This is a genomic window from Pandoraea pnomenusa (genome assembly GCF_000767615.3).
Lineage (GTDB): Bacteria > Pseudomonadota > Gammaproteobacteria > Burkholderiales > Burkholderiaceae > Pandoraea > Pandoraea pnomenusa.
On sequence record NZ_CP009553.3, the window covers coordinates 4,012,385 to 4,070,055 of the forward strand.

Genomic DNA, 57,671 nt, shown 5'->3' on the forward strand with positions numbered 1-57,671 from the left:
CGATCGCAGACCACGAACACGATGGTCGCGTTCTCGACCTCGTGCGCCAGATTCAACGCGATCTGGCAGGCGCCGGCGGCCGAAATGCCGCAGAAGATCCCCTCTTCCGCCGCGAGGCGCCGCGCCATGATTTCGGCTTCCGCCTGCGTGACGGACACGGTGCGATCCACGCGAGCGCGATCGAAAATCTTCGGCAGATAGGCTTCCGGCCACTTGCGGATGCCGGGAATGCGGGAGCCTTCCGCCGGCTCCGCGCCGATGATCTGCACGGCGTCGCTCTGCTCCTTCAGGTATTGCGACACGCCCATGATGGTGCCCGTCGTGCCCATCGCGGAGACGAAGTGCGTGATGCGGCCTTCGGTGTCGCGCCAGATTTCCGGGCCCGTCGTCTCGTAATGCGCCAGCGGATTGTCGGGATTGGCGAACTGGTCGAGGATGATGCCGCGCCCGTCGCGCTGCATCTGCTCGGCGAGGTCACGCGCATATTCCATGCCCCCCTTGACCGGCGTGAGGATGATCTGGGCGCCATAAGCCCCCATGCTCTGACGGCGCTCGATGGACAGGTCCTCCGGCATGATGAGGATCATCTTGTAGCCGCGAATGGCCGCGGCCATGGCCAGCGCAATGCCTGTGTTGCCCGAGGTCGCTTCGATGAGCGTGTCGCCCGGCTTGATGCGTCCGCGCAATTCGGCGTGCTTGATCATCGACAGCGCCGGGCGGTCCTTCACCGAACCCGCCGGGTTATTGCCCTCGAGCTTTCCGAGAATCACGTTGTTGCGGCGGCGGATTTCGTCGTCGGGCAAACGCACCAATTGCACCAGCGGCGTATTGCCGATGGTGTCTTCGATAGTCTTGTAGGCCATTGCGCTAAGCTTTTTCGGTCGGGAATCGAAGCATTCTAATCCACCGGCCATGACCGCGCTCGTAGCGAGGTGACGGCCGGGCGCCGCAAGTGCGACCGCCCGGCGCCCCGACGGGCCTCAGACCTTCGGCGCACTCGCGGCCGACGGCGCTTTCTCCTTCTTCGATTTCGACGACTTCGCCGGCGCCGCACCGGTCGCCGTCGGCGCGGATCCCGCCGATGCCGCGGCCTTGTCCGTCTTGTCCGTCTTGTCCGTCTTGTCCGTCTTGTCCGTCTTGGACTTCTTCGACTTCGGGCCACCGGCCGGTGCCGCAGGCGATGCGGGTGCGGCTGCAGGCGCGGACGCGGCACCTGGCGCGACACGCTCGGCCTTGTCGGCCCTGGACTTCTTCGATTTGCCACCCTTCGCATCGGCGGCGGCAGGTCCCGACGCGGCGCCCGGCAAGGCCGTTGCGCCCGGGGACGCCGGCTTGGCCGTCGAACCGGCGGCGGGCACCGGCGTGGGCGTATGCTGGGTGGCGCTCGGCGGCATTGCGGGCGTGGCGGGCGTGGCGGCAGGCGTGGCCGGCTTGCCCGGCGCTGCCGGGGTCTGCTGCATGGCTGGCGGCGCCGGACGGCCCGTCGTGGCAGGGACCTGAGCGGCAGGCGCCGTCGCCGCAGGGGGCTTCGTCGCGGGGACCGGCGCGGCAGGTGCCGTCGTCGCAGGGGTCTTCGCCGCAGGGGCCGGTACGGCAGGCGCCGCGCCCTGACCATTGATCGTCATGCCTTCGCTCTGGAGCGTGGCGACGGACTTGGTGCCGAGGCCCTTCACGCGCCTGGCGACGTCGGCGGCATCCTTATACGGCCCGTGGGCATTGCGTTCGTCGATGATGGCTTTGGACTTGACCGGTCCGATGCCCTTGAGCGATTCGAGTTGCGCCTGATCGGCGGTATTGATGTCGACAGCGGCCATGGCCAGGCCGCAGAGGGTGAAAAAGGTAACCACCGCCAGCAAGAGTTTGCGAAGCATGATGTATTCCCTGTAAGGTCACTCGGGACAATATCCCCACCTCGGGACACCCCCGATACTCCCTTAACGCCCGAGACTGCGTACGGATGACATATCCCGGCGCGCCAAACGAAACGGGGAGCCATGCGGCTCCCCGTCGAGACTTCGGTCCCGCCATCACCAGGGATGGCATCGGGCCCGTGCCTGTTGGACTGTGGCCTATTGGGCCAACAGCCAGCGCACGTAGCGCGAGACGCCCTCACCGACCGTATAGAACGGCTGCTGATACCCACCCGCCTGGCGCAGATGCTCGACGCTCGCCTGGGTGAAGCACTGATACTTGCCACGCAGCGCGTCGGGGAACGGGATGTACTCGACGAGCCCCTGTCGCACCATCTCGTCAAGCGAGAGCGGCGCCTCGCCGGCCTCTTCGCGCAACGTGTTGATCACGGCGACCGCAATGTCATTGAACGGCTGCGCGCGGCCCGTGCCGAGGTTGAAGATGCCGCTTCGCTCGGGATGATCGAAGAAGTGCAGATTCACCTTGACCACGTCCTCGACGGACACGAAGTCGCGACTTTGCGTGCCCGCCGCATAGCCGTTGTACTCGCCAAAGAGCTTCACGCGGCCGTTGGCGCGGAACTCGTTGAAGTTGTGGAACGCCACCGAGGCCATGCGCCCCTTGTGCGCTTCGCGCGGGCCGTACACGTTGAAGTAGCGAAACCCCGCCACCTGGCTCGGCAGCTTGCCACCCGCCTCGCGCATGGCGCGACGCACGATCTGGTCGAAGAGGAATTTCGAGTACCCGTAGACGTTGAGGGGCTTCTCGTACTCGCGCGATTCCACGAACGTTTCCGAGGCGCCGTACGTCGCCGCGGAAGACGCGTAGAGGAACGGCACCGTCTGCGTCTGGCACGCCTCGAACAACGCGCGCGTGTAGCGGAAGTTGTTCTCCATCATGTAGCGGCCGTCGGTCTCCATCGTGTCGGAGCAGGCGCCTTCATGGAAAATCGCGCGCACGCGACCGAACTCGCGGCGCTGGAAACGCGCGACGAAATCGGTCTTGTCGAGGTAGTCGCTGATTTCGCAATCGACCAGATTGCGGAATTTGTCGGCGCGTGTGAGGTTGTCGACCGCCACGATGTCGGTCTCGCCGCGCTCGTTGAGGGCTTTGACGAGGTTCGCGCCGATGAAACCGGCGGCGCCGGTGACGATGATGGTCATGTCAGATCGGAAAAGAGTTCGGTGTAATCCACGGTCGCGGTGCCCAGCTTGCCCACGACGATACTGCCCGCGCGATTGGCGAGCACCACCGCCTGCGCAAGCGGCAGACCGGCGGCGAGCGAGGCGGCGAGCGTGGCAATCACGGTGTCGCCCGCGCCCGACACATCATACACTTCGCGTGCCTGGGCCGGGACGTGCAGCGCACCGTTCTGGGTGAAGAGCGTCATGCCCTCTTCCGAACGCGTGAGCAACAACGCTTCGAGCCCCAGCGATTCGCGCAGATTCTGCGCGCGAACCGTCAAATCGTCTTCCGAATGCCATTCGCCCACGACCTGCTGCAATTCGGAGCGGTTCGGCGTGAGGATGGTGGCACCCCGATAACGCTCGTAATCGCTGCCCTTCGGATCGACGAGCACGGGCTTGCCCGCCTTGCGCGCCGCTTCGATCATCGGCTGGACATGCGTCAGGCCGCCCTTCGCATAATCGGAGAGCAACACGACGTCATAGTTCGCCAGCAACTGGCGATACTGATCGAGCACGGCGAGCAGCACTTCGCGCGCCGGCTGATTCTCGAAGTCGATGCGCAGCAATTGCTGTTGACGCGACACGATGCGCAGCTTGATCGTGGTCGACAGATCCGCATCGCGCGTGACGAACGCCGTCACGCCGCTCGCGTCGAGCAGATCGACCACCCGCTCGCCGGGCTCGTCCTCGCCGAGCACGCACAGCAGCCCGGCCTGCGCCCCCAGCGACGTGGCGTTGAGCGCCACGTTCGCCGCGCCGCCCAGACGTTCCTCGTTGCGCTTGACGTGCACCACGGGCACCGGCGCCTCCGGCGAAATGCGATTGACGTCGCCGAACCAATAGCGATCGAGCATCACGTCGCCGACGATCAGCACGCGCGCGCGGTGGAACGCCTCACGCGACACCGTGGGCACGCCGGGCGCCTGCACCGTGCGAGAAAGCGAAGTTGCCGTCAAAGTCATTCGTCGATCCTCGCGATTCAGACGGTGTCGTGCTGGCCGCGGCCGATGCCGTGGTACTCGATGCCCAGCTCCTGCATGGTCTGCGGCTCGTACAGGTTGCGACCGTCGAAGATCAGCGCAAGCGACAGTGCCGACTTCATCTTGGCGAAGTCCGGGCTGCGGAAGGCCTTCCACTCCGTGACGATCACGAGCGCGTCCGCGCCCGTCAGCGTGTCGTCTTCCGTCGCGCAGAATTCGATGCGGGCGTGTCCGGCCGGATCATCGGCAAAGTCGAGCGCGATCACGCGACGCGCCTCTTCCAGGGCCACCGGATCGTAGGCGCGCACGCGGGCGCCCCGACGCACCAGCTCCGCGATCACACGACGGCTCGGCGCCTCGCGCATGTCGTCGGTGTTCGGCTTGAACGCCAGCCCCCAAAGGGCGAACGTCTTGTCCGACAGATCGTTGCCAAGGCGCGCGACGATCTTGTCGATAAGGACCGCCTTCTGGGTTTCGTTGACCGCCTCGACGGCATTCAGGATGCGCAGCGGCAGACCGTAGTCCTCGGCTGTCCGCACGAGTGCCTGTACGTCCTTCGGGAAGCATGAACCGCCATAGCCGCAGCCGGCATACAGGAAGTGATAACCGATACGCGGGTCAGAGCCGATGCCCTGACGCACGTCCTCGATATCCACGCCCACGCGATCGGCCAGATTCGCGAGCTCGTTCATGAACGAGATCCGCGTCGCCAGCATGGCATTGGCCGCGTACTTGGTGAACTCCGCCGAGCGCACGTCCATGTACAGGGTACGTTCGTGGTTGCGGTTGAACGGCGAGTACAAACGCTTCATCATCGCGCGCGCCTGCTGGCCCTGCGCGTCGTCGTCCACGCCGATCACGATGCGGTCCGGGCGCATGAAATCCTCGACGGCCGCCCCTTCCTTCAGGAACTCGGGATTCGAGACGACCGAGAACGACACGTCCTCGCCGCGCTTGGCAAGTTCGTCGGCGACTGCCGCGCGCACCTTGTCCGCGGTGCCGACCGGCACGGTCGACTTGTCGACGATCACCTTGAAGTTCGTGGCGTAGCGTCCGATGTTGCGCGCCGCCGCAACGACGTATTGCAGATCGGCCGAGCCGTCCTCGTCCGGCGGCGTACCCACCGCGATGAACTGCACGTCGCCGTGCGCGACCGAGGCCTCGACATCCGTCGAGAATTGCAGACGGCCGGCCTTGCGATTGCGTGCGATGATTTCCTGCAGCCCTGGCTCGTGAATCGGCACGCCGCCGTTGTTCAGGATTTCGATCTTGCGCGGATCGACGTCGAGACAGAACACGTCGTTGCCGACGTCTGCCAGACAGGCGCCCGTAACGAGGCCGACGTAACCGGAGCCGATGATGGTGACTTTCATGATTGCGCGAACTTGAGAAAATTAGGAGGCCGCCGGCACGTCGGCACGTCGCGGCGTATACGTCTCCCAGCCGTTACAGCCGGGGCACTGCCAATAGAACAATCGCGCGCGGAAGCCGCACTGGTCGCAGACGTAGCGCGGCAGCGACTTGGTGCGCTGCGTGATGAGCTTGCCCATGAGCTGCAGATCCGACTGCGTGTCGCCATGGGCGGTTGCGGCATGCGCCTCGAGCAGGCGGGCCATGCCCGGCGCGCTCGGCGCCCGGTGCATCTGCTCGCGCATCAGCGCGAGCGCGGCTTCCGGCCCCTCGAGCGCCACCGTCTTCTCGTACACGATCTCGAGCAGATCGTCCGACGGATTCCTGTTGAGCGCGTCGCGCAGTACCGCCAGTCCTTCCGGCGCACGCCCCAGGGCTTCGTAAGCGCGCATCAGGCGCTTGGCCGCCAGCCCCAGATACACCGGGTTCTGCTGCTCGATGGTGCTCAGCACACGCAACGCGCCTTCGGCGTCGCCGGCGGAGAGCAGCATGTCGCCGCGCAGCAGCGGCGCGCGCACATTCGCGGGATTCACGGCGAGGGCGGCGTCGAGCTCCCGCACGACGGCATCCACCTCCTTGCGCTGCAGCGCTTCCTGCGCCAGCTCGCAATGGAACTGCGCGATCTCCTTGCGATACGACACCGCGGGGTCGAGCTCACTGAGGGTTTCGGCCTCGCTCAGCGCCTTGTGCCACTCCTTCTCGATCTGGTAGATGGTGAGCTTGGCGTGCTGTGCCGCCTTCGCAAACGGCCCCGTGTGCAGGCGACCGAAGGCGTCTTCGGCGCGGTCGAGCAGACCGGCCTTGAGGAAGTCGTGACCGAGCTCGTAGAGCGCGTGCTCCTGATCGGCTTGCGGCAGATCGTCGCGAGAGAGCAAATTCTGATGCACGCGAATGGCGCGCTCCGTCTCGCCCCGACGGCGAAACAGGCTGCCCAGCGCGAAGTGCAGTTCCGTCGTCTCGGGATCGAGCTTGGCCACCTCGATGAATGCGTCGATGGCCTTGTCCGGCTGCTCGTTGAGCAGGAAGTTGAGCCCGCGGAAATAGGACGCGGGCAAATTGCGGCTCTCCGAGAGCAGGCTGCGCAGATCCAGGCGCGCGGCTACCCAGCCGCAGCCGAAGATCACGGGGATGGCCAATAGCCACCAGACCTCGAATTCCATGAATGCGTGTTGTCGTTGAAACAGTCGGTGAGGGGGAGTGTCGTCGCCTTAGACCGGGGGCAGCATCGGCGGCTGATCGCTCGCCTCGGGGTCACGTTGCGCACGGGCCAGGTCGCGCCGGGTGCGGCGCAGTTCCAGACGCTGCCGCATCAGGCTCGGCAAGGTGGCGAGCACGCCGATCACGCCGCCCACCACGAAGAACGCCAGGCCGATCATGATGAGCGGTGCCGTCCACGTGTGGCCCAGGAACAGGTTCAACGTGACTTCGCCCGTGTTGGCGAGCGCGAGACACAGCAACACCACGAACACGATGAGACGAATGATCCAAACAATCAGCTTCATGCCGAAAGGCTCCTGCGGCAGGATTGCCGTATGTTTTGCAACTTGAGCGGCTCGCGCACGCCGGATCGGGACCCGCCGTCGCGCCGTGCCGGCACGTGGGCGTATTGTACCGGATGTGCCCCGCGAGGCGTCGTTACTGCATGCCGCTTCGCATTTGCGTCGATTGTGCGCGCGCGGCATCGGCACTCGCGCGCGCCACGAACGCCAGACGCAAAAAAAGCGCCCGAAGGCGCTTTTCTTGCGTAGTAGATCCCAAAGGGCCTTATTGGTCCGACGCCTTGTGATCAACCCGCTCTCGCAACTCCTTGCCGGGCTTGAAGTGCGGCACGAACTTCTCCGGCACCATCACCTTCTCGCCCGACTTCGGGTTGCGGCCGACGCGCGGTGGCCGACGGTTGAGCCCGAAGCTGCCGAATCCGCGGATTTCGATTCGATGACCGCGCGCGAGCGCATCGGCCATCGCGTCGAGAATCGTCTTCACCGCGAAATCGGCGTCCTTGAGCACCAACTGGGGAAACCGCGCCGCCAACTGGTTGACCAATTCAGACTTGGTCATAGGCCTTGGACCTTACTGATTCTGGCTGTCCAGCTTGGCCTTGAGCAGGGCACCCAGGTTCGTGGTGCCGCTCGCTGCCGAGCTATCCGACGACAGCTTGCTCATTGCCTCTTGCTGTTCAGCCGAATCCTTGGCCTTGATCGACAGGTTGATGTTGCGCGACTTGCGATCGATGTTGACGATCATTGCATTGACGGCATCACCTTCCTTGAGCACGTTGCGGGCATCTTCCACACGGTCGTGCGAGATTTCCGAAGCGCGCAGGTAACCTTCGACGTCATCGCCCAGCGACACGACGGCACCCTTCGGATCGACAGCCTTGACGGTACCGTCGACGATCGAGCCCTTGTCGTGGATCGCCACGAAGGTGTTGAACGGATCGCCTTCGAGCTGCTTGATACCCAGCGAGATGCGTTCCTTCTCGACGTCGATGCCCAGAACCACGGCTTCGACTTCGTCGCCCTTCTTGTACTTGCGAACGGCTTCTTCGCCGGCTTCGCTCCACGACAGGTCCGACAGGTGGACCAGGCCGTCGATGCCGCCCGGCAGACCGATGAACACGCCGAAGTCGGTGATCGACTTGATGGCGCCCTTGATCTTGTCGCCCTTCTTGAAGTTGCGCGAGAAGTCATCCCACGGGTTCGGCTTGCATTGCTTCATGCCGAGGCTGATACGACGACGGTCTTCGTCGATCTCGAGCACCATGACTTCGACTTCGTCGCCCAGCTGGACAACCTTGGTCGGCGCAACGTTCTTGTTGGTCCAATCCATTTCCGACACGTGGACCAGGCCTTCGATGCCCGATTCCACTTCGACGAATGCGCCGTAGTCGGTGATGTTGGTGACCTTGCCGAACAGGCGGGTACCTTGCGGGTAACGGCGAGCGATGCCTTCCCACGGATCTTCGCCGAGTTGCTTGACGCCCAGCGAGACGCGGCCCTTCTCCTGATCGAACTTGAGGATCTTGGCGGTGACTTCCTGGCCAACCGACAGGACTTCGCTCGGGTGACGCACACGACGCCATGCGATGTCGGTGATGTGCAGCAGGCCGTCGATGCCGCCGAGGTCAACGAACGCACCGTAGTCGGTGATGTTCTTGACCACGCCCTTGACGATCGCGCCTTCCTTGAGCGTCTCGAGCAGCTTGGCGCGCTCTTCGCCCTGGGTGGCTTCGATCACGGCGCGGCGCGAGAGCACAACGTTGTTGCGCTTGCGGTCGAGCTTGATGACCTTGAATTCGAGGGTCTTGCCTTCGTACGGGGTCGTATCCTTGACCGGACGCGTGTCCACCAGCGAACCCGGCAGGAATGCGCGGATGCCGTTGACCATCACGGTCAGGCCGCCCTTGACCTTGCCGGTGATCGTACCGGTCACGAGGTCGCCCGATTCGAGGGCCTTTTCCAGTTGCAGCCACGAGGCCAGACGCTTGGCCTTGTCGCGCGACAGCACGGTGTCGCCGTAGCCGTTTTCCAGGGCGTCGATCGCCACGGAAACGAAATCGCCGGCCTGAACTTCGACCTCGCCCTGATCATTCAGGAATTCTTCGATGGGGATGTACGCTTCGGACTTGAGGCCGGCGTTGACGACCACGAAGTTGTGGTCAACCCGAACGACTTCTGCGCTGATGACTTCACCAGCACGCATGTCTTGACGGGAGAGCGACTCTTCGAAAAGCGCCGCGAAAGATTCGTTGGTCGAGGTTTGCAGGTCGGACATAAAAGTGGATTACGCCGCTGACGTCCGTCGCCCGAGGGGGTTGACGCTAACGTACAACGGTTGGGTTAAAGGTTAAACAAAGCCGGGCCGGATGACTGCATGAAACATCCGGTCAAGCGCCTTGCGGGTACTGCACCTGCGCGAACCATTCGAGCACCTGAGCCACCGCCTGATCGACGTTGAGCTCCGACGTGTCGAGCACCCGCGCACCCTCTGCCGGTCGCAACGGCGCCTCTGCACGGGTACGATCCCGCGCGTCACGCGCCTCAAGATCCAGCATGAGACTGTCTATGTTAGCAGAAAATCCTTTTTCTATCAATTGCTTATACCGCCTCTCGGCACGAGCCTGCGGGGTGGCCGTCAAAAACACCTTCAACTCGGCCTCCGGGAAGATCACCGTCCCCATGTCGCGGCCGTCCGCCACCAGCCCCGGCGCGGTCTTGAATCCCCGCTGGAGCGCCGTGAGCGCCTGGCGAACCGCCTTGTGCACGGCAATGCCCGACGCCCGGTTGCCGATCGCCTCGGCACGGATGGCATCGGTCACATCTTCGCCCGCCAGCCAGATTCGCTCGTCCTTGAACCGCACGTCGAGCGTCTCGGCCAGCACTGTCAGCGCCCCTACGTCGTCCGTGTCGATGCCGTGACGCGCGCTCGCCAGCGCGGTGAGCCGATACAGGGCGCCGCTGTCGAGGTAGTGAAAGCCCAGCGCATCCGCCACACGGTGTGCCACCGTGCCCTTGCCGGATGCCGTCGGGCCATCCACCGTAATGACCGGAATCGAATCGTCCACCACCGTCAAATCAGGCATCCCTTCGTCTCTGTCTATCCAACACATTGAAAAATAAAACCACACACTCAAATGATAATGATTATCATTTAAATAAAGGCGCTATGGGCGCCGCTCGGATCGGTGACCGCCATGCAAAGCCGCGATTATCCCTTACTCAATCCCGAATGGGGGCCGCCGCCCGACCCTCGGAACCGCACGCCGCGTCGCCCGCAGCGATGGATGGGATTCGCCGGGGCGGGCACGCTCATCGCCGTAGGCTATATGGATCCGGGCAATTGGGCCACGGCCATTGCCGGGGGTGCCCGATACGGGTACACGCTGCTGAGCGTCGTACTGCTCTCGAGCGTGATGGCATTGTTGCTTCAGTGGCTCGCGGCGCGCGTCGGATTGGTCACCGGGCGCGATCTCGCGCAACTCTCACGTAGCCAGTATAGCCGCCGGACTTCGCTGGCGTTATGGGGGCTGTGCGAGACGGCGATCATCGCATGCGATCTCGCCGAGATCGTTGGCAGCGCGGTCGCCCTGCAACTGCTGTTCGGCGTGTCTCTGCCGATCGGCGTCGTGGTGGCGGGCGCCCTGGCCTTCGCCATGCTCGGCCTGCAAGGTTTCGGACAACACCGCCTCGAAGGCGCCGTCGCTGCGCTGATTCTGCTCACTGCGGGATGCTTCGTCGCCCAGTTGTCGCTGGCCCACCCTGACTGGCGTGCCGCCGCACACGGCCTGCGACCGCGCGCCGAGATCGTCGCGCAGGCGGGGATGCTTTGGCTGGCCACGGGCATCCTCGGCGCCACGGTTATGCCTCACAACCTCTATCTGCACTCGGCCTTGCTGCGCATGCGAGGTGAGGCCTTGCCCGAGCGGACTCGTCCGGCCCTCGCGCGTGCATTGCGCACCACACACTGGGACACCACGCTCTCGCTTGGCTTCGCGTTCCTCGTCAACGCCGCCCTGCTGATTCTGGCTGCCGCTGCCTTCCATGCCAGCGGCAACACGTCGGTGGAGTCGTTGGGCGACGCCCACAAACTCCTCGCGCCCCTGCTAGGCAACCAGTGGGCGGGTGCCATGTTCGCCGTTGCGTTGCTCGCATGCGGCCTGAACTCGACGGTGACGGCAACGCTGGCCGGGCAGGTCACGATGGAGGGTTTTCTGAATCTGCGAATGAAGCCGTGGCAACGCGCGCTCATCACCCGCGCGCTCGCCCTGGTGCCGGCGCTGCTCATCGTCGGGCATGGCGGCGAGGCGAGAACCACGGCTTTGCTGGTCTTCAGCCAGGTGGTGCTGAGCCTACAGCTGCCGTTCGCGGTGATACCACTCGTGCGGTTTGCGGGGGACGCGACGTTGATGGGGGAATGGCGCGTTCGCGGTGCGCTGTCGATCGCCGCGTGGGGCATCGCAAGTGCGATCGTCGTACTCAACGGCCTGTTGCTTTGGCAGACGCTGACGGGTCAGGGCTAATATGGCCCCGCTCGCCCGCGCGGTTTGCGCCGAATCACGCCCAACCACGCCCAATCACGCCCGATCAGACCGAATCGCCACGCATCACGAAGCACCGCGACGAACCGGATCAAACCGCGGCGCGGCCGCGCGCCGCCGGGCGGCGCCCGGATGTCGGGAGCCTCGCGGGAGGCCTCCGGACGCGGCGCGTTTGTGGCGCGTTTGTGGCGCGCTTGCGACCCGATTACGACGCGATTACGACGCGATCCGAACGAACTCGGCGAAATACGTCGGGAACGTCTTGCCCACGCACTTCGGGTCGTTGATCGTCACCGGCACACCGCCCAAGCTCACGAGCGAGAAGCACATGGCCATGCGGTGATCGTCATACGTATCGATGGCGGCGTTCGGCGTCAACGCGGCGGGAGGGGTCACCCGCAGATAATCGGCGCCCTCTTCCACCGTCGCGCCGACCTTGCGCAGCTCCGTGGCCATTGCCGTGAGACGATCCGTCTCCTTGACACGCCAGCTTGCGATGTTGCGCAGCGTGGTCGTGCCATCGGCAAACAACGCCGCGACCGCAATCGTCATCGCCGCGTCGGGGATGTGATTGAAGTCCATGTCGAGCGCACGCAGCTTGCCGCTGGGCGTGTCGATGCCGTTCACTTCGATGGCATCGTCGTGCAACGTCACGCGCGCCCCCATCGCCTCCAGGGCTTCGACGAAACGCACGTCGCCCTGAATGCTGTCGCGCCCCACACCTTGCACACGCACCGGCCCGCCGCCAATGGCGCCGGCCGCAAGAAAATACGATGCCGACGAGGCGTCGCCCTCGACGCGGAGGTCTCCCGGACTGCGATACTTCGCGCCGTCCGCTCCCGCCGCCGGGAGCGTGAAGCGCGACCAGCCATCCTGCCGGACATCGATCCCGAAGCGCCGCAGCAACCGCAGGGTGATGTCGATGTATGGCCTGGAGATGAGTTCGCCCTCGACTTCCACGACGATCTCACCCGATGCCGAAGCCAGCAGCGGCAACGTAAGCAGCAGTGCCGTCAGGAACTGGCTCGAGACGTCGCCCCGCACGCGAATCGGCGATTGCGGCGCGTGCACGTCGGCAGGCCTGATATGCAACGGCGGATAACCGGCATTGCCGAGGTAATCGATCCGCGCGCCCAGTTGACGCAGGCCGTCGACCAGGTCGCCGATCGGCCGCTCGTGCATCCGTGCCACGCCCGACACTTCGTAGTCGCCATGACTCAGCGAGAGCGCCGCCGTGAGCGGGCGAATCGCCGTCCCCGCATTGCCCATGAACAGCTTCGCGGCCTTGACGGGAAACGCGCCGCCACATCCCTCGACGATGAAGTCACGCGAATCGCCCACCTGCGTGCACTTGACACCGAGCGCGGCGAGTGCATCGAGCATCACCTGCGTGTCGTCGGACGCGAGCAGTTCCCGCACGCGAGTCGTGCCACGCGAAAGCGCGGCGAGCAACAGCACGCGGTTCGAGATGCTTTTCGAGCCGGGCAAGCGAAGCGTGCCTTCGGCGTGGCCGTAAGGGCCGAGATCGAGCGTTTCCATTACTTTTCCTGTTGCCTGGCCCAGTCCGTGCGCGCCTGGCTGGCGCGCGCGAATACGGCCTCGAGACCGGCGCCGTCGCCGGCATCGATCAATTGTCGCAGCGAGCCGAGCGTGGCGAGGTAACCGTCGAGTTCGGCCAGCAACGCATCACGATTGGCCACGCAGATATCGCGCCACATTTCGGGGTTCGACGCCGCGATGCGGGTGAAGTCGCGAAAGCCTCCGCCCGCGAAGCCGAACTTCAACGACGCATCGGGTGCGTCAAGAATCTGGGCGATTAACGCATACGAGAGGACGTGTGGCAAATGACTGACCGAAGCGAACACGTGATCGTGCTGTGTTTCGGACATCTCCGATACGCGCGCGCCAGTCGTCTCCCACATGCCCCGGATACGCGCCACGTCCTCGCTGCGGTTGCCCGGTTGCGGGCAAAGCACCACGCGGCGATCCCGGTACAGATCCACCGTCGCGGCCTCGACGCCAGATCGCTCCGCGCCGGCAATCGGATGACCGGGCACGAAACGCCAGGCGTCATCCCCGAGCGCCGCATTTGCGGCAGCCACGGCGTCCGACTTGGTACTTCCGGCGTCGGTGACAATCGTATTCCCGCCGAGACAGGGCCGAATGGCGCTCAGCAGCGCGGGCGTTTGCGCCACCGGCGCCGCGAGCACCACGACATCGGCGCCTGTCACGGCAGCCGCCATCGACGTGGCCGCACGATCGATCACGCCAAGCTCGCACGCCCGCCGAAGCGACGCCTCACTGCGCCCGACGCCGATCACTTCCTTCACGGCGCCTTCCGCCTTCAGCGCTCGCGCCAGCGAGCCGCCGATCAGGCCCACGCCACAGATGACGAGTTTGTTCAGGACCATCGTCCCGTCCCCGCCGCTCATGCGGAGCGCGGGTAAGACCCGAGCACCTTGCAATACGCCGCATTCTGACGCAGCGATTCGAGCGCCTTGGCGACATTCGGATCGTCGCGATGCCCTTCGAAGTCGATGTAGAAGTAGTACTCCCACGCGCCGCTCTTGGCGGGACGCGACTCGAAACGCGTCATCGACACACCGTTGTTCGCGAGGGGCTCGAGCAATGCCACCACGGCGCCAGCACGATTGGGCACGGACAGAATGAGCGAGGTCTGGTCCCGCCCGCTCGGGGCAGGGTCCTGCGTACCGACGACCACGAAGCGGGTGCGATTGTGCGGATCGTCCTGCACATGCGAAAACGCGATTTGCAGTCCGTACTGGGTGGCGGCGGATTCGCCGGCAATCGCGGCGACGCTCGGATCCGCGGCGGCCATGCGGGCCGCCTCCGCGTTGCTCGACACGGCCTGACGCTCCAACCGCGGAAAATGTGCTGTCAACCAGTGCTGGCATTGCGCGAGCGACTGCGCGTGCGAGCAGATCCGGGTCACGCCGTCGAGCGTCCCGGATTGCGACATCAGGTTGTGATGGATTGGCAGCGCCACTTCGCCATTGATCGTCAGCGGGCTTTGCAGCAGCAGATCGAGCGTGCGCGACACCACACCCTCGGTCGAATTCTCGACGGGCACTACCCCAAAGTCCGCGCTGCCGGCCTCGACCGCGCGAAACACCTCGTCGAGCGACGGGCACGGCAGGCCCTTCACACTCTGACCGAAATAAGAGAAGGCCGCTTGCTCGCTGTAAGTGCCGGCCGGCCCCAGATAGGCAACGGTCAGCACCTTCTCCAGCGCACGGCTGGCCGACATGATTTCGCGCCAGATCGAAGCAAGATTGTCGCCGTACAACGGCCCGTCGTTGGCTTGCTGCAAGCGCGAAATTACCTGCAGTTCGCGCTCGGGCCGAAACACCGGCGCGCCAAAACGCTTCTTGACCTCACCCACTTCCAGGGCGACGGCCGCACGTTGATTGAGCAGCTTCAGGAGCTGCGCGTCGATGGCATCGATTTTCTCGCGCAAGGGGCGCAGCGATGCGTTCAGATCTTCATCCATGGAGCGTATTGTCTTCTTGCGATGGGACATGGTCGGACGGCTCCCGGTGCGGAGTCCCGCAGGACGTTCAAAGCATGGAAAGCATTCGAATGCACCGGTCTCGCGTCCTCGTCAGCCGTGACTGCGCTCGAATTCACGCAGATAGTCGACCAGCGCCCGGACGCCGTCGAGCGGCATCGCGTTGTAGATCGAGGCGCGCATACCCCCCACGGACTTGTGGCCCTTGAGTTGCAGCAGCCCGCGCTCGCGAGCGCCGGCCAGGAAGGTCTCGTTCAATGCGTCGTCGTGCAGGAAAAACGGCACATTCATGCGCGAGCGGCAGTCCGGCGCCACCGGCGTGCGGTAAAAGTCGCTGCCGTCGAGAAAGCCGTACAGAAGCTCGGCCTTCGCCTTGTTCTGCGCTTCCATGGCGGCCAGCCCGCCTTGGCGCTTGAGCCACTGGAACACCAGACCCGCGATATAGATCGCGTAGGTCGGCGGCGTGTTGAACATCGAGTCGTTCTCGGCCACGATCTTCCAGTCGAACGCACTCGGCGTGAACGGCAATGCCCGCCCGAGCAGGTCGTCGCGCACAATGACCACGGTCAGGCCCGACGGCCCGATATTCTTCTGCGCACCGCCATACATCACGCCGAACTTCGACACGTCCATCGGGCGCGACAGAATGTGCGACGAAACATCCGCGACGAGCGGCACGTCGGCCAGCCCCGCGGTCGCCAGATCCGGTGTCCAGAAATACTCCACGCCGTGAATGGTCTCGTTCGTGCAGATGTGGACGTAGGCCGGATCCTTCGAAAGTCGCCACTCGTCCATGCCCGGCAAGCGTGTGAAGTGCTCCGCTTCGGTGCTCGCGGCGATATTGACGTCGCAATACTTGCGCGCCTCCTTCTGCGACTTCACCGACCAGGAGCCGGTCACGACATAGTCCGCCGTCTGGCGCTGCGCCTCGCGCGCGCCGCCGAGCAGATTCATCGGGATGATCGCGTTCTCGGCGAGCGCCCCGCCCTGCATGAAAAGAATGCGGTAGTTGTCGGGCACCGCGAGCAGTTCGCGCAGATTGGCTTGCGCGTCGGCCAGGATGCTCATGAACTCACGGCCGCGATGGCTCATTTCCATCACACCCATGCCGGCCCCGTGCCAATCGAGCATCTCTTCGGCTGCCTGGGTCAGCACCTCGGCAGGGAGCGCCGCCGGACCGGCGGAAAAGTTGAAAGCGCGCGTCATGTTCGTTTTGCAGCAGTAAAAGTGAAACGCAAGCCGGCGGACATTGACCCGTGCGGCTTGCGTTTCACGTCTGACGATGGACCGCGGCGGTTCGGTCGCGAGTGGCCCCGCCAAACGATAGCCCGGGATGACCCGGCGACGGTTCGACGACGCTCTGAAGCCTGAGAAATGACCGAAAGGCGTATAAAAAGCGGCGGCAAGGCCCAACTATACCGCCAGTTGGGCACGACGTGCGGGTGTCAACCGCAAATCCGGCGTCGGATGACGGAAATCTGGAAAATTCCGAGAGGAATCTGCCGTTTTACCCCATCAAAGCAAAATGGCCGTTTGCGATCGCTCGCAAACGGCCATGATCGGTCGAATCCCGCGGGACCCGCCGATGTTACTTCTTGGCCGGACCCTTCGGTGCCGACTTGGCGGCCGCGGCGATCTCGGCGTCAGCTTGCTTGCTGGTCGCGTCGATCGATTGCGGCATGTACTTCTGCATCAGACCGCCAACGACTTCCTGGCCGACCTGGTCTTGCACCTTGATGTACTTCTGGCCGACCGGGCTCTTGTAGAACGCCGTCAGACCCTTGATTTCCTCGGTGGTGTAGAACTTGCCGTAAGCGTTGTACTGCGCTTGCACGGCGTCGTTCTTGAAGCTGTCCGAAGTGAAGACCTTGCCTGCACCGTCGACGAGCTTCTGAACCGAATTCTGTTGCAGCGTCGGCACGATGGCCTGCTTCTGCGCATCGGACAGCGTCTTGTTCTCGACCAGTTGACGCTCGAGCACTTGCGGCGCAAGTTGCTTCGCCTGCTGCTGCGCGCCTTCGCCGATGGCGGTCACGAGCTTGGACGAATCGATGGCGTCGAGCAGTTCCTTGATGGCTGCCTTCTTGTCAGCGTCGAGCGGGGCGCTCTGCTGAGCCATTGCCATTGCCGGTGCTGCCAGCAGCAGCCACATCCACTTCTTGACGTTGTGTTGCATAGTAATAGTCACTCCAAAGTTCGCCGGCTATCACCGACGATAAATAGATGCATCCTCGCCTGGGCACTTCACTGCATCGGGCCAGATTCTACTGACTTTTCGGGGCAATGCACCCGTAGCTTACATCGAGTTACGCCCGTATTACTCCGTGACATCCGCCTCGGGCGTCTCGTCGTCGCCGTGCGCGTCGCCATTTTCGGCCACTTCGGCGTCGGACTCGACGATCCGCTGCAAGCCCGACAGCGTCGTGCCTTCGTCCAGGCTGATCAGCGTCACCCCCTGCGTCGCGCGGCCCATTTCGCGAATTTCCGACACACGCGTACGGATCAGCACGCCGCCCGTCGTGATCAGCATGATCTCGTCATCCGGCTCGACCAGCGTCGCCGCGACCACCCGGCCGTTACGCTCGCTCGTCTGGATCGCAATCATACCCTTAGTGCCACGGCCGTGGCGGGTATATTCCGTGATCGACGTGCGCTTGCCGTAACCGTTCACGGTCGCCGTGAGCACCGACTGCTGCTCGTTCTCGGCGACCAGCAGCGCGATGACGTTCTGGCCTTCTTCCAGTTGCATACCGCGAACGCCGCGCGCCTCGCGCCCCATCGGACGCACATCGTTCTCGTCGAAGCGAACCGCCTTGCCGGCGTCGGAGAACAGCATCACGTCGTGAGCGCCATCGGTGATGGCCGCGCCGATCAGCACGTCGCCGTCATCGAGATTCACAGCGATGATGCCCTTCTTGAGCGGACGGCTGAAGGCCGCCAGCGGCGTCTTCTTGACCGTGCCCAAGCTCGTTGCCATGAACACGAAGCGATCTTCGGTGTACTCCTTGACCGGCAGCACCACGTTGATCTTCTCGCCTTCCTGCAACGGGAACATATTGACGATCGGACGGCCACGCGAGTTCCGCGAACCCTGCGGCACTTCGTATACCTTGATCCAGTACACGCGGCCGCGGTTCGAGAAGCACAGGATCGTGTCGTGCGTGTTGGCGATGAACAGCGTGTCGATCCAGTCGTCGTCCTTCGTGGCGGCCGCCTGCTTGCCGCGACCGCCGCGCTTCTGCGCCCGGTACTCGGACAGCGGCATCGACTTGATGTAACCGGAGTGCGACAGCGTCACGACCATGTCCTGCGGCGTGATGAGGTCTTCCGTATCCAGTTCGGTCGCGTTGTGCTCGATGGTCGAGCGACGGGCGTCGCCGAACTCGGCGCGCACCGAGGTCAGCTCTTCGCTGATGATCGTCGTCACGCGGATGGGACGCGCCAGGATGTCGAGCAGGTCGGCGATCTGGGCCATCACTTCCTTGTACTCGGAGACGATCTTGTCCTGCTCGAGGCCGGTCAGGCGCTGCAGACGCATTTGGAGAATTTCCTGCGCCTGCGTCTCCGACAGCCGGTACAGGCCATCGGCCTGCATGCCGACGTCGGCGTCGAGCCCCTCGGGGCGATAAGCGGCACGACCGCCCTGGGTTTCGCTTTCGGCGCGCGCAAGCATTTCGCGCACCACCGACGAATCCCAAGACTTTTCCATAAGCGCGGACTTCGCGATCGGCGGCGTAGGCGCGGCCTTGATGATCGCGATGAAGTCGTCGATGTTCGCGAGCGCGACCGCCAGCCCCTCGAGCACATGGCCGCGCTCGCGCGCGCGACGCAGTTCGTATACGGTGCGGCGAGTAATCACTTCGCGGCGGTGCGCAAGGAAGTGCACCAGCATCTCGCGCAGGTTCAGCAGCTTGGGCTGGCCGTCGACCAGCGCCACCATGTTCATGCCGAACGTGTCCTGCAGTTGCGTGTGCTTGTAGAGATTGTTCAGCACCACCTCGGGCACTTCGCCGCGCTTGAGCTCGATCACCACGCGCATGCCGCTCTTGTCGGACTCGTCGCGAATGTCGGAGATGCCCTCGAGACGCTTCTCGTTGACCAGTTCCGCAATACGCTCGAGCAGTGAGCGCTTGTTCACCTGATACGGCAGCTCGTCGACGATGATCGCCACGCGCTGACCGCGATCGATATCCTCGAAGTGAGTCTTCGCTCGCATCACCACACGGCCACGACCGGTGCGGTAGCCTTCACGCACCCCGGAAATGCCGTAGATGATGCCGGCCGTCGGGAAGTCCGGCGCCGGAATGATCTCGATCAGTTCGTCGACGGTGGCATCCGGATGCTTCAACAGATGCAGGCACCCCTCGACCACTTCGTTGAGGTTGTGCGGCGGAATGTTGGTGGCCATGCCCACCGCGATCCCCGACGAGCCGTTGAGCAGCAGGTTCGGGATGCGGGCGGGCAGGATCAGGGGCTCCTTCTCGCTGCCGTCGTAGTTCGGACCGAAGTCGACCGTTTCCTTGTCGATGTCCGCGAGCAACTCATGACCGATCTTGGCCATGCGCACTTCGGTGTAGCGCATGGCGGCGGCGTTGTCGCCGTCGACCGAACCGAAGTTGCCCTGGCCGTCGACGAGCATGTAACGCAGCGAGAATGGCTGAGCCATCCGCACGATGGTGTCGTATACGGAAGCGTCGCCGTGCGGGTGGTACTTACCGATGACGTCACCGACGATACGCGCCGATTTCTTGTACGCCCGGTTCCAGTCGTTGTTCAGCTCATGCATGGCGAACAGCGCGCGGCGGTGCACGGGCTTGAGGCCGTCGCGCACGTCCGGCAAGGCGCGGCCGACGATCACGCTCATGGCGTAATCGAGGTACGACCGCCGCATTTCTTCTTCGAGCGAAATCGGGAGAGTTTCTTTGGCGAACTGATCCATTATTCTCGTCTATCAAACTCTAATCGCGATAGGCGGCTGCCGGCGATATGATCCCGTGATTCTAACATGCCCGTCATGGGCATCCGAATCGGGCGTGATGCGACGCACAAGAGATCTGCGGCACACCAAAACGACGAACATCGACGAGAAATGAAACGGTTGGCGAGGGGCCTCAAAAGGTGTTGCGCTCAAACCACAACTGCGCCACGACGGGCGGCAAACTTGGGGTTTTACTCGCGGGCGGCGGAACCGCTATGGCAAAATGCCGTGGCATAAGTTAGACATTATTCGAAGTGCATGGGCCACGCTTTCGCGCGCTTGCCGATGTTATACTTCGAGCGATGTAAGACTTTGGTTCTGTCGTCTAGGCTCGCAGTAAACCTGCGGAATCTCATTTCGAGAGGAGAAATATGAATAAATTCGCTAAGCTCGCGATCGTTGCAGCTACCGCAGTGATGGCTGCTTCGGCCATGGCTCAAAACTACGTCGGAACGGTTTCGGGTCCGGTCGCGGCCTCGAAGCAAGCTGTCAACGACAACTGGGTGAACGGCAGCGGCGAGTGGGTTTGGAAGAACGGTTCGGACGAGCTCTGCTGGCGCGATGCCTACTGGACCCCGGCCACGGCCAACGCCAAGTGCGACGGCTCGATCATCGCCCAGGCTCCGGCCCCGGCACCGGCACCGACCCCGGTCGCTCCGGTCTCGCAAAAGGTCACGTACCAGGCTGACGCCCTGTTCGACTTCGACAAGGCCATCCTGAAGCCGGCCGGCAAGCAGAAGCTGGACGACCTGGCCAGCAAGATTCAGGCGCTGAACCTGGAAGTTGTGGTTGCTACGGGCCACACCGACCGTATCGGTACCGACAAGTACAACGACCGTCTGTCGATGCGTCGTGCGCAAGCTGTCAAGGCATACCTGGTCAGCAAGGGCGTCGAAGCCAACCGCGTCTACACGGAAGGCAAGGGCAAGCGTAACCCGGTCACCACGGGTTGCAACCAGAAGAACCGCAAGGCCCTCATCGAATGCCTCGCACCGGATCGTCGCGTGGAAGTCGAAGTCGTCGGCACGAACAAGTAATACGGTTCGCCGACTACGAAAAAACCCCGCCGAGGCGGGGTTTTTTTTCGTCTGCGCCTCTCGCTTCGGCCTTGCCGCGCCCCGGCGTGAGCGCTTTCCACCGGGCCAAAGCGCAAATCGACGGCGTGCAGCGAGATCGACGCCAGGCACCCGCCCCGTCAATCTCGCGACGCCTTTCGACGCCTTTCGACGCCTCTCGACGCCTTTCGACGCCTTTGCCCCCTCGATCCGCCGTCAGGCCTCGCTGCCGAGCTGAGGATACTGACGCCGCACCATGAACGCCATGAGCGCCTTGACCGGACGATCCCGCCACCATGAGCCGGTCTCGAGCGGTTTGAACATCATGCGCGTCGCGGCCTCCACCGGCATGTACTGCTTCATGACGTCGCCGGACATCTCCAGGAATGTCTCCCACGTCAGCGTCTCGAACGGCGGGTCAGTGCGCCAGAAACGATTGAGCGGCTCGAAGGCGAAGGCGATGTCCTCATCTCGCACGAGTTCGCTGCGTGCCACCATGGTACGCAACCGGCTGATCACCCCATGCTGTTCCACTGCGTTGTACCGGTCGAACGTCTTGCGGAAGTAGCGGTAGTGGCCCACCTCCTCGGTGCTCAGCTTGTGCATCATTCGCTTGAGTTCCTCGACCGGCATGTAGGATTCGAGGCATCGATAGATCATGGCGGTCTGCGTCTCCGTGACGCACCTCGACAATGCCTCCAGTGCCAGCGACGGCCGCATGTACTGCACGTCGCACCGCGGCTTGTAGCGCGCCATGAAGGCATCGTAGGCATTCTCCCAATCGAACTCGGGCCAGACGCGCGCGATGTAATCCTTGGCGAGGCGCCCGTGCTCGACTTCCTCGGGTAGCCAGGTATCTCGCAGCCATGCGGTCACTTCGGCGTCGTCGCCGTACATCTGGTTCAGGGTGGAGACGAATTCGGGAACGCTGGTCTCGATGAACGACACCGTGGCGAGGGAGTAGAAGATAAATGCGTTGTTTCGAACAGACGGCTCTGCTGCCATGACACACTCTCCTATCGGCGTAGGGGGTTGAGCGCAGGCGCGACGAACGGCATGCCATTCGCCACATGAAACGTCACACGAAGATCACAAAGGCATAGTATAGGAATTGGCCTAATATCGCAGCGCGGCAAATCATTGATGACAAATGCACGGCCTTCGGGCACGTTTGCGCGATGTTTGTTCCCGTTGCGCCCACTTACTCATCAAAAAGACATGACGCAACGTTACTGGTTGATGAAGTCGGAACCCGAAGAGGCAAGCATCGACGACCTCGCCAACGCCCGGAATCAGATCCTGCCATGGACCGGCGTGCGCAATTACCAGGCGCGCAATTTCATGCGGGACGACATGCGCGTCGGCGACGGCGTGCTCTTCTATCACTCGAGCTGTGCCGTGCCCGGCATTGCCGGCCTGGCAACGGTGGCCTCGACACCGTATCCCGACCCCACGCAGTTCGACCCCAAGAGCCCCTACTTCGATCCCAAGTCGACGCCAGAATCACCGCGCTGGCTGCTCGTCGACGTCAAGCTCGATCGCAAGACGCGACTGGTGCCGCTCACGGAAATGCGCCAGACGCCCGAACTCGACGGCATGCTGGTCCTCGCCCGTGGCAATCGCCTCTCGATCACACCGGTGTCGCCGGCCCATTGGAAATTTATCAGCAAGCACTTACTTAGCGCATGACGCGGGAGGAGGGAACCAAAATTGCTGCGATAGCGTCTCTATAACGTCATCGACATACGCATAGCACGTAATCAGGTGCGGTGCCGTACGTTTTGCGCACCTCGTATCGCGAATGCCGTCGACGACCGGTCAAACGTTCGCCGCCAAGACGCGAACTCACATACGAAAAAGGACAATACCTATGCGCAAATCTCTCGCCGCAGCGCTTCTGATCGCGACCGCCGCCAATGTGGCCTACGCTCAATCGGGTGACGACATGAACCGTCAGGTCTCGGGTGTACTGGGTCTCGAAGCGCACGCCACGAAGGAAGTCGAACAGGACACCGTTCACATCACGATGTCGGCGCAGGAACAGGGGCCCGACGCGGCCACCGTCTCGCGCAATCTCACGCAGAAGGCCAACAGCGCGATGTCGATCGCCAAGAGTCAGAGCGGCGTGCAGGTGCAGACCGGCAACGTATCCCTCTATCCGACGACGAACCGCGACGGCAAGATCACCGCGTGGCGCGGGCGTACCGAATTGCAAATGACGTCGAAGGATTTCGGCGCCGCGTCGCGTCTGGCCAGCCAGATTTCCACGCAGATGCAAATGGACGGCGTGTCGTTCTCGCTCTCGCGCGAAGCGCAGGAGAAGACGCAGGCCGAGCTGACCAACCAGGCGATCCAGGCGTTCCGCGATCAGGCGCAGAGCAACACCAGGGCCTTCGGCTACAGCAGCTACACGATCCGTCAGGTGCAGGTCGGGGCGAACGCACCGGTCATGCCGCGTCCGTATGCGATGAAGGCCATGGCGATGAGCGCCAGTGCCGACGCCGCGCCGCCGATGCAACTCGAAGGCGGCAAGACGCAGGTCACCGTGACCGTGTCGGGCACCGTGCAGATGCGCTGAGTCCGCAGCGCGACGACGAGGCGACGTCCGCTCGCGGGACGCTGCCAACAAAAAACCGCCCTGTGCTCCAGGGCGGTTTTTTTGTGCCGGACGCCGCCACCACGTCGCGCCACACATCGTTGCAGGCAGCACAACGTGTTAGCGCCGACCGGGGCACCGTGCCGCAACGCGCTTACTTGAACTGCTCGCGCAGCAGATTCTTCTGCACCTTCCCCATCGTATTGCGCGGCAACTCGCTGACGAAATGAACGCGCTTGGGCACCTTGAAGTTGGCGATGCGCTGCTTGAGCGCATCGATGACGGTACGCTCGTCGGGCGTTGGCTCACCGGCGCGCGGCACGATCACGGCCACCACGGCCTCGCCGAAGTCGGGATGCGGCACACCGATCACGGCCGACTCCGCCACGCCGGCCATCTCGTCGATGACTCCCTCGATCTCTTTCGGATACACGTTGTATCCACCGGAGATGATGAGATCCTTCGAGCGGCCGACGATGTGCACGTAGCCGTCCTCGTCGACCTTGCCGACGTCGCCGGTCTTGAAGAACCCGTCTTGCGTGAATTCCTCCGCGGTCTTCTCCGGCATGCGCCAGTACCCGGCGAACACGTTCGGCCCCTTGACCTGGATGTGGCCGATCTCGCCTTGCGCGATCGGCGCACCGTCGTCGCCGACGATGCGCACCGTCACCTCCGGCAGCGGCACCCCGACGGTCCCCGCGCGACGCACGCTTGCCGGATCGCCGTGATAGGGGTTCGACACAAGCATCACCGTCTCCGACATGCCGTAGCGCTCTAGGATGGTGTGCCCCGTTCGCTCGCGGAACGCTTCGAACGTCTCGCGCAGCAGCGGTGCGGAACCGGAAATGAACAGGCGAATGTTGCGACACACGTCGCGATCGAGTCCGGGCTCGGCGAGCAGGCGCACGTAGAACGTCGGCACCCCCATGAAGACCGTGGCACGCGGGAGCTGATGCAGCACCTCGCGGGCGTCGAACTTCGTCAGCCAGATCATCTTGCTGCCGGAGTAAAGCGCCGCATGGCTCGCAACGAACAGTCCGTGCACGTGGAAGATGGGCAGTGCGTGCAGCAGCACGTCGCCGCCTTCGCGCTCGCCCCAGCCCCAGAACCGGTGCAACACGCGCGTATTGCTTGCGAGGTTGCCGTGCGAGAGCATCGCGCCCTTGCTGCGCCCCGTGGTCCCCGAGGTGTAGAGGATGGCGGCGAGATCGTCGGGCGAGCGCGGCACGGTGTCGAACGTGTCGCCGAACCAGGCCGCGCGCTCGAGCAGCGAGCCGGTGCGATCGTCGCCCAGCGTGAAGACGTGCCTTGCGCCGTTGGTGAACGCGATCTTCGAGACCCAGCCGAAATTCGCCGGGCTGCACACGACCACATCCGGCTCCGCGTTGCCGACGAAGTAGCTGATCTCGCTTTCCCGATAGGCCGTGTTCAGCGGCAGGTAGACGAGGCCGGCGCGCAGCGTGGCAAGGTACAGCAACAAGGCCTCGGGCGACTTCTCGACCTGCACGGCAACGCGCGCGCCCGGCGCGAGATCGAGGCTCGCGAGCAGATTGGCGATCCGTGCGCTCGCGTGCTCGATGTCGTCCCAGCTGTAATACAGCCCTTCGGGTGTTTCGATCGCGCATGCCGATCTGTCGGCGGGAAAACGTTCGGCGAAGCGTCGATAGAGGTTGGCGTCTTGCGTCATAAGGAGAACTGGAGAATAGCCTGGGTGAAAGCCGGGGGTGATCCCCCCTGAAAAAGCCAATGAAAAGGAAACACGGGATCGAGTCGCACCGGGCCCCGCCTATCGCCCCTGGAAATCGGGCGGACGTTTTTCGAGGAAGGCGGCGACACCTTCACGGTGATCGTGCGAGTCCCAATACGAGAACGCCTGCTGACATTCGGCTTCGGACAACGGCGGCACGGGCGGCGACAATCGCGCGATGAGCCATTTGTTCAATTGCGCGGCGAGCGGCGCCCCGGCGACAAGGCGCCGGGCGCTGGCATAGGCCGCTTCCTCGACGGCGTCGTCGGCCACCACCCGCGTGAGCAAGCCCTTCTCGCGGGCTTCCGCGGCATCAAACACACGCCCTTCGAGCAAAATCTCCAGCGCCGCCGCGCGTCCGGCAAGCGCCAGCACACCGCGCAGTTCGCCAGGGGCCATCGGAAAGCCGAGCTTGTTGATCGGCACGCCGAATCGTGCGCCCTGCCCGGCAATGCGCAGATCGCAGTGTGTTGCGATCTCGAGCCCGCCGCCCACGCAAACGCCCTCGATCAGCGCCACGCTCGGATGCCGGCAGCGCGCCAGCGCATCGAGCGTGGGCCCGATGATCTCGCCGTGGTAACGCCGCAGCGTGTCGTAGCTGCCGCGCTCCGCGGGGAATTCCTCGATATCGGCGCCGGCGGCGAAGTTGCCCTGCGCGCCGCGAATCACGATGGCCCGCACTCGCGCATCGTCGTCCAGCGCCTGCACGTGCGCGCGCAACGCGCGCCACATCGCGACCGAAATCGCATTGAGCTTGCCGGGATTCGACAGCGTGAGCGTAACCCACCCCTTGTCCAGCGAACTGTCGTCGCGCAGCACTTCACTCACGGGAGTCTCCATTGCGCCGATGCCGGCATCGATAAGTCGTCATGATCAAAGCAAACGGGCGACGGCGCGCCCGAGCGCGGGCTCGCCGTCGATCAGGCGCTGCAGATTGGCGTCGAGCTCGTCGGGCTCGTAGAGATAATTGACCATCATGCCGCACGATTGCTTCGCGCCCTTCCTGGACAGGTCGGCGTGCCAATTGATACGTTCGACGCGCGCGCCGTTGCCCAGGTGGAAGCGGGCGACCGGATCGCGCGGCAGCCCGCGCACCTGCTCGCGCGCGAGATAGTGCGCCGCCAGCGATTCCCCCAGCGTGCGCTGTAGCGCCTGCCCGCCCTTTCGTTCGGGCGTCGATTGCAGCCACGCCATCAGTTGCGCGCCCGTGATGTCGCCGGCCAGCGCGTCGTCCTGCGCGAGCAGCTTGCATCGTTTCGGGCCGAGCACCTGCGCGAGCGCCGATGCATTCAGTTGCCGGAGCCAGTCGTTGAACCCCGGGATCGGCGAGAGCGTGGCGAAGTTGCGCAACTTTGGGAAGTCCACCTGCAGTTCGTCGATCACGCGCTTGAGCAGGAAATTGCCGAAGCTCACGCCGCGCAGTCCCGGCTGGGTGTTCGAGATCGAATAGAAGATGGCCCAGCGAATCCGTCGCAGGTCCTCGAGCGGTGCCTTTTCGTCGAGCAGCGAATGCACGTCGGCCGCCATGTCGGGCACGAAGGCCACTTCCACGAAAATCAGCGGCTCGCGCGGCATGCGCGGGTGGAAGAACGCGTAGCAGCGGCGATCCGAGTCGAGTCGGTTGCGCAAATCGGCCCACGACGAAATCTCGTGCACCGCCTCGTAGCGCATGAGCTTTTCCAGCAGCGACGCGGGCGAATCCCACGTGATCGGATGCAGCTCCAGCAGGCCGACGTCGAACCACGTCGAAAAGAGACTTCCCAGATCCTCTTCGAGCGAAGCCAGTCCGGGCAATGCCGCCCGGTGGCGAAGCATGTCCGCGCGCCAGCGCACGAGAAAGGGCAGGCCGTCCGGCAAGGCGTTGAAGCGCTTGAGGAAACGCACTCGGGCACTGCCCAGCGCCCCCGCCAGCCCACCGGCGGTGCGTTTGACGCTCGCGCCCTCGCCCTCCTTGGCGCCGTCCCTGCTTGCGTCGGCGCCGGCATGTCCGTCGTTCGCGCAAATGTCGGCAACGACGCCGAGCAGCGCCAGTTTCTCCTCGGGCGAGGCGGCGTCGTAGCGCGTCATGAAGTCGCGCGCAGCCTCGTTCGCGGCCGAGTCGGTCAGACGTGCCGAGAGGCACTGCGACAGCTGACGCCGCAGCGCATTTTCCGCTCGCGGCGAAAGTCTGGCCGCGTCGATCTTGCCGTCCTTGCCGTCTTTCGGGCCACCGCCTTGTCCGCCGGACTTGCCGCCGCGTCCGAACCATTGGCCCAGCCGCTCGCCCAGCGAGGGCTTGGGCGACGGCACTGGCGCGCTCACCTCCGACACGCTCTCGGGCGACGTGCGGCTCGGGGCGGGCGGCGGCGCCGACGACGCCATGGCCCCGGAGGCACCCGACGAAGCCGGCGCGGACAAGGCCGACGTAGCGAATACAGCGGACATGGCAGACATCAGCGGCGCATCCTTCATGACGTTTCCTCACATGGCAAGACACTTCACCCCATCAGCTGATCGGGCAGCCACAGCGACAGACCCGGCATCAGGCAGATGAGAACGACGGCAAGCACCATCAGCACCACGAACGGCAGCACCCCCCAGACGATGTCTCGCAAGGCGATATCGGGCGCCGTGTTCTTGATGACGAATATGTTGAGCCCCACGGGCGGATGGATCAACCCCAGTTCCATCACGATCGTCATGACCACGCCGAACCACACGAGGTCGAAGCCGGCGTCGCGCAGCGGGGGCAGGATGATCGGTGCGGTCATGAGGATGATGCTCACCGGCGGCAGGAAGAAGCCGAGCACCACGACCATCAGCAAAATCGCCGTAAGCAGCACCCAGCGCGACAGATGCAGTCCCACGATCCACTGCGCCGCGGACTGGCTGATGTGCAGATAGCTCATCACGTAGGAGTAGAGCAGCGACATGCCAATGATGAACATGAGCATGGTCGACTCGCGCAGCGTGCCGGTCAGGATCGGTGCGATCTGGCGCGGCGTCCACATCCGGTAGATCACCGCGATGAGGGCGAGCGCGAGCAGGCCGCCAAGTCCGGCCGTCTCCGACGGCGTGGCATAGCCGCCGTACAGTGCCGCCATCACCCCGATGAGCAGCGTGACGAACGGCAGCACGCGCGGCAGCAGCGCCAGCTTCTCGCGCAGGGTTGCCGGCGGCTCGGCGGGAAACGGCGACGGCGTGCCATCGCGCGCGAGCGCCGCCTGCGCCGCTCCGTACTCGCGCCGGTAGCGCCACGCCGCGTAACAGGAGAACAACCCCACGAGCAGCAGCGCGGGGACGATCCCCGCGAGGAACAGGCGGCCCAGCGACTGCTCCGCGGCCACGGCGTACAGGATCATCGTGATCGACGGGGGCAGCAGAATGCCCAGCGTGCCGCCCGCGGCGATGATCCCGGCGGCAAAGCCCGGCGAGTAGCCGCGCTGGCGCATCTCCGGAATGCCCGCGCTGCCGATCGCCGAACATGTCGCAGGACTCGAGCCCGCCATGGCCGCGAACAACCCGCAGGCGAACACGTTGGCAATGCCCAGCCCCCCGGGAATTCGACGCATCCACGCGTGCAGCGCGAGATACAGATCCTGTCCGGCACGCGACTTGCCGATGGCCGCTCCCTTCAGGATGAACAGCGGGATCGACAGCAGCGTGATGCTGGCCATCTCCTCGTAGACGTTCTGCGTGATCGTGTCGAGCGAAGACGCGGGCATGAACCCGAACATGAACGCCACGGCGACCGCCCCGAGGGCGAACGCAATGGGCATGCCGGAGAACATGACGACCAGCGTGGCGCCCCCGTACAGCAATCCGATACCGAGCTCGCTCATGCATGGCCTCCCGTCCGATCCTTCGTTGGCGCGGCGGCGTCCACGCCATGCGCGCGCCCCCCGTCATGCCGGCCCAGCTCGCATGCGCCGATGGCCACCTGCAACAGCAACTGCACCGAGAGCAGGCTCATGCCGAAGGCCATCAACCCGTAGGGAATCGACAGCGGCGGCCCCCACGTCGAACTGCTCGTCTGGCCGTCGACATAGGCCTCCCAGAACAGCGTCCAGGATTTCCACGCGAAAAAGGCGCAAAAGGCGAAGGTGACGATGTCCACCACCCAGCGCCGCACGCGATTCACGCGCGCCGAGAGCAGCGTGGTGATCGCCTCGATGCCGATGTGTCCTCGCAGATGCTGCACGTGAGCGGCGGAAACGAAGGTCGCCCCCACCAGCAGGAAAACCGCGGCTTCGTCCTGCCAGTCGGTGGCGAGCTTGAGCACATGGCGGGCGAACACGCTGTAGCTCAGCACCAGCGCGGCCCCCACGAGCGCCACCATGCACACGGCCATCAGCAAACGGCTCACGCCCTGGAGCCAGGCGTCGAGCCGCCGCAACATGCGCGTGCGCGCCACCGCAGGTTCCGCGCTCACGGCAGCCCCGCTCATGCAGGCACCTTCTTGGCGAGGTCGAGCAGCTTCGCGCAGGTGTCCGACTTGCTCGCGTAATCCTTCCACGCGGTGCGCTCGGCAATCTCGCGCCACTTCATTACCGTGGCCTCGTCGAGGTCATAGACCTTGGCGCCGGCCTTCGTGTAGACGCTGGCGATCTGCGCATCGTCCGCCTTGGCGGCCTGCGTGCCGAACGCCTCGAGCTCCGCGCCCACTTGCAGGATCACCTGCTGCTGGTCCTTGGGCAGCTTGTCGAAGACCTGCTTGGACATGAGCAGCGGCTCGAGCATGAACCAGTACGACTTGTTGCGCCCCGTGGTCAGGTGCTTCGAGACCTCTTCCAGACGGAACGACATCAGACTCGTCGACGACGTCATCGCCGCATCCATCGCGCCCGTCTGCATGGCCGCGTAGAGTTCGTTGGACGGCAACGAAATGACGGCCGCCCCCGCCTCCTTGAGCATCATGTCCATCTCGCGGCTGCCGCCGCGCACCTTGAGCCCCTTGGCGTCGTCGGGCGTCACAAGCGGCCTGGCCCGGCTGGCCACGCCGCCCGCCTGCCAGACCCAGCTCACGATCACCACGTTCTTCTCGGCGAGCACATTGGTCAGCACCTTGCCGATCTCGCCGTTGCGCCAGGCGGCGCCCTGCGCGTACGAGGTCACCAGACCAGGCATCAAACCGATGTTGAGCTCGCGAACCTCGCCTCCCGCATAGGGCAGCGGGTAGAGCGAAAGATCGAGCGCGCCGCGCCGCAGCGCGGAGAACTGCGCGTTGGTCTTCATGAGCGAGCTGCCCGGATAGATCTGGAATTTCAGCGCGCCGTTGGTGCGCTTCTCGACTTCCTGCGCGAACTTGCGGCACAGCCGGTCGCGGAAGTCACCTTCCGTGAGCGTGCCGCCGGGGAATTGATGGGAAATCTTGAGCGGGCCGGACTGCGCGAATGCACTGCCCCACGGACCGGCCATCGCGCCGGTCGCCAGCGCCGAAGCGGCACCGAGCATGAGTTGCCGCCGAAGCGGGGAATGGTTTGTCTCCATGGCGTCTCCTGTCACTTGTGTCAGTGATGAACCGGCGAAGCCAGGTGCTGACATCTCCCGACGCGAGTCGCAAAACCCGCCCCGGGTGCATCACCGGCCCACCGGCACTGCATGTACGGATGACTGCTTGTTTTTTTGACGTTTCGAGGGCGCGAGTTGCCGCTCTCGGAATGAAATCGTATAGTTAAACGAAAATCGTGTATACAAATTGGCCGATTAAAAAATACATTTTTCGCGTAAACCCCGATCTTCAAGCCGGGGCGCGCGCGTTACTTTGACAGCCATGCATTCCATGTCTCCCCTATCGACGGGGCCGAATCCGGACCGAGCGAGAGCGTCATGACGGTAAAACCGAAGCGATCCGAAGCGCTGCGACAGGCGATCGAGGAGAAGATTGCCGTAGGCGAGTACCCTCCCGGCATGCGCCTCGACGAAGTCGAACTCGCCACCGCGTTCGGCGTGTCGCGCACCCCCCTGCGCGAGGCGCTGATTCAGTTGGCGTCGTCAGGCGTGATCGAGATCCGGCCTCGCCGGGGTGCGGTTGTCGCCCAGATCGACCCGCAGCGGCTGTGCGAGATGTTCGAGGTGATGGCGGAACTCGAGTCGATGTGCGGACGGCTCGCCGCGCGCCGCATCACCGATGAGGAACTCGCCGAGCTGCGCGCCACGCACGAGGCCAGCCGCGCGGCCGCCGAGGCGCGCGACATCGACACCTATTACGAGGTCAATGCGCACTTCCATGCGCTCATCTATCAAGCAAGCCACAACGCCTATCTGCAGGAAACGGCATTGCAACTGCACCGGCGTCTGCGCGTCTATCGTCGCCTGCAGCTTCGCGTGCGCGATCGGCCACACCAGTCCTTCTCCGAACACGACGCCGTGTTTCGTGCCATCGAAGCGGGCGACGCCGACGCCGCGTCCGAGCATCTGCGTGGGCACGTCACCGTGCAGGGCGAACGATTCGCGGATCTGATGGCCTCGTTGCGCGCCCTGGAGCGCAAGGCGAGTTAGCGCCCGGCGGGGTGCCGACGTCGTGTCATGCACGCAAAGCAAAGGGCCGCCGGAGCGAAACTCCGGCGGCCCTTGGTTCGTGTTCGATGCCCGACGGGGGCGTGTCAGGCGGGCGACCCCACCGGACGGCGGCGGTACGACCACACCAGCATGGCGATGCCCGCCACGATCATCGGCATCGACAGCCACTGTCCCATCGACAGGCCGAACGAGAGCAGACCAAGGAAGGCATCCGGCTCACGCGTGAATTCGGCGAGGAAACGGAACGTCCCGTAGCCGACGAGGAACATGCCCGAGACCGCACCGATCGGACGCGCACGACGCGCGAAGATCCACAGCAGCAGGAACAGCGCCACGCCTTCGAGCGCGAACTCGAACAACTGCGAGGGATAGCGAGGCAGGCCGTGGAACTGGGCGAACACGGTGGCCATGGCCTGATCGGCCATCGCCTGCGGATGCGCGAACACCCACTGGGCGTCTTCCGCGGCGGCTTGCGGGAACAGCATGGCGAAGCGCGAGTCGGGCGACGTCACGCGGCCCCACAGCTCGCCATTGATGAAGTTGCCCAGACGGCCGGCGGCGAGGCCGAGCGGAATCATCGGCGCGATGAGATCGGTGCCCGCGAGCAGCGATTGACCGCGACGGCGCGTGAACAGCCACATCGCGACGAGTACGCCGAGAAAGCCGCCGTGAAACGACATGCCGCCTTCCCACACCCTGAAGATGTCGAGCGGATTCGCCAGATAGAACGCCGGCTTGTAGAAGAACACATAGCCCAGCCGTCCGCCAAGAATGACGCCGAGTACGCCGTAGAACAGCATGTCGTCGAGATCCTGCGCCTTCCAGCCTTGCGCGGCAATGGAAGGCTGGCGCACGCGCAGCCGGCCCACGAGCAGGAAAAGGATGAAGCCGACCAGATACATCAGGCCGTACCAGCGGATGGCGAGCGGGCCGAGATGAATCGCGACCGGGTCGAATTGAGGATGAATCAGCATGGATCAGAAGAATCGATTCGTGAACAAAAGTTCCGCCTGACGACGAACGGGCGGCGCGTCGTCTGTTACGACATATTGTCGAGCGCGCATGAAGCGCCGGCGCCCGCGAGCCGGTGCATGTGCACGGGATGGCCAGCACAATACCACGAGCCCGTGCCATCGCGGCAGGCCGATCGAGGCGCCGCGGCAAGACCGAGGCTCAGGCGAACAGGGTCGCGCCCGGCGGCGTGTGCGCCACCGCGCGCGCCGTCTCGAGAAAGCCGTGGAGTACCGGCGAGACCTCCGCGGTGCGCCAGAGCAGTCCTGTCTCGATGAGCGTGCTGGACTCGCGCAGCGCGCGATAGGTCACGCCGGTGCGGCGCAGATGGCAAAGCGACTGCGGCACCAGCGCCACGCCCATGCCGGCCGACACGAGACTGACGATGGTCTGCATCTGGATCGCCTCCTGTCCCACGCGGGGCGTGAGCCCGAGCGCCGCGTAGCAGCCCATGATGATGTCGTGGAACGCTGGCGCCACGCGACGCGGGAAGATCACGAGCGGCTCGTCGGCGTAATCGGCCAGACTCACCGCCGCGCCCGATGCCGTGGTGTCGGCATTGCCGTCCGGTCCGGCAGGCAGCGCCAGCATCAGCGGCTCGCGCACGATCGGCAGGTACGACAGTTCGTTGGCGTAGCGCGCCGGCACGGGCGGGATGAAAAGCCCGGCGTCGATTCGCCCGTCCATGAGCGCCTCGACCTGGACGTCGCTCGTCGCCTCGAGCAGTTGCAGGCGCACGCGCGGGTAGCGCTGCCCGAACTCGCGCAACAGCGGCGGCAGGATGCCGTAATCGGCCGTCGAGACGAAGCCCAGCGCGAGCGTGCCCACCTCGCCGTGCGCCAGGCCCTGCGCCAGTGCGGGCAAGGCCTCGGCGTCCGCCAGAATGCGCCGCACCTCGGGCAGCAGCTGGCGCCCCACGGCGGTGAGTTCCACCGAGCGATTGGTGCGCACGAAGAGCGGTGCGCCGAGCGACGCTTCGAGCGCCCGGATCTGTTGCGAGAGTGGCGGCTGCGTCATCGACAGCCGCTGTGCCGCGCGCCCAAAATGCCGCTCCTCGGCCACCGCCACGAAGTATCGAAGTTGACGTAAATCCATGATATTTTTTTCGACTCAATCCAAGTCAAATAATATATTTGACAAGCATTCGAGGAAAGACGAATCTTGACGTCCGAACAGAGCCTTGACGGCCCCGACCCACAAGCCCAGCGTTACAGAGACGACCATGCCTGAATACCGTTCCCGCACCTCCACCCACGGCCGCAACATGGCCGGCGCCCGCGCCCTGTGGCGCGCCACCGGCATGAAAGACGGCGACTTCGGCAAGCCGATCATCGCCGTGGTGAACTCCTTCACGCAGTTCGTGCCGGGTCACGTGCACCTGCGCGATTTGGGCGCCATCGTCGCCAAGGAGATCGAGGCGGCGGGCGGCGTGGCCAAGGAATTCAACACCATCGCCGTGGATGACGGCATCGCCATGGGGCATGGCGGCATGCTGTACTCGCTGCCCTCGCGCGAGCTGATCGCCGACTCGGTGGAATACATGGTCAACGCGCACTGCGCCGACGCCATGGTCTGCATTTCCAACTGCGACAAGATCACCCCGGGCATGCTCATGGCCGCCATGCGCCTGAACATCCCGGTCGTGTTCGTCTCGGGCGGTCCGATGGAGGCCGGCAAGGTCAAGTCGGGCGACGGACAGGTGATCGCCAAGATCGACCTGATCGACGCCATGATCAAGGCCGCCGATCCGAAGGTCAGCGACGCCGAAGTCGCCGAAGTCGAGCGCAGCGCCTGCCCGACGTGCGGCTCGTGCTCGGGCATGTTTACCGCCAACTCGATGAACTGCCTGACCGAAGCCATCGGCCTGGCCCTGCCGGGCAACGGCACCATCGTGGCCACGCACGCCTGGCGTCGCGGCCTGTTCGAGCAGGCGGGCCGCCTCGTGGTCGACCTGTGTCGTCGCTACTACCAGGAAGACGACGCCTCGGTGCTGCCGCGCAACATCGCCACCAAGGCCGCGTTCGAGAACGCCATGGCGCTCGACGTCGCCATGGGCGGCTCCACCAACACGGTGCTGCACCTGCTTGCCGCCGCGCAGGAAGCGGGCGTGGACTTCAAGATGGCGGACATCGACCGCATCTCGCGCAACGTGCCTTGCCTGTGCAAGGCCGCGCCGGCGACCGACAAGTACCACATCGAAGACGTGCACCGCGCAGGCGGCATCATCGGCATTCTGGCCGAGCTCGCCCGCGGCGGACTGCTCGACACCTCGTGCGGCAACGTGCACAGCGGCACGCTCGGCAACGCCATCGACGCCTGGGACGTGAAGAACAGCGCCAACGATCGCGCGCAGACGTTCTACAGCGCCGCGCCGGGCGGCGTGCCCACGACCATCGCATTCAGCCAGTCGTCGACCTATCCGGCGCTCGACCTGAACCGTGAAACGGGGTGCATTCGCGACAAGGAGCACGCCTATACCAAGGACGGCGGCCTGGCCGTGCTGTACGGCAACCTCGCCGAGAAGGGCTGCATCGTGAAGACGGCCGGCGTGGACGAGTCGCAATGGGTCTTTACGGGTCGCGCCCGCGTGTTCGAGAGCCAGGACGACGCCGTCGAAGGGATTCTTGGCGACAAGGTCCAGCCGGGCGACGTGGTCGTCATTCGCTATGAAGGCCCGAAAGGCGGCCCGGGCATGCAGGAAATGCTCTACCCGACCTCGTATCTGAAATCGAAGGGCCTGGGCAAGACCTGCGCCCTGTTCACCGACGGCCGCTTCTCGGGCGGCTCGTCGGGACTGGTGATCGGCCACGCGTCGCCGGAAGCGGCCGAGGGCGGCACCATCGGCCTGGTCGAGGACGGTGACGTGATCGAGATCGACATCACGCAGCGCAAGATGCATCTGGCCGTGTCCGACGACGAACTGGCGCGCCGCCGCGCCGCCATGGAAGCCCGTGGCGACAAGGCATGGCAGCCGGCGAACCGCGAGCGCGTGGTGTCTCAGGCCCTGCAGGCCTACGCCGCGCTGGCTACCTCGGCCGACCGCGGCGCCGTGCGCGATCTGTCGCAGTTGAAGACGGCCAAGCGCGGCTGACGCCGCGCGGCGGCACTCCCGGTGAACCCGGGGGTGCTGCCGGCCCGGCAGCGTGATACAACAACGCCTATGCGCAACGCTGCGGCAGTCGAGGGTGGCCAAGCGCATCCCCACAGGAGACCGTCATGGCATTCAACCGTCGTTCGCGAAACGTCACGCAAGGCGTGGCGCGCTCGCCCAACCGATCGATGTACTACGCGCTGGGCTATCAGGAAGAAGACTTCGACAATCCGATGATCGGCGTGGCCAACGGCCACTCCACGATCACCCCGTGCAACGCGGGGCTGCAACGACTGGCGGACGCCGCCGTCGACGCCATCAAGCGCCATCAGGCCAACCCCCAGATATTCGGCACCCCGACCATTTCCGACGGCATGTCGATGGGCACGGAGGGCATGAAGTACTCGCTCGTGTCGCGCGAAGTCATCGCCGACTGCATCGAGACCGCCGTGCAGGGCCAGTGGATGGACGGCGTGGTCGTGATTGGCGGCTGCGACAAGAACATGCCCGGCGGCATGATCGCCCTCGCGCGCATCAACGTGCCCGGCATCTACGTCTACGGCGGCACCATCAAGCCGGGCAACTGGAAGGGCAAGGATCTCACCATCGTCTCCTCGTTCGAGGCCGTGGGCGAGTTCACGGCCGGACGCATGACCGAAGCCGATTTCAAGGGCATCGAGAAAAACGCCTGCCCGTCGACCGGTTCGTGCGGCGGCATGTACACGGCCAACACGATGAGCTCCTCGTTCGAGGCGCTGGGCATGTCGCTGCTGTATTCGTCGACCATGGCCAACCCCGATCAGGAGAAGGTCGACTCAGCCGCCGAATCGGCCCGCGTACTCGTTGAAGCCGTCAAGAAGGACCTCAAGCCGCGCGACATCATCACGCGCAAATCCATCGAAAACGCCGTGGCGCTCATCATGGCGACCGGCGGGTCGACGAACGCCGTGCTCCACTATCTGGCCATCGCGCACGCGGCGGACGTCGAGTGGCGCATCGAGGACTTCGAACGCATTCGCGCACGCGTGCCGGTCATCTGCGATCTGAAGCCCTCGGGCAAGTACGTGGCGACTGACCTGCACAAGGCGGGCGGCATTCCTCAGGTGCTGAAGATCCTGCTCGACGCCGGGCTGCTGCACGGCGACTGCATGACGATCACCGGCCGCACGATCGCCGAGGAACTGAAGGACGTGCCGTCGGTGCCGCGCGCCGACCAGCACGTGATCTTCCCGATCGACAAGGCGCTCTACAAGGAAGGCCACCTCGCCATTCTCAAGGGCAACCTCGCCGAAGACGGCGCGGTGGCCAAGATCACCGGTCTGAAGAACCCCATCATCACGGGGCCGGCGCGCGTGTTCGACGACGAACAAAGCGCGATGGACGCAATCCTCGGCGACAGGATCCAGGCGGGCGACATTCTCGTGCTGCGCTATCTCGGCCCGAAGGGCGGCCCCGGCATGCCGGAGATGCTGGCGCCGACGTCGGCCATCATCGGCAAGGGACTCGGCGAGTCGGTCGGCTTCATCACCGACGGGCGGTTCTCCGGCGGCACATGGGGCATGGTGGTCGGGCATGTCGCGCCGGAGGCATTCGTGGGCGGCACCATCGCGCTGGTGCACGAGGGCGACTCGATCACCATCGATGCGCACCGGTTGCTGTTGCAGTTGAACGTGCCTGACGATGAACTCGCCCGGCGTCGCGCGGCGTGGAAAGCACCGGCGCCGCGCTACACGCGTGGTGTGCTGGCCAAGTACGCCGCGCTCGCGCAACCGGCCAACAAGGGCGGCGCGACAGGCTGAGCGTCACGTCCACGGAGACGGTTCGCGCCTCTGTCGCATTGGATCACCCCGCGGCACGCTCGTCGACAGCGACGGACGTGCCGCTTTTTCGTTGCACCGGCCGAGCGACGACAAATGCTATATTCCGGCCAGACGTTTCGAGACCGGCAGACAAGAAAGACGAAAGGCTGCCGGGCAGGCGGCGCCATGCCGACCCGGCCCGGCTGCCCCCGGGGCCTGCCGGCGACTTTCCGGACATACGTAGCCAATGAAAACCACTACCGGTAAACCTGCGGGCGCGATGGTCGGTGCCTGGTTGATGGTCGCGGCAAGCGCCGCGTTCGCGCAGACCGGCGCGTCGCCCGCCTTCGATGCACAGGACAAGTCCGACGCGCGCGCGATCGAATCGCTCGCGCGCGCCCGCAACTGCATGACATGTCACGCCACCGACCGCACGCTGCTCGCGCCGTCGTACCGGGACATTGCCAAACGCTACGCGGGCAAGCCGGGCGCCGCCGAGGAACTCGCGCGCTCCATCGCCGACGGCAGCCGGGGAAAATGGGGCAGCCTGCCGATGCCCGCCGGTTTGCAGCTCGCGCCGGGCGAGGCCAACCGCCTGGCGCGCTGGATTCTGGGCATGTCGCGCTAGCCGCCTCGGCTCAGCCCTGCGAGCGCACCTGCTTGGCGACTTCTTCGATGACCGCCTGCCGGATCCGGTCGGGCAACTGCGCCTGAAGCGCGTCGGCCACCTGCTTGCCGATCAACTGGACCAGCCATGACGTCTGGTCGATCAGCGCGTCGTGACAACGGCGCTCCACCATCGTCGTGATCTCGTCGGCCAGTTGCAACGTAAGCCGCGCGCTGACGCGTTCGGCGAAAACGGCGACGTCGGCGGGCACGCCCTGCTCCGGGGCGGAAGTCGCCGCGGACGTGTGCCCCGGAGGCGACGGCGCCGCCTCGCCGGGCGCGAGCACTTCGGTCAGCGTGGGGATGCCGGGGTCGGTGCGCTCGGGCTCGTTCGTCACGGTCAGCCTCGTTGGTCGTAGTTGTTCAGGGTGTAGCCGCGATCGCGATAGAAGCGGTACCGCTCGCGTGCGCCGGCGAGCTCGTCGGGGGCGTCGCCGACGATTTCCACCACGCGTTCGAAGCGCGCGAAGTGCGTGGGTACCACGCCCGCGAGATTGAGCAGCACCTGATGATGCTGTGCGGGCTCATCGGGCGCGGCGAGCACCACGGGCGTTTGCGCGGCGAGCGGGTCCTGAGTGAAGCAATGCGGCACGAACTCGAGCGGCGAGAAAGTCCACAGCGTCTGGTCGAACGCCTTGAGCACGTCCGGCTCGCCGACGACCACGAGGGTCTGACCGGCGCCGTAGACCTTGCGCGCGAACCGGCACGCATACTCGACCCGGTTCGGCACATGGGTGTGAAAGTCGACGCGCGTCACCGGGCTTCGCGATCGATCAGGAACTGCGTGAGCAACGGCACCGGACGGCCCGTCGCGCCCTTGGCTGCCCCGCTCTTCCATGCCGTACCGGCGATGTCCAGGTGAGCCCACTCGTATTTCTCGGTGAAGCGCGCCAGGAAGCAGGCCGCCGTCACGCTGCCGGCCGGGCGCCCGCCGATGTTCGCCACGTCGGCGAAGTTCGACTTGAGCTGCTCCTGGTACTCCTCCTCGACCGGCAGACGCCAGGCCGTGTCGCCCGTCGCACGGCCGGCGGCCAGCAGTTCGTCGGCCAGCGCGTCGCTCTTGGAGAACAGGCCCGAGTTCACATGACCCAGCGCGATGATGCAGGCGCCCGTGAGCGTGGCGACATCGATCACGGCCGCCGGCTTGAAGCGCTCGGCGTAGGTGAGCGCGTCGCACAGGATCAGACGGCCTTCGGCGTCGGTATTGAGCACCTCGATGGTCTGGCCAGACATGCTGGTGACCACGTCGCCCGGTTTCGTCGCCTTTCCGCCCGGCATGTTCTCCGTGGCCGGCACGACCGCGATGACGTTGAGCTTCAGGCCCATCTCGGCGACCGCACGGATCGTGCCGAGCACGGAACCCGCGCCGCACATGTCGTATTTCATCTCGTCCATGGCCTCGCCCGGCTTGAGCGAGATGCCGCCCGTGTCGAACGTCACTCCCTTGCCGACCAGCACGATCGGCGCCTGCCTGGCGGGTCCGCCCTCGTACTTGAGCACGATGAACTGGGGTGGCTGAACCGAGCCGCGCGCCACCGACAGGAACGACCCCATCTTGAGTGCCTCGATCTGCTTCGGCCCGAGGATCTCGGCCTTGAGCTTGAATTCGCGCGCCAGCTTGCGGGCGGTGTCGGCCAGATACGTGGGCGTGCAGACGTTGCCCGGCAGATTGCCCAGGTCCTTGGTGAGCGCCATGCCGTTGGCGATCGCCTCGCCATGCCGCGCAGCGACCCTGGCGGCCTTGAGTTCGTCGGGCGCGACGGCGAAGACGACCTTGCGCAGCACCGTGTTCGACGGTTCGGCCTTGCTCTTCATCTGGGTGAAACGATAGGTGGCGTCGCGCAGCGCGATCACCGAGGCGCGCACCGCCCAGGCGGCGTTCTGGGCCGTGACCGTCGCCTGGGGCAGCGTCCACAGGGCGTCGACGGCGCGCGAGGCGAGTACGGCGCGCGCGGCGGCGCGCGTGGCTTCGTTGAACGCCTTTTGCGAGAGCTTGTCCTCACGACCGAGGCCGACGAACAGCACACGTGCCGGGCTCCAGCCGGCGACCTCGTGCAGCATCAGCGTGCTGCCGAGCTTGCCGTCGAGTTCGCCGCGCTTGACCATGCGCGCGAGCAGACCCTTGCTCGCGGCGTCGAGCGCCTTGGCAAGGCCGGCGAGCGGTTGCTGCTCGAACACGCCCACCACCAGACACTCGGTCTTTGCGTTGGCAAGACCGGCCTGGCCCGCCTTGGTCGAATCGAAGGCTTTTGTGCTAAAGTCCATCGCGCTTTCCTCGGGTAAAATTCGTACGAGCCGCAATTATCCGCTTTTTTCCCCGCTCGCCCAACCGCGAGAGCACCCCTATCGTCATCACATGATTTTTCAGCGTTCCCTGCAGCGCGAGCTGAACTACACCGCCGGGGCCGTCTTCATGGTGCTGATCACCGTCATGCTCACCACCATGATGATCCGCATCCTGGGCTTCGCCGCGTCGGGGAAAGCCGACCCGCGCGACGTGCTCGTGCTCATCGGCCTGGCCGTGATCGGCTACCTTGCCGTCATTCTGATCGTGACGCTGTTCGTCTCGATCCTTTTCGTCCTTACCCGCTGGTACCGCGATTCGGAAATGGTCGTGTGGTTCGCCTCGGGATTGTCCATCACCGATTTCATCAAGCCGGTGCTGCGCTTCGCCGCGCCCTATCTGGCCGTCATCACGTTCTGCGCCCTGGTCGCCTGGCCGTGGGCGAACCAGCAGATTGCCGCGCTCGAAGCGCGCTTCGCGCAACGCGACGATGTCTCGATGATCTCGCCGGGGCAATTCCGCGAGAGTGCGTCGAGCCATCGCGTGTTCTTCGTCGAGACCGTGTCGCCGGACGCGACCAAGGTGCACAACGTGTTCGTCTCGGGAACCGAGAACGGCAAGGTGAACGTGGTCGTCTCGAAGGACGGTCATATCGAGACCGCCAAGGACGGCAACCGCTATATCGTGCTGGAAAAAGGCCGCCGCTACGACGGCGTGCCCGGGCAGCCCGATTACCGCGTGATGGAATTCGAGCGCTACGGCGTGAAGATCGACAATCCGAACGCCACCTCCACCGACAACACCCCGACCAAGGGCGTGCCGACGGCCCGTCTGTTCCGCGAGATCCAGAATCCGATCTTCCGCGGGGAAATCGTGTGGCGCATCGGTCTGCCGCTGCTCGCGCTGTCGCTGGTGCTGCTCGCGGTGCCGCTGGCCTACCAGAATCCGCGACACGGCCGCACCATCAACCTCGTCATGGCCGTACTCATCTATCTGGGCTATACCAACCTGCTGAGCCTGTCGCAGGCGTACGTCGCGCAGGAGCGCCTGCCGCTCGCCATCGGCGTATGGCTGCTGCATGCGCTCGCCCTGCTCGTCATCGTGCTGTTGTACGTGCGCCGTGTGCGCTTCCGCGGGTTGCTGGGCCGCCGCCGCAACGGCGCCGTGCGCGCCGCCGGAGGCGCCCGATGATGCGCGTCTACGAGAAGTACCTTGCGCGCCAGATTTACCTGGCGTTCCTCTTCGTCCTGCTCGCGTTCGTCGGCCTGTTCGTCTTCTTCGACCTCGTGAGCGAGCTGGGCGACGTGGGCCGGGGCGGTTATCGCTTCCAGCACGCGCTGGCCTACGTGCTGCTGTTCGCACCGCAGCGCATGTACGAAATCATTCCGGTGGCCTCGCTCATCGCCGCTATCTATGTCTGCGCGCAACTGGCCGGGAACTCGGAGTTCACGATTTTCCGCGTGTCGGGGCTCTCGACCGGACAGGCGCTGCGCTCGTTGCTCAAGATCGGGTTCCCGATCGTGCTCGTCACGTTCGTCATCGGCGAGTACGTCGCGCCCAATGCCGAGCAGCTCGCGCAGAAGATTCGTCTCGAGGCGTTGGGCAGTTCGGTGTCGTCGGGCTTCCGCTCGGGCGTCTGGGTCAAGGACACGGTCGATCAGGATGGCTCGCGCGTGACCCGCTTCATCAACGTCGGCACGCTCAACCCGGACAACACGATTGCCAACGTGCGCATCTACGAGTTCGACGACAAGCTCCGGCTCGACAGCGTGCGCCTGGCCAAGCTGGGCCAGTTCGAGGCGCCGAATTTCTGGAAGCTCACCGACGTCTCCGAGACGGTATTCACCGCCACCGACACCGCCACGACCAGCACCGATCCGCTGCGCGCCCTCGTGCAAAGCAAGCAGGTCCATATCGACACGGTGCAGATGCGCTCGGAGCTCACGCCGCAGATCCTGTCGGTGCTGATGGTCTCGCCCGACAACATGGCCATCGGCAGCCTGTACAAGTACATCGGGCACCTGAAGGAAAACCAGCAGAACACCGACCGTTACAGCCTGGCGCTTTGGCAGAAACTGCTCTATCCGTTCGCGGTATTCGTGATGATGGCGCTGGCCCTGCCGTTCGCTTATCTGCACGCCCGCGCGGGGGCCATCGGCCTGAAGGTGTTCGGCGGGATCATGCTCGGCATGAGCTTCCAGTTGCTCAACAACCTGTTCTCACATCTGGGGCTGCTCAACACGTGGCCGTCGTGGTTTACGGCGGCATTGCCGTCATTGCTCTATCTGGTGCTCGCCATTGGGGCGTTGCGCTGGGTGGACAAGCACTAGGAACGTCGTCATGCCGGACAAGCCAGGTCTCGTGCTGTTTGCGCACGGTTCGCGCGATCCGCGCTGGGCCGAACCGTTCGAGCGACTGCGCGAGATGCTGCGCGCGCAGCGCCCCGACGTCGATGTCCGGCTCGCGTTTCTCGAACTCATGACGCCGAGCCTGGCGCAGGTCGTCGACGAACTCGCGGCCGCCGGCAGCCGCGAGATCACCGTGGTGCCAATCTTCCTCGGTCAAGGCGCTCACGCGCGGCGCGATCTGCCGGCGCTCGTCGAAACTTGCCGCACCACGCATCCGGCGCTGTCGATTCGCCTGTGCGCCGCGGCAGGCGAAAGCGACACCGTATTGCTCGCCCTCGCCGCCTACTGCACGGACGCGCTCGATATCGCCTGAGCGGCCCGGGCGCTCGCCCCCTCCGATCGTCCCTCACCCACCCACCCGCCGTCCCGATCCTGCGCCAACGGGGCCACGATCCGCCCCTGCGGACGTGCCGCCCCCTCCTGTCTCAGCCTTCGCGCGAGCCCCGCATCGCAAGCGAAATCTGCAAGTCGCCGCCTCGGCGCCTCGGCAAGACTAACGCCAAGCGATCCGCGCCGACACGCCTTCCGACTTGCCTTGCGCCCGTCCCGTCGTCCGCCCCCTCGCCCGCCGTTGCGTGAGTCGGCTTTGGGCACGACAGCGGCGCCATCGGCGCATGCGCTTGCGACGCGCTCGTCGCGGTCATGCCCCCGAGACATCCTCGTCATCGACTGGAGCGCAAGCCATGCATTTGATCTCCGCAGCCCCTTCGTTCGCTTCGATCATCGCGCCGGCATCCGACGCGGTGGTGCCGATTCCCCTGCCGGTCGGGTTCGCGACGGAGGTGGCGCATTTCGAACGCCTGACCGACATCGGCCGCGCCGTGTTCGACGCCCCGCCGCAGGCGGGTGCCGCGCTCGGCCTGTTGCTTGCACTGGCCAGGGAGGCAGTGCCATTCGACGATCTGGAAGATCTCGACCCGCACAACGTGGATCGGCTCGCGGACCTCTTCGACGAACGGCCCGCGCTCGCGCCGTATGTCCTGGCGACACTACCGGCAAAGATCGTGAACAGCCCGCCCTGGGAACATGTGGATACGATCATCGGACGCGCCGTGAGCGCGAGCACGCTACGCGACCTCGAGCGCTCGCTGCATCGTGCCAACGTGCCCCTGCCGGACTTCGCGCAATACGGCGGCGGATGGCGCGCCGACTTCAACGCATGGCGAGACGAAATCGTCGATTGGGCCACCTATTTCCGATGGCTCGGGTCGGGGCATGACCCGTTCTCGGGAACACACCCGGCCGAGCGCTTCGACAATGCGTCCGCGCACGCGTCCCTCGCGGGCACGCCACTGCGCACCAGCCGGACCGGCTTCGAGCTGGCGCTGATTTATGCCGCCGAGCTCGAGTTCGATTCGGCGGAAGACCTCCTTGCGCTGCTGGCGCAGCCGATTCCGCGCGAGGGTTCCCGCATGCCGTCGCATCGCCGCCGCTCGGAAACCTGACGGAGCGAGCCAGCGCATGCATGCCACCGCCCCTGCCCCCAGACCCTGCGCCGCCGCCTCCCGCCCATCCATCCGGGCGCCCGCCGGCGGCGCATCGGCCGATTTGCACGCCGCATCCCGGGAGACCTTCCGTCAGACGTTGCTCATGTGCACGCAAGGCTCCAGAGTCATCGGCATGTCGTGCGCCCCCTCGTCGGTAGGCGGCCTGGCTTCCGAGGTACGACGATCGCTGACCGACGCCGGTGTCGCCGCGCACGAGATCGATCTTCTCACCCACGTCGTGACCGGTCACGTCGAGCCATACGTCGACGAGATGCCCTTCTTTCTGGCACTTCACGCCGTGCGCATGGCGGGACAAAAATTGCGCGACCGCGCCCCCTGGGCATCTCCCGACGATATCTGCCGGCGCGCGCTGAGCCAGTCAACGTGGCGCAGTCTCTCGCGCTCGCTGAATCGCTCGGTTGCCAACGTGCCGGAGATCGGGCGGTGGGGCGACTGGCAACGCGTCTCGTCCAACTGGCGCCACGGGATGTGCGACGCGATCGTTAAGGCCGCACAAATGGGGGCGGGTGCCACCCCGTCGCATCGGCGCGCGCGCCGGGATGCGGGTCACGACGGCGACGCTACCTCGCCGGCGCCATCGCTCGACTTCACCTGCGCGGGCAAGACCGGCTACCTGCTCGGGGCACTATACGCGTCGTCGCTGCTGCCCCAGCAGCATTGCGTGGCCAGGACCCGACATGGCGCACCCACCAACGGGACCGCCATCGCGATCGCGCCGGCTACCCTCGCGCGCGGTGAGCACGTGCCAGATCCGACGCCGCGACAAGCGCGCACGCCATCCGGCCGCGCGGCATGCGAAGCGAGTCAGGCGCCGGCGACAGGCACATCATTGCCCCCGAGCGAGCCCGAGTCACATCGCGTCACGCCGAGGCAGGCACGGCCGGTGCCGATCGACGGCGCGCAGGCGCGACTGGTGAACTTCGTGAAGGACATCGGCGCGGCCATCGCGTCGCTGGCCGCGCTCCGACTGCCGGGCGCCGAAGCCGCCGGGGCGGGAGCGTTCCGCACGCCGGGCATCGTGCTTCGCTCGGCCGCATGGTCCGCGCCGCCACGGGCCGACGATGTCACCTTTCTGACGAGCTCACCAGCGGTACGGCAACTGGTGGATTCGGCCAATGCGTGGCGTCACCGCAATGCCGTGCAGAGCGAATTGCACAAGACATTCGCGCCGTTGATGGCGTTCGCCATGCCGGCCGACAAAGAACAGTTGCTCGAAGACCTGCTGGAAGCCCAAGCCAGCCTCGAGGGTATCGATCCGGGTACGCTCAGACTGCGTCGGCACCGATCGATCGCGGGGGCGCAGCGCCACAAGGCCGTCAAGTACTGGCGCCTGTACGACGCCGCCGAACGGATCGTGCGCGGCGAGCTGGACATCACGGCACATGCGGCCGACGTGACGTTCGACGTCAGTCAGGAAACGCCGGTGGGCGCCGTCTACGAGGCGCCCACGTTGCTCACTGCCTCGCGCTGGATGATGATCGTGACGCAATGGAGCGTCCGGTGCCAGGCGCGGGCGAACATGACCTGGACCGTACCCGCGCGGCTGGCGGACGATGCGAACAGCGAGCTCACGCACGCGCTGCAAACCGCCCTCGCACTGAGCGACCTCGCGATGGCCAATGCCTACGGCCTGGTATCTCGCACGGCGGTGCAGACGGCTAGACATGCCCTCGTCGCCGCGCTCATTCCGGGCATTGCGGGGACCACCAGTCACGCGCATGCGTTGCAACTGTCGCTCGATGCTGGCGGGTCGACACACCATGCCACGCCCGCGGGCACATTCGTGATCACCCAGCATGCCCGCGACGGCATCGCACTGCTCTATCTCATGGGCGAGCCGCTGGCATGGCGCGCCTTCGATTCGCCCGATGCGTTGCACGACGCCATCGCCCGAAACCTCGGTGGCTTGCGCGACACGCTGCTCGCGCGCACACCCGACACGTTCCGCCGGTCAGCACAGACCGGCAGGCTCACGTCGGGCCTCGGCGACGGCACCGCGACAGCGCCGATGCAAATCGCGCGGCAGGCCACGCTGGCGGTCATGGATGCCGAAGCGCCGCTCGTGCTCGTGGCGCCCGCGACGCCCGCGCGCGTCGACGACTATTGCCGATGGCTGAGCGGCGAGCCCAATGCCGCGATCGAGCAGGCGCTGGAGCGCTGGTATGCCGCGCGCCAGGCCGGCGGATTGTCCGTCGCTTCGCGGACTCCGCTCGTCGGCCTGCGGGACATCCAGTACATCGAGCGCATCCAGCGCCTGCGCGCCTCGCTGTCGATGGCGATCCCCACGCCAGAGACCATGGCTCGCCGGCTTGCGAGGGCGATGCTCGCGCGGCGTGGGCTGGCCGACGTCGATCCCGACGATGTCTACGTCACGTTGTCGGAGCCGCCGGTCACGGTCTCGCTCACGAACGCGACGATGACGAAGATGACCTCGCCGCGGACCACCGCCACCGGACAGCTCTTGCAACCTGCGACGCGCACGGCAATCGCCATGGTGCCCTTGCGACGAGACGGCGAAGCCCCAGCGCCCGGTGCCCGGGAGCTGCTTGCGGACGTGACGCCGCAGGGCTACGCCCAGCAGGCAATCGAAGCGTTCGAAGCGTTCTGGCATGCGCATCGGCGCGAGGTGCGAAGCGTGCTCAAGAGCGAGTTCATCGCGCAAGTGTGGCTGCAACGCGCAACCAGGACGCTTTCGGTCGAGCAGGCCAACATCGCGGCGCGCATTGCCGGGCCGATCGAATTGCCGCGACTCGACGCCGCACAACTCGGTCAACGCATTCCCGCGCCAAATGTCCGGCGCGAGTGGCTTACCGTGCAAGGGCGCGCGTCGACGTTGCTGATGATCGGCGCGCCGCGACGCGACGCGAAGTTACTGCTCGCCGCCTATCCGGACGGTCTGCAAGTGCACGGCTTCGAGAGCCGTCGGGCACTCGACGCGTGGTTCCTGTCGCAGACCCGGGATGACGAGACCCGGCGCAAGCTGGCCCGTACATTTGCTTCGCCCGCCGCTTCGTCCACCGGCTCGCCCGCCTCATCGGCCGCCGTGGCCGGCGACTGGCTTGCCGGTCGCGGCCCCGACGCCCTTGGGGCTGCCGTGTCGCAGCCGGAGGACACCTTCGCGCTCATGACCGACGCCTACCGGCGGCTGTCCACGCACACGCTGGCCGACGACGCCGAGTCCGGCAACGGCGCGCGCTGGCTGAACGTCATGGGCGCCATCGCGAACGCCGATGTGGCGTTCGGCCTGGGAAGCTGGGTGTTGCCCGCAACGCGTCCCGTCGGCATCGGCATCTCGATGCTGGACGTGGCGCTGGGCGCCGTGGGCGAAATCGTGGGCGTCGCCACCGACCGCGACGATCTGCGCCGCCAGGGGTGGCGTTCGATGCTCAGCGCAGTCGGCAGCCAGGGCATCGCATTGGCGAGATTCAGGGCGCTGGGCTTCCTGACCGGCGACGCGAAGTTTCGGTACTTTGTCGAAGAAGCGCCAAACCGCGACGAGCGGCTGATCCCGGGGCTCCATCGAAGCGCCGGGCGACTGTACGCCTCGGTCGACATGGCGACACGCGCCTACATCGAGTTCGACCCCGCAACGGGCTTCTTCCGGCTGGTTCCCGCCGAGCGGGCCACCGGCGTCGCCGCCGACGGCCCGCTTGCACGCCTGTCGTCCGGGGGCACTGGCACACCGTTTCGCCGGGCGACAGCGCCGCGCCGCCGCTCGACGATCCGCTCATTGCATGGCGCATCGAACAGGGATTTCGCCGACGGTTCGATGCCTTGACATCGCTTCGGAACCGCCGCTTCGACGACGCCCGGCGTGCCGTGACCACGGCGCAGGCGCTTCAGGGTCAGCGTCTGCCGGCAGAGCGCATTCGCTGGCAGCTTCGCCTGCTGAAACTGGAATTTCTGGATCCGGCCATCGACGACGTCGAGACCCTTGGCACGCTTGCCGGACGTATCGGTGAGTTGCAGAACCTGTTCGATTCCAGCGCGGTGATCGCCGTCGGCTCTCTCGAGCAACGCGCGCGAGCCGTCGGTGCGGGCTATATTCAGATCACGCAATCGCCACGCGTGTTTCTGAGCCATATCCGCGCGGGGCTGGTGCGGGCAACCGCCGTTGCGGGGCTGCGGGGCACCCCGCATCTGGTCGTGCAACGCTTCAACATGCTCGCGCGTCTGCCGCCGCAGGCGTCAGAGCCGTTGATGGGAGATTTGAGCTGGATCGGAAACGTCGAGGGTGGAATGCGCGAAGTGCCCGCCGCTCCGGGCGCCCTGGGGCCCGAATTCACCACGCTGTTCGAGCGCGCGCCCGACACGTCGCTGGCGTACGAACTGAACATCGGCGCACGTCGCTATCTGCTGGGCAGGAGCGTCAACTCGCGCGGTGCCGCGAGCTACTACTTCCTCGATCCCGACACGGGCATGGTGATCCATCACGACCCCGAGGCGCTGCTCGACCTGGCCCGCGAGCATCTGAGCGACGCAGCGCATGCTTATGGGGAGCCCACCGATGGGACACCGCCGCTCGTCGATATTCTCGAAGTGGACGCCGAGCGCCTGGGTCGGACGGACATCTACCGCGACTCATTTCGCGTCCAGTCGGTGCGCGAGGCGCTCGAGCTCTGAGCCCGAACGAAATGCCGGCCTGTCGGCGATCGGCCGGCGTCGTTCACTGCGGCGGGATCGCGGCTCTGCGCGCGTGACGGGCCGCGCCTGTTCGTCCCTTGCGCCGGATCAGGCCGCGGCGCGAGGCAGGTCCGCGACCGGTGTCGCAATGTCGTCCGCACGCGCATCGGCGAAGACTTCGCCGATGAGCAGCACGCTCGGCTGCGAGGCGTCGAACCATGGCGCGGCGAGGCCGTCGGCCAGCGCCCCGAGCGAGAGTCGCGCGCGGCGCTCCCGCGCCGTGGTGGCCGCTTCGACGATGGCCACCGGCGTGGAGCGCGGCTTGCCCTGCCCGATCAATTCGGCGGCAATGCGTTGCGCGGCGTCGCGCCCCATGTAGTAGACGAGCGAGTCCGCACTTGCCTGCGCCGAGATCTGCGCGGAATCGGCGGCGCGGCTCTGCGTGGCGAATGCAACGCTGCGGGCCACGCCGCGCAGGGTGAGGGAGCGCCCGAGTGTTGCCGCACTGGCCAGCGCCGCCGTGATACCCGGCACCACCTCGACATCGATGCCCGCCGCTTCCAGCGCGCGCAGTTCCTCGTCGGCGCGCCCGAACAGCATGGGGTCGCCGCCCTTGAGGCGCACCACGAGTGCATGCGTGCGCGCATGGTCGATCAATTGCTTGTTGATGAAGTGCTGCGCGCTCGAGTGCTTGCCGCAGCGCTTGCCCACGGCCACCCGTTTCGCCTGCGGACAAAGCGCCAGCATCTCGGGCTCGACGAGTGCGTCGTGCAGCACGACGTCGGCCTGCGCGAGCAGGCGAGCGCCGCGCACGGTGATGAGGTCGGCCGCGCCGGGGCCGGCGCCCACCAGATAGACCTTGCCCGGCAGGGCGGCGGAGGAGGATGGCGTCGTCATGATGCGATTCGGGTCAGGGCAGCGCTGATGGAGCGAGGTGAGGCAGAGCGGGACCGAGCGAGACCCGGCGCGACGCCCTGCGCAGTGCGCGTCGGGGCGTCAGGCAACGAGTTCGCGGATCATGCCCGCGGCCACGGTGTGATGGGTGGCTTCGTCGATCAGCACGAAGGCGCCCGTCGCCGGGTTGACGTCGTACGTGTCGGCCGCCACCGGCTTTTGCAGGCTGAGCTGGACACGGCCGATGTCGTTCATCGCAAGCGTCGCCTTGTCCGTGCCGTGCGAGAGCGTGCTGACGTCGAGCACCGTGTCCACGTTGCCGACCTTCACGTACACCGTGCTCGTGGCCTGCTTGAGCAGGTACTTGCGCTGCGGGGCCAGGGCGTCTTCATCGAACCAGCACACGTCCGCCGACAGTTTGCGCGACGGGGCGAGCGCCGACTCGGCGCTCACGAACGTATCGCCGCGCGACACGTCGACATCTTCCGTCAGACGAATCGTCACGCACTGGCCGGCGAACGCTTCGTCGAGCAAGCCGCGCGGACCGACGATTTCGCCGACCGTGGCCGTGCGCCCGGCGGGCAGCACGCGCAGCGTCTGACCTACGCGCACCGAGCCCGATTCCACCCGGCCCATGTAGCCGCGGAAGTCGTCGGCGTGCGAGCCGTCCTGACGCGCCACCAGTTGCACCGGGAAACGCAGCTCGCCGCCCGTTTGCGCGACCGGCAGCGATTCGAGCACGTCGAGCAGCGGCTCGTCCTGATACCAGGGCATGCGCTCGCTCGCGTACACGATGTTGTCGCCCTTGAGCGCGGAGACCGGCACGAAGCGCACATCCCGCAGGCCCAGCCGGTGCGCGAGCTCCAGATACGCGGCGCGAATGGCATCGAACGTCGTTTCGCTGTAGTCGACAAGATCCATCTTGTTGATGGCGACGATGACGTGCTGAAGGCCGAGCAGCTTCACGATGGCGCTGTGGCGCTTGGTCTGTGCGAGCAGTTCGGTACGCCCGTCGACTTCGGTCACGCGCGTGGCATCGACCAGAATGATGGCGGCGTGCGCGGTCGACGCGCCGGTGACCATGTTGCGCGTGTATTGTTCGTGTCCCGGCGTGTCGGCGATGATGAACTTGCGGCGCGCCGTGGTGAAGTAGCGATAGGCCACATCGATGGTGATGCCCTGCTCGCGCTCGGCTTCGAGGCCGTCGGTGAGCAGGGAGAAGTCGATGTCCTCGCCGGCGGTGCGCTTGTGCTTGGCGCGCGCCAGCGCCGAGAGCTGGTCGGTCAGCACCGACTTGCTGTCGTACAGCAGGCGGCCGATCAGCGTGCTCTTGCCGTCGTCGACGCTGCCTGCCGTGATGAAACGCAGCACGCCGAGGTCTTCCTGATGCGGGGTAAGGCTCATGATCTCTTCAACTCGATTGCGTGGCCCCCGGCGCCCTTTCGCTGCGCGCCCGGCGGACCGGTATCTCGGATGTGGGGACTGACGACGGCAATGCGCCGCCTCAGAAATATCCCTGCTTCTTGCGCTGCTCCATGGCCGCCTCGGACGCCTGGTCGTCCATGCGGGTGGCGCCGCGCTCGGTGATGTCGGTCACGGCCGTCTCGGCGATGATCTCCACCGGGCTCGACGCGACGCTCGATACCGGGCATGTGCAGCTGATGTCACCGACCGTGCGAAAACGCACCGATGCCAACTCGCTCGTCTCGCCGTCCTGCTTCGGCGTGAGCGGCGTGACGGGCACGAGCAGGCCGTTGCGACGCACGATCTCGCGCTCGTGGGCGTAGTAGATCGACGGCAGATCGAGCTTCTCGCGGGCGATGTACTGCCACACGTCCAGCTCGGTCCAGTTGGAGATGGGGAATACGCGCAGGTGCTCGTCCCTGTGCAGGCGCGCGTTGAACAGATGCCACAGCTCCGGGCGCTGCGCTTTCGGGTCCCACTGGCCGAACTCGTCGCGGAACGAGAAGATGCGCTCCTTCGCGCGGGCCTTTTCCTCGTCGCGACGCGCGCCGCCGATCATGGCGTCGAAGCCGTGCTCGGCGATCGTCTCGAGCAGCGTCACCGCCTGCGCCGCGTTGCGCGAATCGTTCTCGCGACGCAGACGCACCGTGCCGCGGGCGATCGAGTCTTCCACTTGGCCCACGACCAGCTCCGCACCGAGCGCCTTCGCGTGGCGATCGCGAAACTCGATCACTTCGGGGTAGTTGTGTCCGGTGTCGATGTGCACCAGCGGGAACGGCAACACCGTCTTGCGGTTCGGACCGAGACCGAAGGCCTTGAGCGCCAGATGCAGCACCACGACCGAATCCTTGCCGCCCGAGAACAACAGCGCGGGCTTGCGGCACTCTGCCACGACCTCGCGCAGGATGTACATCGATTCGGCTTCGAGCCAGTCCAGATGATCCATACGCGAGCCATTGGCCTGCGCGACTTCGTGCATCGCACCCATAGTGTTCCCTTCCTTGACGATTCCGAGTTTGCCGAGATTCGCTTCGGACGATGCGCCGCCGGGCGGCGCATCGTCATGTGTTCTTCGTGTCTTTCGTGTCCTGCCGGTGCCGAGCGTGCTCAGCCCTGCTGCACCGACACGGGGATCTTGCTCAGGTTGGCCGCGTGCAGCCCGCATTCCTTGCTGTCGCGCGACTCCCACCACCAGCGCCCTGCCCGGCTGTCCTCGCCCGGGCGAATCGCGCGCGTGCACGGCTCGCACCCGATGCTCGGGTAGCCGCGTGCGTGCAGCGGGTTGACCGGCACGTCGCGCGCGGTGAGGTACGCCCACACCTGCGCTTCCGTCCAGTCGAAAATCGGGTTGTACTTGGCGATGCCGCGTGCGTCGTCGTGCTCGGCGAACGCCAGCTCGCCACGCGTGACCGACTGCTCGCGGCGCTGTCCCGTCAGCCAGGCGTCGGCGTCGGCAAGCGCGCGGCCGAGCGGCTCGACCTTGCGAATCTGGCAGCACGCCTTGCGCAGATCCACGCTTTCGTAAAAGGCGTTCGCGCCATGCGCGCTCACGTACTGCTCCACGGCCTCGGCGTTGGGCGCGTACTGCGCCACGTCATAGCCGTAGCGCGCCTTGATCTTGTCGATCATGCCAAGCGTCTCGTCATGCAGACGCCCCGTATTGAGCGTGAACACGGTGATGGGCAGTCGCTGGCGCAGGATCACGTGCGTGATCAGCATGTCCTCGGCGGCCAGACTGCTGGCGAATTTCACGTTACGATGCGCCCCCGCGATACGGGCCAGGCGCTCGGCCAGCACGGCTTCCATTTCGTCGAGCAACGCCATGTCCCGATGCTCGGCATCGGATGCCGCCGGTGTCACGGCTGCCGGGGTGGGTTCCCGGCGGGATTCGTTTCGCATCTCGCGAACTCCTTCTTGTCTGTGGGGTTCTCAGCCGACCAGCTTGACCGCCGCGAGCGTGAGCGTTGCCGCCAGCGCGCCGCGCACGACGCGCTCGGGCAGGTGGCGGGTGAGCTTCGCGCCCAGCCAGATCCCGGGCAGCGAGCCGATCAGCAGACTGCCAAGCAACGCCCAGTGCACCGTCTCGAGCCAGATATGGCCGAGCGCGGCAATGGCAGTGAGGGGCACGGCGTAGGCGATGTCCGTACCCGCGACTTCGGCCGGCTCCAACTGTGGGTACAGCATCAGGATCAGCGTCGCGCCCACGGCACCGGCGCCAATCGAGGAAATCGTCACGAGCACGCCGATCACGGCGCCCACCAGCACCGTTGCAACCGCCTGCGCCCGCCCCGTCAACTGCCAGTTGGGATGCGCGCGCAACGCGCCGAGCAGCTTCGCGCGGAACAGCAGTGAAAGCACGGTCAGCAGCACCGACGCGGCAATCGTGAGCTTGATGACGTGCAAGGCGCCGTCGTCGATGCCGCCGAGCCGCTTCAGGAAAACGATGGTGACCAGCGCCGCCGGCAGTGCGCCCAGCGTGAGACGCCGCACGATGTGCCACTTCACGTGGCCGTGCGAGCGATGCGCCACCGTGCCGAAGCTCTTGGTGATCGCCGCGAACGCCAGGTCGGTCCCCACCGCCACGGGCGCGGCGTAGCCGAGCAGCAGCGTGAGCAGAGGCGTCATCAGCGAGCCGCCTCCCACGCCGGTCAGGCCGACCAGCAGGCCGACGCCAAATCCGGAGAGGGGTTCGAGCCACAGCGACATGGAGGACGTTCCTGGTGGGTGCTAAATGCCTGACGGGAATAACGTTATCGAAACAGTGGCACCCACTGTAATAAAAAGGCTATATACTTCAAACGAATTAAAAATTGTTTGTATATTTTCGAAAGTTATACAAATGAACTTGCATCAGTTCCGTTTCGTGCGCGAAGCCGTCCGTCAGAATTTCAACCTGACCGAGGCCGCCAAGGCGCTGTTCACCTCACAACCAGGGGTGTCGAAGGCGATCATCGAGCTGGAAGAAGAGCTCGGCGTGGACATCTTTGCGCGGCATGGCAAGCGCATCCGCAACCTGACGGAGCCCGGGCGCATCATCTTCGAGTCCGTCGAGCGCATCCTGCTGGAGGTCGAGAGCCTCAAGCGCATCGGCAAGGACTATGCGGCGCAGGATCAGGGCAGTCTGACCATCGCCACCACCCATACGCAGGCGCGCTATTCGTTGCCGCACGCGGTGGCCGAATTCAAGAAGCGTTACCCCAAGGTGCGCCTCTCGATCCTGCAGGGCAGCCCGACGCAGATTGCCGAAATGGTGTTGCACGACCAGGCGGACCTGGCCATTGCCACCGAGGCGATCGCCGGCTACAAGGATCTGGTCTCGCTGCCGTGCTATCAGTGGCAGCACGTGGCCGTGGTGCCGCCGGATCATCCGCTGCTTCAGTTGCCGTCCGTGGGCATCGAGGATCTGGCCAAGTTCCCCCTGATTACGTATGACCCGCAGTTCGCCGGCCGCGCCAAGATCGATCAGGCGTTTGCGCTGCGTCACGTGCAGCCGGACATCGTGCTCGAAGCGATCGATGCCGACGTCATCAAGACCTATGTCGAGCTGGGGCTGGGCGTGGGCATTCTCGCGGGCGTGGCGTTCGACCCGGAGCGCGACCGCAATCTCCGGGCGATTCAGGTGGGGCATCTGTTCGGCACGAATGTGACCCGCGTGGCCCTCAAGCAGGGCGCCTATCTGCGCGGCTATGTTTTCACGATGGTCGAACTGCTCTCGCCGATCCTGACCCGCAAGCTCGTCGAACAGGCGCTGCGCGGCGAGCACGAGAGCTACGAGCTGTAATGGGGCGCCGCCGGACACCGGCGGCGTTCCCGTCTTGCTGACACGCACGCAGCTCGCGCGCCATTTTTTCTCCGCTGGCCGAACGCAACCGGTGCGGTATGCTTACGCGATTCGACCCAAAGGAGACCCCATGCGCTCAACTCTTCGCGGCATCCGCCTGTCGGGCGTGGTGCTTGCCATGACCCTGGCCGGCATCGCAACGGCCGCCCGTGCCGACATCACGGTCGGTATCGATCTGTCGTCCACCGGACCGGCAGCGGCCATCGGTATTGCCAGCAAGAACGCCATGCAGCTCTGGCCGGCACGGATCGGCGGACAGAAGGCGCATTACATCTTCCTGGACGACGCCTCCGACCCCGGCACCGCCGTGAAGAACACCCGCAAGCTCATCAGCGAGAACAAGGTCGACGTCATCGTCGGTCCGAACATCACGCCCAGCGCGCTCGCGATGCTTGACCCGGTATCCGAGGCGCAAACGCCGATGATCACGCTGATCGGGTCGGCCGTCGTTGTCGAGCCCCAGGACGCCAAGCGCCGCTGGGCGTTCAAGATGGCCGCGAACGACTCCGCCATGGCCGACGTCATGACCCGTTACATGGCCAATCACGGCATCAAGACGGTCGGTTTCATCGGTTTCGCGGATGCCTATGGCGAGAGTTGGCTCAAGGAATTCTCGAAGTTCGCCGAGTTGCGCAAGCTCAAGCTCGTGGCGCAGGAGCGATTCAATCGCACCGATACGAGCGTGACCGGGCAGGTGCTGAAGGTCATGGCCGCCAAGCCTGACGCGATTCTGGTCGCCGGTTCGGGCACGCCGGCGGCATTGCCCCAGCGCACGTTGCAGGAACGCGGATACACCGGGAAGATCTATCAGACGCACGGCATCGCCACGTACGACTTCGTTCGCGTCGGCGGCAAGGATGTCGAGGGCACGCTGTTCCCGACGCAGCCGGGCGTCGTTGCAAAATCGCTGCCGGCCGGGCATCCGGCGCGCGCGGCCGCGCTGGCGTTCACGAAGCAATACGAGGCGAAATACGGCGCGGATACCGTGACGCAGTTCGCCGCCGACGCCTATGGCGTGTGGGATCTGCTCAATGACGCCGTGCCGCGCGCCGTCAAGGTGGCCGCACCCGGCACGCCCGCGTTCCGGGTGGCGCTGCGCGACGCGCTCGAGTCCACCCACAATCTGGCGATCCCGAACGGCATCATGAACCTGAGCCCGCAGGACCACGTCGGCCTGGATCAACGTGCCGGTGTGATGGGCCAGATCAAGAACGGCAAGTTCGTCTACGTCTCGGACTGAGCGCGGCATGACGACTTACACGGTAGCGTTTATTGGCCTGGGGGCCATGGGCGGTCAGATGGTGCGCCATCTGATCGCGGCCGGCCATCGGTTGCATGTCTATGCGCGTCGGCCGGAAGCGGCGGCACCCTACGAGGCGTTGGGCGCGAAGCGGTTCGAAACGCCGGCCCAGGCTGCCGCCGACGCCGACTTCGTGATCACGAACGTTACGACCACGCAGGACGTGGAGGACGTGCTGCTGGGCACGGACGGGGTGGTTCACGGCGCTCGGGCGGGCACGATCTGCGTGGATCACAGCACGATTTCGGCGGAGGCGACGCGGCGCATGGCGGCGCGACTGGCGCGTCACGAGATTCAGCTTGTCGACGCGCCGGTGTCGGGCGGGCCGTCGCGTGCCGCCGATGCGTCGCTGTCGATCATGGTGGGCGCGCCGGACGTGGTTTTCGCGCGGGTGCGGCCATTGCTGTCGGTGCTGGGCTCGACCATCACGCATGTGGGCGACGTCGGCGCCGGGCAGGTGGCGAAGGCGTGCAACCAGATCGTTCAGGTGATCAATATCCAGGGCATTGCGGAGGCGATGTTGTTCGCGGCGCGCAACGGCGTCGATCAGGACAAGGTCATCGAGGCGATTTCGCAGGGTCTGGCGGGCAGCCGCATGCTCGACATGATGGGTCCCAAGATGGCGCATCGCGACTTCTCGGCGGGCATCGAGGCCCGATTGCACGACAAGGATTTCTCGATGATCCTGGAAGCGGTGGCCGACGCCGGCCTGTCGTTGCCGGCGCTGTCGCTGGTCAAGAGGCAACTGAGCGCGCTGATGGAAAACGGCTGGGGGCGCGACGATACGTCGTCATTGCTGCGTGTGCTGGAAGGCCAGCAGCAGGTCCACTGACGGCGGACGAGGCGGGCTT

Annotated in this window: 49 protein-coding genes and 1 pseudogene (1 of these 50 cut by a window edge); 17 read left to right on the top strand and 33 right to left on the bottom strand. The window is 65.4% G+C overall.

Translation table 11 applies throughout. The features are described 5' to 3' along the window. From cysM to cmk, 10 genes and pseudogenes are all read right to left on the bottom strand, one after another. Positions 1–863, bottom strand: partial view of a cysteine synthase CysM gene (gene cysM / locus LV28_RS41900; RefSeq protein ID WP_023597142.1) — the 5' portion only. It extends 40 nt beyond the left edge of the window; 863 of the gene's 903 nt are visible here — the first part of the coding sequence; its start codon is at positions 861–863; the stop codon falls past the left edge of the window. Positions 864–1,199: 336 nt separating this feature from the next. Beyond that, positions 1,200–1,871: pseudogene (locus LV28_RS41905) on the bottom strand (ComEA family DNA-binding protein); the annotation flags it as partial. A gap of 198 nt (positions 1,872–2,069) precedes the next feature. Then, positions 2,070–3,074 (bottom strand): ADP-glyceromanno-heptose 6-epimerase, encoded by a 1,005-nt coding sequence (gene rfaD / locus LV28_RS41910; protein WP_023597144.1) that lies wholly within the window; start codon positions 3,072–3,074, stop codon positions 2,070–2,072. Continuing rightward, the gene (rfaE1, locus tag LV28_RS41915) at positions 3,071–4,060 is read right to left on the bottom strand and encodes a D-glycero-beta-D-manno-heptose-7-phosphate kinase (RefSeq protein WP_023873457.1); all 990 of its coding nucleotides are present in this window, start codon (positions 4,058–4,060) and stop codon (positions 3,071–3,073) included. The genes rfaD and rfaE1 overlap by 4 nt, the downstream gene beginning before the upstream one ends. Positions 4,061–4,077: 17 nt before the next feature. Then, on the bottom strand, positions 4,078–5,451 hold the full coding sequence (locus LV28_RS41920; protein ID WP_023597146.1) for a UDP-glucose dehydrogenase family protein: 1,374 nt from the start codon (positions 5,449–5,451) through the stop codon (positions 4,078–4,080). Between the two features lie 21 nt (positions 5,452–5,472). After that, complete coding sequence (gene lapB / locus LV28_RS41925) at positions 5,473–6,648, bottom strand: lipopolysaccharide assembly protein LapB (protein ID WP_023873456.1); 1,176 nt, start codon at positions 6,646–6,648, stop codon at positions 5,473–5,475. A 48-nt stretch (positions 6,649–6,696) separates the two neighbouring features. Then, positions 6,697–6,990 carry a LapA family protein gene (locus LV28_RS41930; protein WP_023597148.1) on the bottom strand — a complete coding sequence of 98 codons (294 nt, stop codon included), beginning with the start codon at positions 6,988–6,990 and terminating at the stop codon, positions 6,697–6,699. A gap of 262 nt (positions 6,991–7,252) precedes the next feature. Beyond that, on the bottom strand, positions 7,253–7,546 hold the full coding sequence (locus LV28_RS41935; protein WP_017232087.1) for an integration host factor subunit beta: 294 nt from the start codon (positions 7,544–7,546) through the stop codon (positions 7,253–7,255). A 12-nt stretch (positions 7,547–7,558) separates the two neighbouring features. Next, complete coding sequence (gene rpsA, locus LV28_RS41940; RefSeq protein ID WP_023597149.1) at positions 7,559–9,262, bottom strand: 30S ribosomal protein S1; 1,704 nt, start codon at positions 9,260–9,262, stop codon at positions 7,559–7,561. 112 nt (positions 9,263–9,374) lie between these two features. Next, positions 9,375–10,070 carry a (d)CMP kinase gene (gene cmk / locus LV28_RS41945; protein WP_023597150.1) on the bottom strand — a complete coding sequence of 232 codons (696 nt, stop codon included), beginning with the start codon at positions 10,068–10,070 and terminating at the stop codon, positions 9,375–9,377. A 111-nt stretch (positions 10,071–10,181) separates the two neighbouring features. On the opposite strand from cmk, the gene LV28_RS41950 reads away from it, so the two are divergent. Then, positions 10,182–11,507, top strand: a complete 1,326-nt coding sequence (locus LV28_RS41950) for an Nramp family divalent metal transporter (RefSeq protein ID WP_048806551.1) — start codon at positions 10,182–10,184, stop codon at positions 11,505–11,507. Positions 11,508–11,741: 234 nt separating this feature from the next. Here LV28_RS41950 and aroA read toward each other — a convergent pair whose 3' ends face one another. From aroA to gyrA, 6 genes are all read right to left on the bottom strand, one after another. Then, on the bottom strand, positions 11,742–13,064 hold the full coding sequence (gene aroA / locus LV28_RS41955; protein ID WP_023873453.1) for a 3-phosphoshikimate 1-carboxyvinyltransferase: 1,323 nt from the start codon (positions 13,062–13,064) through the stop codon (positions 11,742–11,744). Further along, a complete protein-coding gene (locus tag LV28_RS41960; RefSeq protein ID WP_025249641.1) occupies positions 13,064–13,936 on the bottom strand; it encodes a prephenate dehydrogenase in 873 nt (290 codons plus the stop codon). The genes aroA and LV28_RS41960 overlap by 1 nt, the downstream gene beginning before the upstream one ends. 17 nt (positions 13,937–13,953) lie before the next feature. After that, positions 13,954–15,036 carry a prephenate dehydratase gene (gene pheA / locus LV28_RS41965; protein WP_038620293.1) on the bottom strand — a complete coding sequence of 361 codons (1,083 nt, stop codon included), beginning with the start codon at positions 15,034–15,036 and terminating at the stop codon, positions 13,954–13,956. A 111-nt stretch (positions 15,037–15,147) separates the two neighbouring features. After that, positions 15,148–16,260 carry a 3-phosphoserine/phosphohydroxythreonine transaminase gene (gene serC / locus LV28_RS41970; RefSeq protein ID WP_023597153.1) on the bottom strand — a complete coding sequence of 371 codons (1,113 nt, stop codon included), beginning with the start codon at positions 16,258–16,260 and terminating at the stop codon, positions 15,148–15,150. Positions 16,261–16,642: 382 nt separating this feature from the next. Continuing rightward, positions 16,643–17,230 carry a DUF2059 domain-containing protein gene (locus tag LV28_RS41975; protein ID WP_023597154.1) on the bottom strand — a complete coding sequence of 196 codons (588 nt, stop codon included), beginning with the start codon at positions 17,228–17,230 and terminating at the stop codon, positions 16,643–16,645. 141 nt (positions 17,231–17,371) lie between these two features. Next, positions 17,372–19,993, bottom strand: a complete 2,622-nt coding sequence (gyrA, locus tag LV28_RS41980) for a DNA gyrase subunit A (RefSeq protein ID WP_023597155.1) — start codon at positions 19,991–19,993, stop codon at positions 17,372–17,374. A 410-nt stretch (positions 19,994–20,403) separates the two neighbouring features. Between gyrA and ompA the strand changes: the two genes are divergently transcribed. Continuing rightward, the gene (gene ompA, locus LV28_RS41985) at positions 20,404–21,069 is read left to right on the top strand and encodes an outer membrane protein OmpA (protein ID WP_023597156.1); all 666 of its coding nucleotides are present in this window, start codon (positions 20,404–20,406) and stop codon (positions 21,067–21,069) included. Positions 21,070–21,303: 234 nt separating this feature from the next. On the opposite strand, the gene LV28_RS41990 is transcribed toward ompA, so the two are convergent. Further along, the gene (locus LV28_RS41990; protein WP_023597157.1) at positions 21,304–22,092 is read right to left on the bottom strand and encodes a hypothetical protein; all 789 of its coding nucleotides are present in this window, start codon (positions 22,090–22,092) and stop codon (positions 21,304–21,306) included. A gap of 213 nt (positions 22,093–22,305) precedes the next feature. On the opposite strand from LV28_RS41990, the gene LV28_RS41995 reads away from it, so the two are divergent. Together LV28_RS41995 and LV28_RS42000 are read left to right on the top strand one after the other, a co-directional pair. Then, complete coding sequence (locus LV28_RS41995; RefSeq protein WP_038620290.1) at positions 22,306–22,776, top strand: EVE domain-containing protein; 471 nt, start codon at positions 22,306–22,308, stop codon at positions 22,774–22,776. 181 nt (positions 22,777–22,957) lie between these two features. Next, positions 22,958–23,665, top strand: a complete 708-nt coding sequence (locus LV28_RS42000; protein ID WP_023597159.1) for an SIMPL domain-containing protein — start codon at positions 22,958–22,960, stop codon at positions 23,663–23,665. Positions 23,666–23,837: 172 nt separating this feature from the next. Here LV28_RS42000 and LV28_RS42005 read toward each other — a convergent pair whose 3' ends face one another. From LV28_RS42005 to dctP, 6 genes are all read right to left on the bottom strand, one after another. Next, positions 23,838–25,370: a malonate--CoA ligase gene (locus LV28_RS42005; RefSeq protein WP_038620287.1), complete on the bottom strand. Its 1,533-nt coding sequence runs from the start codon at positions 25,368–25,370 to the stop codon at positions 23,838–23,840. A gap of 99 nt (positions 25,371–25,469) precedes the next feature. Beyond that, positions 25,470–26,270 (bottom strand): enoyl-CoA hydratase/isomerase family protein, encoded by an 801-nt coding sequence (locus LV28_RS42010; RefSeq protein WP_081326928.1) that lies wholly within the window; start codon positions 26,268–26,270, stop codon positions 25,470–25,472. A gap of 33 nt (positions 26,271–26,303) precedes the next feature. After that, a complete protein-coding gene (locus LV28_RS42015; protein WP_048806851.1) occupies positions 26,304–27,791 on the bottom strand; it encodes a malonyl-CoA decarboxylase domain-containing protein in 1,488 nt (495 codons plus the stop codon). A 116-nt stretch (positions 27,792–27,907) separates the two neighbouring features. Continuing rightward, a complete protein-coding gene (locus LV28_RS42020) occupies positions 27,908–29,251 on the bottom strand; it encodes a TRAP transporter large permease (protein ID WP_023597163.1) in 1,344 nt (447 codons plus the stop codon). After that, on the bottom strand, positions 29,248–29,856 hold the full coding sequence (locus LV28_RS42025) for a TRAP transporter small permease (RefSeq protein WP_023873443.1): 609 nt from the start codon (positions 29,854–29,856) through the stop codon (positions 29,248–29,250). Before LV28_RS42025 ends, LV28_RS42020 begins: the two co-directional genes overlap by 4 nt. Then, positions 29,853–30,899, bottom strand: coding sequence for a TRAP transporter substrate-binding protein DctP (gene dctP / locus LV28_RS42030; RefSeq protein WP_031627368.1), 1,047 nt, complete (start codon positions 30,897–30,899; stop codon positions 29,853–29,855). The genes LV28_RS42025 and dctP overlap by 4 nt, the downstream gene beginning before the upstream one ends. Before the next feature lie 339 nt (positions 30,900–31,238). Between dctP and LV28_RS42035 the strand changes: the two genes are divergently transcribed. Continuing rightward, positions 31,239–31,910, top strand: a complete 672-nt coding sequence (locus LV28_RS42035; RefSeq protein ID WP_023597166.1) for a GntR family transcriptional regulator — start codon at positions 31,239–31,241, stop codon at positions 31,908–31,910. Between the two features lie 104 nt (positions 31,911–32,014). Here LV28_RS42035 and lgt read toward each other — a convergent pair whose 3' ends face one another. Beyond that, the gene (gene lgt / locus LV28_RS42040; RefSeq protein WP_023597167.1) at positions 32,015–32,905 is read right to left on the bottom strand and encodes a prolipoprotein diacylglyceryl transferase; all 891 of its coding nucleotides are present in this window, start codon (positions 32,903–32,905) and stop codon (positions 32,015–32,017) included. A gap of 199 nt (positions 32,906–33,104) precedes the next feature. Next, positions 33,105–34,037: a LysR family transcriptional regulator gene (locus tag LV28_RS42045; protein ID WP_038620284.1), complete on the bottom strand. Its 933-nt coding sequence runs from the start codon at positions 34,035–34,037 to the stop codon at positions 33,105–33,107. Between the two features lie 127 nt (positions 34,038–34,164). On the opposite strand from LV28_RS42045, the gene ilvD (LV28_RS42050) reads away from it, so the two are divergent. From ilvD (LV28_RS42050) to LV28_RS42060, 3 genes are all read left to right on the top strand, one after another. Then, the gene (gene ilvD / locus LV28_RS42050; protein ID WP_023597169.1) at positions 34,165–36,033 is read left to right on the top strand and encodes a dihydroxy-acid dehydratase; all 1,869 of its coding nucleotides are present in this window, start codon (positions 34,165–34,167) and stop codon (positions 36,031–36,033) included. Between the two features lie 125 nt (positions 36,034–36,158). Further along, positions 36,159–37,832 carry a dihydroxy-acid dehydratase gene (ilvD, locus tag LV28_RS42055; RefSeq protein WP_038620281.1) on the top strand — a complete coding sequence of 558 codons (1,674 nt, stop codon included), beginning with the start codon at positions 36,159–36,161 and terminating at the stop codon, positions 37,830–37,832. 247 nt (positions 37,833–38,079) lie between these two features. Beyond that, entirely contained in the window at positions 38,080–38,460 is a 381-nt protein-coding gene (locus tag LV28_RS42060; protein ID WP_144347392.1) for a c-type cytochrome, read from the top strand. 10 nt (positions 38,461–38,470) lie between these two features. On the opposite strand, the gene LV28_RS42065 is transcribed toward LV28_RS42060, so the two are convergent. From LV28_RS42065 to LV28_RS42075, 3 genes are read right to left on the bottom strand one after another with little or no spacing between them, the layout of a single operon-like run. Then, positions 38,471–38,836, bottom strand: a complete 366-nt coding sequence (locus LV28_RS42065; RefSeq protein ID WP_023597172.1) for a DUF2486 family protein — start codon at positions 38,834–38,836, stop codon at positions 38,471–38,473. Positions 38,837–38,838: 2 nt separating this feature from the next. Then, complete coding sequence (locus LV28_RS42070) at positions 38,839–39,255, bottom strand: DNA polymerase III subunit chi (protein ID WP_023597173.1); 417 nt, start codon at positions 39,253–39,255, stop codon at positions 38,839–38,841. Next, positions 39,252–40,763 (bottom strand): leucyl aminopeptidase, encoded by a 1,512-nt coding sequence (locus LV28_RS42075; protein ID WP_023597174.1) that lies wholly within the window; start codon positions 40,761–40,763, stop codon positions 39,252–39,254. The genes LV28_RS42070 and LV28_RS42075 overlap by 4 nt, the downstream gene beginning before the upstream one ends. A gap of 91 nt (positions 40,764–40,854) precedes the next feature. Between LV28_RS42075 and lptF the strand changes: the two genes are divergently transcribed. From lptF to LV28_RS42105, 6 genes are all read left to right on the top strand, one after another. After that, positions 40,855–41,973, top strand: coding sequence for an LPS export ABC transporter permease LptF (gene lptF, locus LV28_RS42080; protein ID WP_023597175.1), 1,119 nt, complete (start codon positions 40,855–40,857; stop codon positions 41,971–41,973). Beyond that, positions 41,973–43,112 carry an LPS export ABC transporter permease LptG gene (gene lptG / locus LV28_RS42085; protein ID WP_025249645.1) on the top strand — a complete coding sequence of 380 codons (1,140 nt, stop codon included), beginning with the start codon at positions 41,973–41,975 and terminating at the stop codon, positions 43,110–43,112. The genes lptF and lptG overlap by 1 nt, the downstream gene beginning before the upstream one ends. 10 nt (positions 43,113–43,122) lie before the next feature. Next, a complete protein-coding gene (locus tag LV28_RS42090) occupies positions 43,123–43,503 on the top strand; it encodes a sirohydrochlorin chelatase (RefSeq protein WP_023597177.1) in 381 nt (126 codons plus the stop codon). Positions 43,504–43,873: 370 nt separating this feature from the next. Then, positions 43,874–44,635, top strand: coding sequence for a hypothetical protein (locus tag LV28_RS42095; protein ID WP_023597178.1), 762 nt, complete (start codon positions 43,874–43,876; stop codon positions 44,633–44,635). Positions 44,636–44,810: 175 nt separating this feature from the next. Continuing rightward, entirely contained in the window at positions 44,811–48,476 is a 3,666-nt protein-coding gene (locus LV28_RS42100; RefSeq protein ID WP_058371684.1) for a dermonecrotic toxin domain-containing protein, read from the top strand. Next, on the top strand, positions 48,473–49,321 hold the full coding sequence (locus LV28_RS42105; RefSeq protein WP_058371685.1) for an Mcf1 protease effector domain-containing protein: 849 nt from the start codon (positions 48,473–48,475) through the stop codon (positions 49,319–49,321). Before LV28_RS42100 ends, LV28_RS42105 begins: the two co-directional genes overlap by 4 nt. A gap of 108 nt (positions 49,322–49,429) precedes the next feature. On the opposite strand, the gene cobA is transcribed toward LV28_RS42105, so the two are convergent. From cobA to LV28_RS42130, 5 genes are all read right to left on the bottom strand, one after another. Continuing rightward, positions 49,430–50,218 carry a uroporphyrinogen-III C-methyltransferase gene (gene cobA / locus LV28_RS42110; RefSeq protein WP_023597180.1) on the bottom strand — a complete coding sequence of 263 codons (789 nt, stop codon included), beginning with the start codon at positions 50,216–50,218 and terminating at the stop codon, positions 49,430–49,432. Positions 50,219–50,317: 99 nt separating this feature from the next. Continuing rightward, on the bottom strand, positions 50,318–51,619 hold the full coding sequence (locus LV28_RS42115; protein ID WP_038620275.1) for a sulfate adenylyltransferase subunit 1: 1,302 nt from the start codon (positions 51,617–51,619) through the stop codon (positions 50,318–50,320). Positions 51,620–51,719: 100 nt separating this feature from the next. Further along, a complete protein-coding gene (gene cysD, locus LV28_RS42120) occupies positions 51,720–52,667 on the bottom strand; it encodes a sulfate adenylyltransferase subunit CysD (protein WP_023597182.1) in 948 nt (315 codons plus the stop codon). Between the two features lie 119 nt (positions 52,668–52,786). Continuing rightward, positions 52,787–53,503: a phosphoadenylyl-sulfate reductase gene (locus LV28_RS42125; RefSeq protein WP_048806550.1), complete on the bottom strand. Its 717-nt coding sequence runs from the start codon at positions 53,501–53,503 to the stop codon at positions 52,787–52,789. Between the two features lie 105 nt (positions 53,504–53,608). Next, positions 53,609–54,385, bottom strand: coding sequence for a sulfite exporter TauE/SafE family protein (locus LV28_RS42130; RefSeq protein WP_023597184.1), 777 nt, complete (start codon positions 54,383–54,385; stop codon positions 53,609–53,611). A 133-nt stretch (positions 54,386–54,518) separates the two neighbouring features. Here LV28_RS42130 and LV28_RS42135 point away from each other — a divergent pair, with 133 nt between their 5' ends. From LV28_RS42135 to LV28_RS42145, 3 genes are all read left to right on the top strand, one after another. Continuing rightward, positions 54,519–55,460 (top strand): CysB family HTH-type transcriptional regulator, encoded by a 942-nt coding sequence (locus LV28_RS42135; RefSeq protein ID WP_023597185.1) that lies wholly within the window; start codon positions 54,519–54,521, stop codon positions 55,458–55,460. A 178-nt stretch (positions 55,461–55,638) separates the two neighbouring features. Next, positions 55,639–56,760: an ABC transporter substrate-binding protein gene (locus LV28_RS42140; protein ID WP_174234939.1), complete on the top strand. Its 1,122-nt coding sequence runs from the start codon at positions 55,639–55,641 to the stop codon at positions 56,758–56,760. 7 nt (positions 56,761–56,767) lie between these two features. Beyond that, complete coding sequence (locus tag LV28_RS42145) at positions 56,768–57,652, top strand: NAD(P)-dependent oxidoreductase (RefSeq protein ID WP_038620272.1); 885 nt, start codon at positions 56,768–56,770, stop codon at positions 57,650–57,652. Positions 57,653–57,671: the final 19 nt, after the last annotated feature.

What these genes read in the sequence shown, in the direction of transcription:
- rfaD (WP_023597144.1), bottom strand. Translation starts at nt 3,074, where the DNA reads ATGACCATCATCGTCACCGGCGCCGCCGGTTTCATCGGCGCGAACCTC.
- rfaE1 (WP_023873457.1), bottom strand. Translation starts at nt 4,060, where the DNA reads ATGACTTTGACGGCAACTTCGCTTTCTCGCACGGTGCAGGCGCCCGGC.
- LV28_RS41920 (WP_023597146.1), bottom strand. Translation starts at nt 5,451, where the DNA reads ATGAAAGTCACCATCATCGGCTCCGGTTACGTCGGCCTCGTTACGGGC.
- lapB (WP_023873456.1), bottom strand. Translation starts at nt 6,648, where the DNA reads ATGGAATTCGAGGTCTGGTGGCTATTGGCCATCCCCGTGATCTTCGGC.
- LV28_RS41930 (WP_023597148.1), bottom strand. Translation starts at nt 6,990, where the DNA reads ATGAAGCTGATTGTTTGGATCATTCGTCTCATCGTGTTCGTGGTGTTG.
- LV28_RS41935 (WP_017232087.1), bottom strand. Translation starts at nt 7,546, where the DNA reads ATGACCAAGTCTGAATTGGTCAACCAGTTGGCGGCGCGGTTTCCCCAG.
- rpsA (WP_023597149.1), bottom strand. Translation starts at nt 9,262, where the DNA reads ATGTCCGACCTGCAAACCTCGACCAACGAATCTTTCGCGGCGCTTTTC.
- cmk (WP_023597150.1), bottom strand. Translation starts at nt 10,070, where the DNA reads ATGCCTGATTTGACGGTGGTGGACGATTCGATTCCGGTCATTACGGTG.
- LV28_RS41950 (WP_048806551.1), top strand. Translation starts at nt 10,182, where the DNA reads ATGCAAAGCCGCGATTATCCCTTACTCAATCCCGAATGGGGGCCGCCG.
- aroA (WP_023873453.1), bottom strand. Translation starts at nt 13,064, where the DNA reads ATGGAAACGCTCGATCTCGGCCCTTACGGCCACGCCGAAGGCACGCTT.
- LV28_RS41960 (WP_025249641.1), bottom strand. Translation starts at nt 13,936, where the DNA reads ATGGTCCTGAACAAACTCGTCATCTGTGGCGTGGGCCTGATCGGCGGC.
- pheA (WP_038620293.1), bottom strand. Translation starts at nt 15,036, where the DNA reads ATGGATGAAGATCTGAACGCATCGCTGCGCCCCTTGCGCGAGAAAATC.
- serC (WP_023597153.1), bottom strand. Translation starts at nt 16,260, where the DNA reads ATGACGCGCGCTTTCAACTTTTCCGCCGGTCCGGCGGCGCTCCCTGCC.
- LV28_RS41975 (WP_023597154.1), bottom strand. Translation starts at nt 17,230, where the DNA reads ATGCAACACAACGTCAAGAAGTGGATGTGGCTGCTGCTGGCAGCACCG.
- gyrA (WP_023597155.1), bottom strand. Translation starts at nt 19,993, where the DNA reads ATGGATCAGTTCGCCAAAGAAACTCTCCCGATTTCGCTCGAAGAAGAA.
- ompA (WP_023597156.1), top strand. Translation starts at nt 20,404, where the DNA reads ATGAATAAATTCGCTAAGCTCGCGATCGTTGCAGCTACCGCAGTGATG.
- LV28_RS41990 (WP_023597157.1), bottom strand. Translation starts at nt 22,092, where the DNA reads ATGGCAGCAGAGCCGTCTGTTCGAAACAACGCATTTATCTTCTACTCC.
- LV28_RS41995 (WP_038620290.1), top strand. Translation starts at nt 22,306, where the DNA reads ATGACGCAACGTTACTGGTTGATGAAGTCGGAACCCGAAGAGGCAAGC.
- LV28_RS42000 (WP_023597159.1), top strand. Translation starts at nt 22,958, where the DNA reads ATGCGCAAATCTCTCGCCGCAGCGCTTCTGATCGCGACCGCCGCCAAT.
- LV28_RS42005 (WP_038620287.1), bottom strand. Translation starts at nt 25,370, where the DNA reads ATGACGCAAGACGCCAACCTCTATCGACGCTTCGCCGAACGTTTTCCC.
- LV28_RS42010 (WP_081326928.1), bottom strand. Translation starts at nt 26,270, where the DNA reads ATGGAGACTCCCGTGAGTGAAGTGCTGCGCGACGACAGTTCGCTGGAC.
- LV28_RS42015 (WP_048806851.1), bottom strand. Translation starts at nt 27,791, where the DNA reads ATGGCGTCGTCGGCGCCGCCGCCCGCCCCGAGCCGCACGTCGCCCGAG.
- LV28_RS42020 (WP_023597163.1), bottom strand. Translation starts at nt 29,251, where the DNA reads ATGAGCGAGCTCGGTATCGGATTGCTGTACGGGGGCGCCACGCTGGTC.
- LV28_RS42025 (WP_023873443.1), bottom strand. Translation starts at nt 29,856, where the DNA reads ATGAGCGGGGCTGCCGTGAGCGCGGAACCTGCGGTGGCGCGCACGCGC.
- dctP (WP_031627368.1), bottom strand. Translation starts at nt 30,899, where the DNA reads ATGGAGACAAACCATTCCCCGCTTCGGCGGCAACTCATGCTCGGTGCC.
- LV28_RS42035 (WP_023597166.1), top strand. Translation starts at nt 31,239, where the DNA reads ATGACGGTAAAACCGAAGCGATCCGAAGCGCTGCGACAGGCGATCGAG.
- lgt (WP_023597167.1), bottom strand. Translation starts at nt 32,905, where the DNA reads ATGCTGATTCATCCTCAATTCGACCCGGTCGCGATTCATCTCGGCCCG.
- LV28_RS42045 (WP_038620284.1), bottom strand. Translation starts at nt 34,037, where the DNA reads ATGGATTTACGTCAACTTCGATACTTCGTGGCGGTGGCCGAGGAGCGG.
- ilvD (WP_023597169.1), top strand. Translation starts at nt 34,165, where the DNA reads ATGCCTGAATACCGTTCCCGCACCTCCACCCACGGCCGCAACATGGCC.
- ilvD (WP_038620281.1), top strand. Translation starts at nt 36,159, where the DNA reads ATGGCATTCAACCGTCGTTCGCGAAACGTCACGCAAGGCGTGGCGCGC.
- LV28_RS42060 (WP_144347392.1), top strand. Translation starts at nt 38,080, where the DNA reads ATGAAAACCACTACCGGTAAACCTGCGGGCGCGATGGTCGGTGCCTGG.
- LV28_RS42075 (WP_023597174.1), bottom strand. Translation starts at nt 40,763, where the DNA reads ATGGACTTTAGCACAAAAGCCTTCGATTCGACCAAGGCGGGCCAGGCC.
- lptF (WP_023597175.1), top strand. Translation starts at nt 40,855, where the DNA reads ATGATTTTTCAGCGTTCCCTGCAGCGCGAGCTGAACTACACCGCCGGG.
- lptG (WP_025249645.1), top strand. Translation starts at nt 41,973, where the DNA reads ATGCGCGTCTACGAGAAGTACCTTGCGCGCCAGATTTACCTGGCGTTC.
- LV28_RS42090 (WP_023597177.1), top strand. Translation starts at nt 43,123, where the DNA reads ATGCCGGACAAGCCAGGTCTCGTGCTGTTTGCGCACGGTTCGCGCGAT.
- LV28_RS42095 (WP_023597178.1), top strand. Translation starts at nt 43,874, where the DNA reads ATGCATTTGATCTCCGCAGCCCCTTCGTTCGCTTCGATCATCGCGCCG.
- LV28_RS42100 (WP_058371684.1), top strand. Translation starts at nt 44,811, where the DNA reads ATGTCGTGCGCCCCCTCGTCGGTAGGCGGCCTGGCTTCCGAGGTACGA.
- cobA (WP_023597180.1), bottom strand. Translation starts at nt 50,218, where the DNA reads ATGACGACGCCATCCTCCTCCGCCGCCCTGCCGGGCAAGGTCTATCTG.
- LV28_RS42115 (WP_038620275.1), bottom strand. Translation starts at nt 51,619, where the DNA reads ATGAGCCTTACCCCGCATCAGGAAGACCTCGGCGTGCTGCGTTTCATC.
- cysD (WP_023597182.1), bottom strand. Translation starts at nt 52,667, where the DNA reads ATGGGTGCGATGCACGAAGTCGCGCAGGCCAATGGCTCGCGTATGGAT.
- LV28_RS42125 (WP_048806550.1), bottom strand. Translation starts at nt 53,503, where the DNA reads ATGGCGTTGCTCGACGAAATGGAAGCCGTGCTGGCCGAGCGCCTGGCC.
- LV28_RS42130 (WP_023597184.1), bottom strand. Translation starts at nt 54,385, where the DNA reads ATGTCGCTGTGGCTCGAACCCCTCTCCGGATTTGGCGTCGGCCTGCTG.
- LV28_RS42135 (WP_023597185.1), top strand. Translation starts at nt 54,519, where the DNA reads ATGAACTTGCATCAGTTCCGTTTCGTGCGCGAAGCCGTCCGTCAGAAT.
- LV28_RS42140 (WP_174234939.1), top strand. Translation starts at nt 55,639, where the DNA reads ATGACCCTGGCCGGCATCGCAACGGCCGCCCGTGCCGACATCACGGTC.
- LV28_RS42145 (WP_038620272.1), top strand. Translation starts at nt 56,768, where the DNA reads ATGACGACTTACACGGTAGCGTTTATTGGCCTGGGGGCCATGGGCGGT.